Below are 53297 nucleotides of genomic sequence, written 5' to 3' on the forward strand. Positions count from 1 at the left end.
GTCCGGTAGCGATGCGTTTTAACAGGTCGTTGAAAATCTACCTGCGTTGCCGAATACCGCGTCAAAAACAGGCTCACAGCCAAAGGCTGAACGTGCTTTAGCACGGCCCCGAAGAAATGCTCATTTAGTTCACTAAACTCCGCTTTTTCGCCTGTGTTTTCCTTGTCTCGGCTGCCTCGATAACGTTTTTTAACAGCCTGTTAAATCGTAAAACGTATTCATAACTCTGTGCTGTGCTACTGCCAGGCAGGCCCGCCCATTACTTGCGGCAGATACAGCGCCACCTGCGGGAACAGCAGCACCGACAGCAGCACCAGCAGTTGCAGCACGATAAAAGGCACCACACCGCGATACATATGCTGCAGGGTAATTTCCGGCGGGGTGATAGCGCGCAGATAGAAGATCGACGGTGCCAGCGGCGGCGTCAGATAGCTGGTCTGCAGAATCACCAGAAAGGCCACGCAGAACCACACCTCATCAAAGCCAAGCAGGCGCACCACCGGCATCGCTACCGGGATGATGATCAGCACCACCGACATCATGTCGAGGACAAACCCGGCGAGGAAGGCAATCAGCAGAATCAGCGCCAGAATCGCCCAGGGCGCCAGCCCCGTACCCATCAGCATCGACTGCACGATAGCCATGCCGCCTGCAGCGAAGAACACCCCGGCAAACATATTGCCGCCCATCACGATCATCAGAATCATCGCCGAGATGGAGACGGTGCGTTTGCAGGAGCCCCACAGCACCGCGAGGGACAGGTTGCGATAGCAAAGTGCCAGCAATACCGAGCCCAGCGCGCCGCAGGCGGCGGCTTCGGTAGGAGTCGCCAGACCCAGCAGAATGGTGCCAAGCACGGTAAAGATCAGCGCCGCCGCAGGCAGTAATGCCGTCACCGTAACCTGCAGTTTTTCCGCCATGGAGAAATGCTCACGGTCAGCTGCCGAGTGCGGGGCCAGTTCAGGCTTGAGATAGGTGATGATGATCACGTACAGCAGGAACAGCACCGCCATCATCAGCCCCGGTAACAGCAGGCCACTGAACAGTGAACCGACCGATACGCCAGCCACCGGCCCTAGTACCACGACGGTAATGGAAGGTGGAATGGCGGTGCCCAGCGAACCACTGGCACAGATCACCCCGGACAGCAGGCGTTTGTCATAGTGGTGTTTGAGCATGATCGGGATGGCCAGCATACCGATCACCGCTTCGGTCGCACCGACCACGCCGCTGGCGGCTGCAAACACAGTCCCCAGCAGAATGGCGCCGACACCAAGGCCGCCGGGCAGATTGGCGGTCCAGACATGGATGGCGCGGAACAGCCGTTCAGCAATCCCGGCCTTTTCCAGAATGGCGCCCATAAAGATAAACAGCGGCACTGCCGCGAGAATGGCATTGGTGGCGGTTTCCTCGATCTTGGTCAGCAGCTGATAAGCCGCCACATCACCAAACAGCAGCAGGCCGAAAATGCTCGCCACCAGCATCATGGCAAAGGCGATCTGCACACCGGCAAAAATGAACAGCATCAACAGCGGGAACATCAACAGCGACAGATACTCACTCATGCTGCGTAGTCCTCTCTGCCCAACGCCTGACGAATGGATTTGATCAGTTCAGCCAGCACTTGCAGGCTGAGCACCAGAAAGCCGACAAACCACGACAGATAACTGGGCCACAGCACCGGGTTCCAGGCGGAGCGACCGGAGCGCTCGCCACTGCTGAAGGCCTCCATAAAGTAGTGATACAGCTCCAGCGTCAGCCAGCTGCTCAGCGGCAGAAACAGCAGGTAGGCGAGGGTGCGCAGCACGCCGTTGGTGCGTCTGGACAGAGTAAGGGTGATGACATCGACACTGACGTGCTGGCCGATGCGCAGGGCATTGGCGATACCCAGCATAAAAATCGCACCCATGACCATGTAGCTGACTTCAAAGGCCCACAGGGTCGGGGAGTTGAGCACATAACGGCTGAACACTTCCGTGACCAGTGCGCCGACCAGTGGCAGGGTGAGTAAGGCGGCTATGGCACCGGCAAAGCGGGTGATGGCCTCAATGATTGTGATTAACTTCATCTTGTTTGCTTCATCGAAGTACCTGAGAAGGCAGCAGCAGACGGGTGTCACCCGCCACCCCGGCGAGGCTTCTGTGGGTACAGAGCCACGGCCGGGCGGGTGACGGTATTGCTTTGCCGGGCTGTTGCTCAACAGACCGACAGTCAGAATGGGGACCCGGCTGTGTCTGCCTGCCAGACGGCTGCGAGGTTGCTCTGTCAATCCGCTAGCGGGACAACTGACAAAGCGGGGGAGACACAGCAGCCGGGTCGGTACCTGTTGCGCGGGTGAGGTCACCCCGCCCGCGCAACGGGCTTACAGCTCGGAAACACCGATCTGCAAGCGGTACTCAGGCCAGCTCTGCATGTCCTTCTTGAAGGTGCGCTGCGAGTCCAGCACGCGTTTGAACCACTCGTTCTTACCGGCGTATTCGTCTTCCCACTTGGTGGTTTCCTCATACACGGCTTTGATGAACGAAGGGTCCAGACGCACAATTTCGTTTTTGCCGTTCTTCAGCTCTTCGTAGGCTTTCAGGTCGGCATAGGAAGAAGACAGCCAGGAGTCGAACACCGACAGCTTGGCCGCATCACGCAGTACGGTCTGCTGTTGTGGGTTCAGACCGTCCCAGACTTTCTTGTTGATCTGGCATTCCAGCACGCCACCTGACTGGTGAATGCCGGGCAGCACCACGTATTTGGCGACATCCTGAAAGCCGGTGGGGCGGTTCATTTCCGGGCTGCCCCATTCGGCGGCATCAATAACGCCACGTTCCAGTGCCGAGTAGATTTCGCTACCTGCCAGTACCACGGTGGAGGCACCCAGACGCGAGGCAATTTCAGCCCAGGCCCCGGAGGTACGCAGGCGCAGACCTTTGAAGTCTTCCAGCGTGCGAACGGGCTTGTTGGAATGCAGGAAAATTTCCGTACCCAGAATCGAGCAGGGGAAGGCCACCACACCGAACTTGTCCAGACGGTACTGTTCGTACAGCTCGGCGCCGCCGCCCTTGTACATCCACAGCATGAATTCTTCCGGCGTCAGGCCGCTGGAGTGACCGGCCAGCAGCGCGGTGGTCTGGTCTTTGCCGTAGTCGTAGTTGATGTAGTTATGGCTGACCTGTGCCACGCCGGATTTCACCGAGTCAGTGACCTTCAGGGCGCTGCCCAGCGTACCGCCGGGAAAGACTTCGATATTGATGCTGCCGTTGCTCAGCTCCCTGACGTGGGTGGCGAATGACTGGGCATCGCGCTCCAGCCAGGGGCCGCCGGACCAGGGCGTAGCCATACGCCAGTTGGTGGTGCCGTCAGCGGCAGCGGTGAGCGATACCGATGCAATGGCGGCGGAGAGGGCTGCGGTAGATAGAATTCTTGTTAGCTTACCCATGGCATTTCCTTTCTCTGGTAAAAGGCGAGTCTCTGGTCATCAACGCAACGCTGGCATGGCTGTTTGCGAGGGTCTTCATGGCGCATTCGCGCCCAGGTTGGGGGCCGGGGCTCATGCGCTGCCTGCTTCAACCGGTGCGGTAAAACAGGCAGTGCGTGAGTGAGTCCATCGGCCTTTATCAGCAGCCGAATTCCGACTGCATTTCTTCAGCACGCTGCGCGCAGGCATCCATGGCATCCTGGACAATCTGACGCAGCTGCTTGTCTTCAAAGGTGGCGATAGCGCGTTCGGTGGTGCCTTTGGGTGACATCACGTTGCGCATCAGCTGTTCGGTGGAGTGTTCGCTGGCCAGCGCCATCTGCGCCGCCCCCAGCCCGGTCTGCAATGCCAGTCGGCGTGCGGTGTCGCGCGGCAGGCCGAGGTTGACTCCGGCATCGGTCATGGCCGTCAGGAACAGGAAGAAATACGCCGGGCCACTGCCGGAAATGGCGGTCACGGCATTGATCAGCGTTTCGTCGCTGACCCATTCAACGATGCCGACGGCACCCAGCAGCTGTTCCGCCGCTGCGCGCTGGGCCGGTGACACTTCGGCACTGGCAAACATACCGGTGGCACCGGCACCGACCAGCGCCGGCGTATTCGGCATGGTGCGGACGATGGCATGGCGACCTCCCAGCCAGTGGTCGAGGGTGGCCACCTGCGCGCCGGCCGCGATGGAGATAATCAGCGGGCGTTCGCTGCGCTGTTGCAGTACGGCGGCCAGCGGCTCACACACCTGCTGCATGATCTGCGGCTTCACCGCCAGCACGATGATGTCGGCATCGGCTGCTGCGCTCAGGTTGTCGCTGCTGGTATGAATGCCAAAGCGCTGCCGGACGCTGTCCAGCTCCGCCTGTACCGGTGAGGTGGCGGTGATCAGACTGGGCGAATAGCCGCTGCTTATCAGGCCGCCGAAAATAGCGCTGGCCATGTTGCCTGCACCAATAAAGGTAATTTTGTTAGACATGGTAAAGACGTTCCGCAGGGTGGCTTCGTGCTCTTCTCGGGAGAGCCATACGAATCCATTTATTCTTGTCAGTATTACTGCAGGCGGTCTTGTTTCAGGCTCATAAGCTTTTGATTTATTCTCAGATGCTTATTTTGCTGCCAATTTATTGCGTTATTTTTCGGCGGCAGCTTGTCCTTTTATTTTCTTTCCTATATTTTGCGCCGGTATCGATTTTCTAATTCAGTTGGTATGGGAATTCAGTTAAAGGGATCGTTCAGTTTTAGGGACAGTTAGCCGCCCGGGATAAATCGGCGCTTGCACCGAGCCTCCCGAAGTTGAGTCGCCGCCATGTACACACGTATCAGTTCTCGTCCGTTGCCCAACAGTTGTCTGCATCATGACCACGATTACCACCAGCTGGTGATCGCGCTGCGCGGCCGGGCCGAGTTCGAGATCAACGGTTGCAGTGGCCGGGTTGACCCGCTGCATGGCTGTCTGATTCCCGGTGGGGATGTGCACTTCTATGAAGGCATAGGCAATAACACCCATATCATCGTTGATCTGCCGCTGACAGTGGTGGAAGGGGAGCTGCTGCGGCTGTTCGATGCCGCTCAGTACTTCGAGGCGGATACCAGCATGCGGCTGCTGCTGTCTTACCTGCACCGTGAAACGGCGATGTGGGAGAAAAGCCCGGAGGCCGCGGAGGGCGTGGCTATCTGCCTGCTGACCTCACTCTATCAGCGCTCTTTCGACAACCGCCGGACGCTGCTCAGTCGCGGCAAACTGGACCTCCCCGCACTGGAGGAATACATCCTCCGTCATCTTAATGAACCTCTGCCGGTGTCCCGTCTGGCGCGTTTTGCCCATGTCAGCGCCGGCCATTTTCATGCCCTGTTCCGAGAAGAAGCCGGTATGACACCGGGCCAGTACCTGTGGGAACTGCGTCTGAAACGCGCCCAGCAGCTGTTGCTGGAAACGGCACTGCCGCTGGTGGATGTGGCAGAGCAGGCCGGTTTCTCCAGCCAGAGCTCCTTTACCCACGCCTTCCGCCGCCGCTTTGGCGTTTCTCCCGGTCGCCTGCGCAAGCCCTGCTGACGGCCTTTGTGCAGGTCGTATTCAACTAACGTCTTATTCCTTTTTAATTCCCGCTGGTAGCACGTCACGCCTTAATTGCCTTTTTGTTCAACGATCTAAACGTTTAAGTGGTTATTGCCAGGAGTTATCTTTCTGGAAGTGTAAACTTATTTATATCTGAGCTTTTCTGATAACAATAAATAACGGCTGGTATTCCATTCTGGTTAATGTTGTATAGCGTTTTTTATATATGAAATGGCGAATAGGGAATGACGGCTATTAATTGTGCTGGCGAAAAAGTCTATTTTTAACTGAATGCAGATGCTGGAATAGCGCTATTTCCGTGAGCTATTTTTTCTGCATTTAAATGGAATAAAGCGGGAAAAGTTCGTGAACTTCGTTCATCTTGCAGCAAGTATCTGATAATGATTATCAGAACGGAGGTTTATCCTGTTGCTGCTTCTGCAATCAGCAATCCTTGCTGGCTGAGAGGGAATGAGGTCAGGTTCTGCCTGAATCGGACTGCCCTCACTCCCTCTCCTGAGCTTGTCAGGCTGCAGCGGCGGCAGGTGACGGATTACCCTGACGCAGAGTGAGGCTGGGTTCGCCATTGACTCCCACTGCCGCGGCACCGGCCACCGTCACGCGCCGTACCACCCGGTGCTGATCGCCGTAGTCGTTGACGGCGTAATGCTGGGTGGCGCGGTTATCCCAGATCACCACATCATGAGGCTGCCACTGCCAGCGCACGGTGTTTTCCTGCTGGGTCACACGCTGCTGCAGCAGTTCAAAAATGCGCGCTGAATCACGGCTGCTGAACCCCTTCAGCTGTTTGACAAAGTGACCAAGCAGCAGGGCTTTTTCGCCGGTTTCCGGGTGGACATGCACCACCGGGTGCTCGGCTTCCCATACGGTGGAGACAAAAATCTGCTGATGGTGCTGCAGCCGTCGCTGTTCCTGTACCAGCCGGTCAGCACCGTAGTCATAGTCGTTGCTGTGAATGGCCCGCAGCGATTCGGCAAAGCGCTGCAGGGGTTCGGGCAGACGCTGGAACGCCACGGCGGTATTGGCCCAGACCGTGTCGCCGCCAAAGGCAGGCAACTGCACGCTGCGCAGGATGGAAATCTTCGGGAAGTCAGCGACAAAGGTGACATCGGTGTGCCAGGAGTCGGCGCGGCCACCGCCGTTGGCTGTATCCAGCTCAAAAATCTGTGTGCCCTGCGGTGCCGGTACGGTCGGGTGGGCAACGATCCTGCCGAAGCGTTCGCCGAAGGCCTGATGGCTGGCATCGGTCAGATGATGCTGACCACGGAAGAACAGCACCTTGTGCTTTAGCAGGGCCGCATTCAACTGGGCGAAGGTGCCTTCATCCAGTGCCGGAGTCAGGGTGATATTGCGAATCTCCGCACCGATATGACCGGCGACGCGGTGCAGATCCAGTAGTGGAAAGTCTTTGCTGAAGTGATGGTGAGTCGTCATGGTGCAGCTCCCTGTGCCTGATGCCTTGGGTATCGTGAGTGGTCGATCAGTCGTTGTTTGGCTGTCGATGGGCGCAGTGTAGGAGAGCCGGGTGCCGGCACAAATCTGACTTGCCGATATGCATTTCAGCGCAGTGTTGATATGCAATCCCGTCAGCCGGGATAGAGATAAATCGCGCAAAAGGCACCTTCAGGTGCCTGATTGCTGTGTGTTTATCTCATGGCCCTTTCTTCAGTGGCTGAGTGGGCTCAGTGCCAGCATGGCCCCCAGACCCATGAGTACGGTGCCGATCAGCTGGTTGATACGCACCTGCCAGTTGAGCACCTGCTGGCGTAGCTGCGGATGAGAAAACAGCACCGTCACCAGCGCAAACCAGAGCAGATGAGCTACCGACATAAAGGCGCCATAACCCAGCTGTACCGCCAGAGGGGTGGTGGGCTGCACCACCTGGGCAAAGGTGCTGACTACAAACAGCGTGGTTTTGGGGTTCAGCGCATTGGTGAAGAAACCACAGCGCCATGCCTGCCAGCGGCTGAGGCTGCCTGCGGGTGCATTCCCCCCGCTACTGACCGGGGCGGAGCGGAAAATACCCAGACCCAGATAGAGCAGATACAGGGCGCCCAGCCATTTCAGCGCCGTCAGCAGCAGCGGTGCGTGGTGCACCAGTGTAGTCACGCCGATCAGTGCATAGCTGACATGCAGCAGCACGCCGCAGGCAATACCCAGCGCTGCCAGCAGCCCGATAACACGTCCGTACATCAGGCTGGTACGGGTTATCATGGCAAAGTCGGCGCCGGGGCTGATCACCGCCAGACAGGTGATGGAAACGATGGCAGCAAGTTCGTTCATGGTGGCTCTCATCAGACAGGGGAAACAGGTTGACGCAGGCAACACCGCCAGGCGTTGCGGGGGCCAGTCTGCCATGCGTGGGGACTGCTAAAAATCGATGATTTGGTACAGCCTTCTGTGAGATAAACTCACACTCATTTTGTATTGATCCCTGTTTTTGACGCGGTATTCGGCAACGCAGATAGATCCTGCTAAAGCGGTTTGTGCTGCAGCCTGCCGTTGCGACGGCGCACGTTCTGAGGAGTCACCATGGCCCGACGCCTTCCCCCACTCAATGCCCTGCGCGCCTTTGTCGTTGCCGCCCGGCATCAGAGCTTTTCCCGTGCCGCAGACGAACTCTGCGTCACCCACGGTGCCGTCAGCCGCCAGATCGCCACGCTGGAGCAGCATCTGGGCGTGGCCGTGTTTGCCCGTACCCCGCAGGGCGTGGTGCTGACTGACAAGGGCAAGGTGCTGCTGCAGGGATGCGCGCAGGCCTTCGCCCTGCTGCATGACAGTGTGGATGAGGTCATGACCCCCAGCCTGAGCAGCGTGCTGGTGTTGTCCTGTGAGCCGACGCTGGCAATGCGCTGGCTGATTCCCCGGCTGGATGATTTTCAGCAGCAATATCCCGACATCCAGCTCAGTCTGCTGACCGCAGGCGGCGTACCGGACTGGCAGCGTGGCGGTGTGGATCTGGCGTTGCGGCGCAATGACTTCCTGCTGGCAGCGGGCACGGTAGTGCAAAGGCTGGCGGCAGAGATGACCGGCCCGGTGTGCGCGGCAGGGCTTGATGAGACACAGCCGCAGTGTCAGCTGCACGCTGCGACCCGGCCACAAGCCTGGGCCGACTGGCTGGCACAGAGCGACAGCGCACCGCTGTTCAGCGGGCAGCAGCGCCAGTTCGAGCATTTCTACCTGACGTTGCAGGCGGCAGCGGCGGGGCAGGGGCTGGCCATGGCGTCGCTGTATATGGTGGCGGATGAGGTACAGCAGGGGCGCTTGCAGGCACCCTGGGGATTCCGGGCGGATGGCTCGGAATACGTGCTGCTGGCGCCACAGGCATTGGCCGCAGGCAGCCCCCAGCAGCTGTTTGCGGACTGGCTGAAGGGGCAGATGCAGCAGACGCTGGCGCAGTTAACCGTACGAGGCTCTAATTGATAGTCATTCACATCTTTAATAAGGTCCGCAACCTTTGCTGATAGATGAGGCGCGGGCCGCACGCAGCGGCTGGCTATCAGCAGTGAGCCGCAGGCCTGGTACAACCTCTGTGTCGAAATGGCCGTGCCCTGGAGCTCCGAGCATGGGGTACAGATCGTCGTGCTGGGCAACTGTTGCAGGACAAGCTCAAGCAGCTGGTGCAAGGCATCTACCTGAACTGACTCAGACACCACCGTCACTGGAACTGAACGCTGACGGCCGTCAGCAGGTAGCAAGCAACCTTGGCCGACTGCGGCTGGCAGAGGGACAGCTGGGTCGAAGGGGGGCCTGATCAGCGTATCGCCGAAGGTTCTGTACTGAATAAGATTGATGCCTGCCATCCGGCGTTTATGCTCGTCACTTGATTCAGGTAAAAGCATTTTTCCGTAAAGAACGCTGCAATGCTGTTTCTGTCATCGAAATAACGATTGAATCCAGCTACCATCCAGCCTTGGTGTACAAGGGTGGCTTGTGGCGAGTCGAACAGTATGGGGCGCAAGTGGTATGACCCAGACAGCGGGCAACGGCTCAATTCCTTTCAGTTTTTACCCTGAATCTTTAACACCTGCGGGGGCGCAGTAATGGCGGATAAAGAGGCTGCTGGTACCTGCCCTCTGTGTGGTGGACCCAATTACTGTGCCTTTCTTGGCCAGATGTCTGTACATGCTGTGCAGGAGCAGGTGGCGGCAATGCATACCTGCTGGTGCTATGGGGTGGACTTCAGTCAGGCTCTACTTGGTCTGGCCGCCCTGCAAGGCGGTACACCTTCCTGTATCTGTGAACTCTGTGCACGTAAGTCTGAGCTACACTCGGAGAGTGGCAGCGAGCCTGTTGCCGCCGAAGACTGGTGGCTGAGAACCTGCTCACGATCTTGCGAGCTAGAGTCAGACAAAGCGAAAAGCGCTGAGGAAGCGGGGTTTAGTCACCTTAAATGAGCATTCCGAAGATCTTTTCAACGCCGTATGGCCGACGCACAGCAGATCGTAAATATGTTCTAGGCGAAGAGGATCATCGCTGACCGGTAGGCTTTGTAGCTGCTCAGGTGACAGGGCAGTCTGGAGAGTATCAAGATGACGACCAGAGTAATGTTGAGTGGCAAGCAGCAGGGTGTGCTGCAGGGTATGGTCATCGCCGCACTGACGGTGGTGACCGCCGAAGGGGCCGCGCTGTGGTTCACCCCCAGCTTTTTGCTGCCGGATATCGACGTTGCCACCGGAGTGGTCAATCACGCCAGATGGCTGGTACTGCTGGTGTTGCCGCTGCTGATCAACATTGCCCTGCTGGCCAAGCATCGTTTCTTCCATGCGGAAGACATTGATGGCAGCGCCCTGAGCGAAGGCTCACAACGTGCCAGGCTGTTGCAGGCGACCCTACAGAATACGCTGGAGCAGACGGTGCTGGCCTTTGCCGTACAGCTGATCTGGCTGATCGCCATGCCGATCAAGGCGCTGACGGTACTGCCGGTGGCCGCGCTGCTGTTTCTGGTCGGCCGGGCGCTGTTCATGCTCGGCTATGCCCGCGGCGCTGCGGCCCGTTCGCTGGGCTTCGCGCTGACGTTCTATTCCTCGGTCTTTCTCTGTGTGGGCGAGCTGATCTGGTTCGTGCAGCACTGAGTGTCTGACCCCCTCCTTGTTGCTGTAAAGACCGTCCCCAATTACAGGCTCGGATGGAGGCAGTCAGAACGTGTTCACGATCTGCTGCGCGTCGGCCACACAGCGTTGAAAAGTGCTGCGGAATGCTTATTCAAGGTGACTCAATTCCGCTTCCTCAGCGCTTTTCGCCCGCTCTGGCCTTAGCTCGCGAAATTGTGGGCACGTTCTTGGATACCGAGGTTCTTCTGCATGATGACTTTTAAAGGCTGGAAAAAACCTTTCTCTGCGCTGGCTGGCGGGGCGCTGTCGTCACCTGCCCGACGGGTGTTGCCGCTGCTAGTGCCCGCCCTGCTGACGGCCTGTAATCAGGTCGAGCCTTCTGCGCCACCGCAGGCTGAGCCGATGCCCGATGTAGTGCCGCTGCCACCGGGGCTGGCCAGTGTGCTGGTGAAGGGGCAGGACTTTATCGCTTATTCGACCACGCCCTGTTTTGGCTTCTGCCCGGTATTTGATGCGGTGTTGCTGGCCGATGGCACCGAGTACTTCAATGGTCATCAGCATGCTGCGCAACAGGGGCTGACCCGGCGTCAGCTCGACCCGGCGGTGTTCAGGCAGGCCAGTCAGATCCTGCAGCAGACTGACTTCTTCACATTGCCGGGTAATATCACCAATCACAGTGAAGATGGCAGCGGCCCCGCCGAGGTCTGTCAGCATTACCGCACCGACGGCCCGTCAGTGCAGATCAGTGCCCGCAGCGGGCAGCTAAGCAAGAGCGTCGATTATTACACCGGCTGCAGCAGTAACAGCATCACCGACCGGGCGGCGCTGGCCAGTGAGCAACTGCGCGAGATACTGAGGCTGGATGAGCTGGCTGTCAGCAAGCGCTAGCCGGTCGCCGTAAGCCAGTTCACGCTCGCACAGCCCGTGAACTGGCTCTTACTTCCTTACAGTCCCAGTTCACTCAGCCCCGGATGATCATCGGGGCGTCTTCCCTGTGGCCAGTGGAATAGCCGCTGCTCGGCACTGATGGCCAGATCATTGATGCTGGCATAGCGCAGTCTCATCAGGCCCATTTCATCAAATTCCCAGTTCTCATTGCCGTAAGAGCGATACCACTGACCATCGTGGTCCAGCCATTCGTAGGCAAAGCGCACGGCAATGCGATTGCCGCTGCAGGCCCACAGTTCCTTGATCAGCCGGTATTCCACCTCCTTGGCCCATTTGCGCGTAAGAAAGGCGACGATCTCGGCTCGGCCACGGGGAAATTCGTTGCGATTGCGCCACTGGCTGTCTTCGCTGTACGCCAGCGAAACCCGCTCCGGGTCGCGGCTGTTCCAGGCATCTTCCGCCAGACGGACCTTGATGGCCGCCGTCTCATCGGTGAAAGGGGGCAGCGGTGGCCGGGGCTGCTGGCCAGATTGCTGTGGGTTAGCTTGCGGCTGGTTAGATTGCGGTTGGGTAGACATAAAATGTGCTCCTTGAAGTAGGTGTTCACGCAGATCATCTGCTAAAGGTTATTGCCCTGTGGCGATGGCCTGACTGGCCGGTGAAAAGGCCAGCAGTTGCCATGGCTGGGCCAGTGCCCGTGAGCGACGCAGCACCCTGTGCACCCGCAGCTGCCACAGGCGTTCGGCACCGGGCAGGGCGGCAATGCGCTGACGGTGACTGGCCGAGTCAGGGAGCAGAATTTCCACTTCTCCCTGTACGTGCAGCAGGTCGCCCCGTTCAAAATCGATAAACAGCAACCCGCAGCGTGGCTGCAGCAACAGATTGCCGAGGGTGTTGAAGTAGCGATTACCAGCGTAGTCAGGAATCAGCAGGCAATCGCCCTTGATCCGGACAAAACCCGGCGGGCCGCCGCGGTGGGACACATCCATTTGCAGATGACCCTCGCGGGAAGCGCCGCTACCGGCATGACTGGCAACGAAGAAGGTATCGGCATGGCTGATCAGACGGCGTGCTGCGGCGTCCAGTGCCGGTAGCTCTTCAACCTGAGCACTGGTGGCTGCAGGCAGGGGCGGCAGCGGCAGACGTTGCTGGATAAAGCGCGGGCAGTTGCCAAAGGCCTGTTCCACATGCAGCTCAATGCGGTGCGGGCCGTAGCTCTGCACCACGCCATTGACCCGGTTGCGGCGTCGGGTACCCAGCTCGATACCCAACAGGCCGAGCCCCTGACCGGCATCCAGCCAGGGCGCCAGCGGATCATCCGGCGACAGCACGGCGGCGATATGCAGCTGCTGCGGATCGGGGCTGCTGACAAAGCCCGGCTGACCCTGCCACAGGCTGGCCCAGGGCCAGCCGTCTTCATCCGCCGCCGCGGCAACTACGAAGGGCAGCAGCGGGAAGAAGCTGCGCAGCTGCTCGGTCAGATAATCGCGCAGCACCTGCTGGCCGACGGAGGCCAGCCGTTCCTGCATCCCGATACTGGCCTGCAGCTGCTGTTCACCCGGATGCCATACGTCAGTGGTCATGATCTGCCCTCCGCTCAGTGTTGATGGATTCTCGTTGTTCAGGCAATCGCCTTCAGGTCACCCGTTCAGGCGCGCAGCCCGACGGCGGTCTGTGGCATGGCGATAAAGCCGGGTAGCGCCTCAATGCGTTGCAGCCAGTGGCGTACGTGCGGATAGCTGTCGAGGCTGACATTGCCCTCGGGTGCGTGGGCGATGTAGGTGTAACAGGCCACATCGGCAATGGTGGGCTGCTCACCCACCAGAAAGGCGCGCTGTGACAGCTCTGCATCCATGATGGTCAGGATCTGATGGGCGCGGGCAATCACTTCAGCGGCGTTGAACGGGCTGCCGAAGACGGTGATCAGCCGCGCCGCGCAGGGGCCATACGCCACCTGACCGGCAGCGACCGACAGCCAGCGCTGCACGGCGGCCTGTGCCTGAGCTGAGCGTGGCAACCAGGATTCATCGCCGTAGCGCTGGGCGAGGTAGACCAGAATGGCATTGGAGTCGGCAATCACGGTGCCGTTGTCATCCAGCACGGGCACCTGTCCGAAGCTATTGAGTTCAAGGAAGGCGGGCTGTTTATGTTCACCGGCCGCCAGATTGACCAGCACCCGTTTGAACGGCAGCCCGAGCAGCGACAGCATCAGCTCGGCACGGTGAGAATGGCCAGACAGGGGGAAGTGATACAGGGTCAGAGCAGGGTGTGACATGGTGTTCTCCTTGTATGCCCTGATGGGCTTGGCGAGGTGAACACCATGGTGCGCCTTTCATTTTCTGCGCAGAATGACCATAAATCGCAATCCATTATTTCACTGAGTGTAATTATCAGCCGTTCTGCAGTGCCGGGTGGTGGCTCAGGTGCTGTTGCAGAAAATCCACCAGCGCCCTGACACGGGCCGCGGCCCGTGGCCCTTCACGATACAGCAGCGACAACGGCTGGGGGGCAGGCTGCGCCTCGCTGAGGATGCTGACCAGCTGGCCGTTTTGCAGCTCCCGGTGCAGCTCAAAGCGGTTGGCGCAAACAATCCCGGCGCCATGACAGGCGGCATTGATGGCTGACTGGGTGGTAGTGGTGTGCAGGCTGGCGGGCAGTCGCCAGAGTTGCGGCTGCTGATCCTGTTGCAGACGCCAGAGCACCTGACGGCTGTCGATGCGGTCGTGGATGATGCGATGGTCGGGCAGGTCAGCGGTGGTGTCTGGCACACCCGCCTGCTGCAGGTAGTCGGGGCTGGCACAGAGCAGCTGCTGCAGGGTGCCGATATGACGGGCATAGAGAGTGGAGTCGGGCAGGGTGCCGATATGCAGTGCGACATCGATACCGTCCTGATGCAGGTTGACCGGGGTATCGCTGAACTGGCAGTGCAGCTGCACCAGCGGATAGGTGCTGAGAAACTGGCCAAGCAGATCGGGCAGGGCATGACGACTGAAACACAGCGGGGCGGCAAAGGTCAGTTGCCCCTGCGGCTGATGGTGCAGGCCCTGCACCGATGCCTCGGCCTGCTCCGTGTCCCGCAGCAGCTGGCGGCAGTCACGGGCAAAGCGGATACCCGCTGCGGTCAGCTGAATACCTCTCGGGCTGCGTTGCAGCAGCGGCGTGCCCAGACGCTGTTCCAGTGCACTGATGCTGCGCATCACCGTCTGGATCGACAGCGACAGGCTGCGAGCGGCGGCGGCCAGACTGCCACCCTCGGCGACGGCGACAAAAATGCTCATCTGCTGCTGGCGACTCATGGCAGGGCAGTGACACCGCTGTTGGCGGCCAGTTGCTGGCGCAGATGCTCGACACAGAAGTCGACGAAACTGCGTATTTTGGCACTGTTACGGCGACTGCCCTGATAGACCACGTGAATCGGCAGGGGCGACTGTTCATATTCTTCCAGCAGCACTTCCAGCGCGCCGCTGCGTACTTCACTGGCTACCTGATAGGACAGCACCTGAGTAATACCCCAGCCTGCCACGGCAGCATTGATGGCCGCCTGTATGGCGGTGACCACCAGCCGTGGCGAGGGCTGAAACGGCAGCTCGACCCCCTGATCGTTAAACTGCCATTCGGTAAACAGCCCGCTGCTGGACGACATGACAAGGCGGGCCTGATGCAGATCGTCAGGATGGCGAGGGCGGCCATACTGTTGCAGATAGGCCGGGGCGGCGCACACCACCCGGCGCACCTGACCGACGCGAATGGCGTTGTCCTGCGCGGGCAGATGGCCAATACGCACGGCCACTTCGACCCCTTCATCGACCATGTTGACCACACGATCCACCAGCAGGGCGCGGATCTCCACCTCGGGGAAGCGCTGCAGGTAGTCCACCAGTACCGGCGTCACGTATTGCTCGCCAAACAGCACCGGTGCCGTCACCAGTAGTTGCCCCCGTGGCGTACTGTGGCTGCCGGCGGCGGACTCTTCGGCTTCCAGCAACTCCGCCAGAATGCGCCGACTGTCAGCGGCATAGCGTTGCCCGGCTTCGGTCAGACGCAGGCTGCGGGTCGTGCGCGACAACAGCACCACGCCGAGGCGTTGTTCCAGTGCGGCGATGGCGCGGGTAACCGACGGTGCCGAGGTGTTCAGCCGTTCGGCGGCACGGGCAAAACTGCCCTGTTCAACCACCGTCAGCAGCACCTGCATTTCCTGAAATCTGTCCATGGTCTGCCTTTGTCTGCGCCCTGTGGCCCTGAGCATGTGTTGTGAAGAGGTGTTGTGAGAGTGTGCTCTGAGTGTAACCCGCTGGCGGTGAACGTCCATGCCATGAGCTTGCGTGTCATCAACGTTCACGCCGTGGCGTCGCCTGTCACGCTGATGAGCGTTACGACTGGCTCCGGGACACACTGGCCTCGGCGGGCGCTGCACTTTCCTGCCGGGCCCGGCGGGTTCGGCTGTAGCTGAGCGCCAGTGCCGCAACCGATGAAGCGGCGGCCAGCCACAGGCTGTAATGCAGTGCCTCGGCCTGCAATGGCAGGCTCTGCTGTGCCGTCATGGTGGAAGACACCAGCAGCGCCAGTGCCACACCGACGCAGGCCGCGCCCATGCACTGGCCGAAGGTGCGGACAATGGACAGCACGCCGGAGGCATAGCTGCTCAGTTCGCGAGGTGCATTGCCGAGCATTTCGCGGTTGTTGGGGCTCTGGAAGTAGCCGAAACCCAGTCCGCACAGCAGGCTGCGGGCGGCAATATCCCATACGTTGGGCTCGGCAGGCAGCAGTGCCAGTGCGATCAGACCCAGGCTGAAGATCAGCAGGCCCACAGTCGAGACCAGCGCCGGAGAGTGGCGGTCCGACAGGCGGCCAGCGTGCGGAGCGCTGAGCATGATGCCCAGTGGCCAGGGAATAAACAGCAGGGCGGCAATCAGGGCGTTATAACCGTAGACACTCTGGAACAGGATGGGCAGGGCGACAAAGGTGATGCCCTGACTGACAAAGGAAGCCAGTGAGGTCAGCGCCGCCAGCGAGAAACGCATGGAGCTGAACAGGCTTAACGGCAGCAGCGGAGCCGGAGCACGACGCTGGCGACGGACAAAGGCTACCCCACTGACGATGGCCAGTGCTGCGAAAGCGGCGGCCCTGAGCCATTGCTGCTGGCTGGCCTGATCGATGGATGAGGGGGTGGTGGATGACGATGCGGTGGATGACGGCGAGATGGCTTCCACCGCCATGATCACTGCACCAAGCATCAGCGCTGACCAGATAGCGCCGGCGATGTCGAAAGGTGCCTTGGTGTCGCTTTTCTGGTTGGGCAGCACGCGGATGCACATCAGCAGGGCAACCAGCCCCAGCGGCACGTTGATGGCGAACAGCCAGCGCCAGTCCAGCAGCGACAGCATGGCCCCCGCCAGCAAAGGCGCGGCGGCGGTGCAGGTGGCAATCAGCAGCGCATTGATGCCGAGAATGCGGCCGAGCAGGCGGTTGGGGAAAATCGAGCGGTGAATGGCTGGCGCAATACTTAAGGTCGCGGCTCCACCCAGCCCCTGCAGCAGACGCATGGCGACCAGCATCGGCAGCGAAGTTGCCGCGGCACACCCGGCCGAGGCCAGCACGAATACCACCAGCCCGACAGTGAACTGGGTACGAAAGCCCACCCGTGCCGCCAGCGCGGCAAACAGGGCGAGAGTCATCACCGTGGTCAGCAGATAACCGTTGGTCACCCAGATGGCCGCACTGGTGCTGACCTCCAGCGACTGGGCGATATGGGGCAGGGCGATATTGATCATGGTGCCGTCGAATACGGCCATGATGGTCAGCAGCATGACCGCACTCATGGCCAGTGCGCGTTGCCTGCCGGGCAGGCCTTGATCGCCGGGGCGATCAGAAAAGAGTTCCATCTGGGATTTCCTCGCAAGGAGGCTCAGCCGGTAATGTTGAGCACAGTGATTGTTGTCGTCGTCATGGCAATATACGTATGCTCGATACCTGTCGGAAGGCGCAGCCGTTGCACTTTATAGTTGCAGCAGACGCCATGTATCTGTTCATGCCAGGAGCCTTATCACCATGTCCGAGCCTGATTTCAACCTGCTTGCCGCACTGGATGCCCTGCTCAGTGAAGCCAGTGTGGCGGGGGCTGCGCGCCGGCTCGGGCTGAGTGCCTCGGCCATGAGCCGGACCCTGTTACGGCTGCGCACAGTAACCGGAGACCCGCTGCTGGTGCGCGCCGGGCGACAGATGGTGCTGACCCCTCACGCGGAGGCGATTCGTGAGCGCTGCCAGCTGGCGCTGCGCGAGGTGCAGGCGCTGCTGCGTCCGGCACTGACCGAACTGCAACCCGAAACGCTGCAACGTACATTCACCCTGCGTGCTAACGATGGCTTTATCGAAGCCTTTGGTGCGCCACTAATTGCGGCGGTAACGGCCGAAGCACCGGGTGTGCGCCTGAGCTTCGCGCCCAAGCCGGAGAAAACCTCCCGCTATTTGCGCGAAGGGCTGGTGGATCTGGAAGTCGGTGTACTCGGGCAAACGGGGCAGATGGGGCCGGAAATCCGTGTGCAGTCACTGTTCCGTGATCACTTTGTCGCGGTGGTCAGAGCAGGGCACCCGCTGGCCCGGCTGGCAGAAGTGAGTGCCGAGCAGTATGTGGCCTATGGCCATGTGGTGGTGTCGCGCCGTGGCCAGAGTGTCGGGCTGGTGGATGAGGCGCTGGAGCAGGTCGGCCTCAGCCGCAATGTAGTTGCGGTGGTGCCGAGCTTTCCCGCAGCACTGGCGGTGGCACGGGCATCCGAGCTGGTGGCGCTGGTGCCGGCTTCCTTTCTGTTGCATCAGCATACGGGGGCGGCGCAGGGCCAGCCCGCTGCCCTGCATACCTTTGCTCTGCCAGTGGCGACGCAGAGCATCACTGTATCGCTGATGTGGCATCCGCGTAACGACAATGATCTGGCCCACCGCTGGTTGCGTCAGCTGATCAGAAAGACCTGTCAGCAGCTGGTACCGGGCTGATTTTTATCAGTAACCCTTACCAAGGGCTCTTATCAGAAAGCGTTTAACAGAAGCGTTTGTCAGAAGCGTTTGTCAGAAGCGTTTGTCAGAAGCAGCAGGTCTTCGTTATGGCCTGAGCTGCACTTTTCTCCCTCCGTGCCGGTCATTTTTTCGCGCTGCAGCAATTTGCCCGCCGCGCTGCCACGCTAAGTCTCTTATCCATAAGCGATTTTTCTTGTCATCAGCAATGGCATTGATTATGCATGTGCTCTGCAGAGTGCATGTTTTCTGCGTTTGCGCAGAAAGCCTGCGAAAGTTGGGCTGGATAACAGCCCTTGCTGGAATGCATGAACCTGCTTTGGAGGAGATTGAAGTGAGCCTGCCAGACAATCTGATGGTGCTGACGGATCTCGATGGGTCACTGCTCGATCATCACAGCTATGACTGGCAACCTGCGGCGGGCTGGTTGCGCTTTTTGCGCGAGCAGCGTGTGCCGGTGATTGCCAATACCAGCAAAACCGCTGCCGAACTGGGCACCCTGCGACAGGAACTGGGGCTGACGGACTACCCCTGTGTGGTGGAAAACGGCGGCTGTGTGCTGCTGCCTCCCGGCTGGCGGGCCACGGCGGATCCGGCGATGGATGAACAGGGCTGGACCCGCATTCATCTGGGGGCGGACTATGCCACCCTGCGCCGGGCGGTGGCCGCGCTGCGTGAGGAGCACGGCTATGCCTTTCGTGGTTTCGCTGATCTTGGGGTGGAAGGGGTGCAACAGAGTACCGGACTGCCCCTGGCCAAAGCGCAGCAGGCCCATGCCCGCGAAGCCAGTGAGCCGTTGCTGTGGGAGGACAGTGAAGCCCGATTGACGGCGTTCCGGCAGGCGCTGCAACAACAGGGATTGTCACTGGTGCGTGGCGGTCGCTTTTATCACGTCACCGGTCGCAGCAGTAAGGGCGTGGCCCTGACCTGGCTGGCCGGACGTTATCACCAGCTGCACGGGGTGCAGCCACTGACGCTGGCGCTGGGAGATGGCGCCAACGATCTGCCCATGCTGGCCACTGCCCGCTACGGCGTATTGATTCGTGGGGCTGACTATCAGCCTCTCCTTCCTTCGTTCATGGATGATCCTTCCCGCTTGTATCGCACAGCATCCACTGGGCCGACTGGCTGGGTGGAAGGGTTGGACTACTGGCTGGTCGCTGGCCTGGAGCATAACAATGAGTGACTTTTATCAGAACGGTATTATTACCAACTTTCATAACCTGACCCGGCGCCCGGTTGAAGCGCTGGAGGCCGATCTGGTGCGCTTTGCCAGAAAGCGGCCAATGAGCCTGATCCTGCCGTCGCTGTTCTCCGAGCTGGAAGGACCGGCGCTGGACAACATCGTCAACTGTCTGGCCAAGGTGCCTTATCTGTCCGAAATCGTCATCGGTCTGGACCGCGCCGACCGCGAGCAGTTTCTGTTTGCCCGGGAGTTTTTCTCGCGCCTGCCGCAGCATCACCGCATCCTCTGGAACGACGGCCCACGGCTGCGGGCGCTGGATGCCGAACTGGAAGCAGAAGGGCTGTCCCCGCAGGAGCCGGGCAAAGGCCGCAATGTCTGGTATTGCAGTGGCTATGTACTGGCCTCGGCACGGGCCGAAGCGGTGGCGCTGCATGACTGTGACATCGTCACCTACGACCGTGAGATGCTGGCGCGGCTGATCTATCCGGTGGCCAATCCGCAGTTCAACTACGAGTTCTGCAAGGGCTATTACTCTCGCATTGCCGAGGGGAAGCTTAACGGCCGTGTCAGCCGCCTGCTGGTGACGCCGATGATTCGCGCCCTGAAGAAGATCTATGGGCCGCTGCCGTACCTCGAATACCTCGACAGCTATCGTTATCCGCTGTCCGGTGAGTTTTCCATGCGTGTCGATGTGCTCAACGATATCCGTATCCCCAGCGACTGGGGGCTGGAAATCGGCGTGCTGTCAGAGGTGCACCGTAACTACTCGACCAAGCGCCTGTGTCAGGTGGATATTGCCGATGCCTATGACCACAAGCACCAGTGCCTGATCGACAAGGAGGCAGAAAAGCGCGGCGGCCTTGACCGCATGAGCCTCGATATCGCCAAGGCCATCTACCGCAAGCTGGCCACCCTCGGCGTACAGATCAGTGCCGAGTCGTTCCGTACCATCAAGGCCACCTACTACCGCATTGCGCTGGATATTATCGAGACCTACTACAACGATGCGGTGATGAATGGCCTTAAGGTCGATCGCCACAGCGAGGAGCAGGCAGTGGAACTATTCGCCCAGAATCTGATGGAGGCCGGACGCATTTTCCTCGATAACCCGCACGACAAACCCTTTATTCCCAGCTGGAGCCGGGTGCAGGCCGCCATCCCTGATTTGCAGGAGCGTATGCATGCGGCGGTGGAGGAGGACAATCTGGGTAACGTCTGAGCATGGGTTAACGATCTGCTGCGCGTCGGTCATACATCGTTGAAAAGACCTTCGGATGCTCATTTAGACCCACTAAACTGCGCTTCCTCAGATCTTTTCGCCTTGTCTGACGCTAGCTCGCGAGATCGTGAATACTGCGGCTTGTCGGTCATAGGAATCGGGTAATGACAGTGTGGCCTGCACTGCTGGCAGTGACGGGTCAATCCGGGCTTTCTGTGGCCAGCAGCGTCTGTACGGCCTGAGCTTCGAGCCAGGCCAGACAGCCTTCCAGCGGTGCCGGGCTGGCGATGCCGTAACCCTGCACATAGTGCACGCCTATATCCTGCACGGTGCTGCGGATGGCGTCGTTTTCCACATACTCGGCCACGGTGATGGCATCGATACGGGTCGCCAGCCCGTGAATGCACTCGACGATGGCGCGGTCGGTGGGGTTGTCCGGCAGCTGTTTGATAAAGGCCCCGTCGATCTTGATCACATCCACCGGGAATTGCTTGAGATAGGCAAAGGAGCTGAGGCCACTGCCGAAATCATCCAGTGCGATCAGGCAGCCGCGCTCCCGTAACCGGCTGATCAGCTGGGTCGCCTGTGCCAGATGGTTGATGATGGCGGTTTCGGTGACTTCAAAGCAGATGCGCTGCGGTGGCAGTGGCGACTGCTCGATACACTGCAGCAGAAAGTCGGCAAAGCGCGGATCATCCAGCGAGTTGGCCGACAGGTTCATTCCCACGATCAGCCCCGGATAGGCGGCCAGCATCGTGCCTTTCACCTGCAGGACCTGTCTGACCACCCAGCGGTCCAGCTGCGACATCAGGCCATAGCGCTCCGCAGCAGGGATAAAGGTCATGGGCGACAGCAGTTCGCCACTTTCATCCAGCATGCGCAGCAGAATCTCGATATGGGCATGGGGTGTCAGTGCCGAGGTCGCCACAATCGGCTGGGCGTACAGCACACAGCGGTCATTCTCCAGCGCTTCCCTCACCCCGGAGGCCAGCAGGATTTCACTGTGGTGGCGGGCCACATCGCCATTGTGCGGCTGATACAGCGCTACCCGGCCACGTCCGGCATGCTTGGCGGAGAAGCAGGCGACATCGGCGCGGCTCATCAGCTCGGTAATATTGCTGTTGCCCTGACTGATGCTGGTGATGCCGATGCTGGCGCTGACATCGTAGGCCCGCTCGTCCCATACCAGCCGCAGCGATTCGATGGCCTGAATCAGCTGCTCACAGATCAGCCGGGCCTTGTCCAGACTGCAGTTGTAGAACAGCAGACCAAACTCATCACCGCCCAGTCGCGCAAGAATATCACTGCCCCGAATGCGCTGGCCGAGCAGCCCGGCAATCTGCTTAAGGAAGGCATCGCCTGCGGCATGACCGGCCGAGTCGTTGACGATCTTGAAGCGATCCAGATCGATAAAGGCCAGCACATGCTCGGCATCTTCATCGTTGAGGTCCTGCAGCAGGGTGGTCAGCTCATGTTCAAACTTGCTGCGGTTGAACAGCCCGGTGAGGGCATCGTGGCTGGCCTGATGGCGCAGGGTGCGCTGCATCTCCCGCGCCTGGGTGACGTTCTGGAACACCAGCACGGTGCCGAGCAGCTGTCCATCACGGGTACGCACCGGGGCGGCGGAGTCATGAATATCCAGCTGCTCGCCATGGCGGTTGATCAGCACCGAGTTGTCATTCAGGCAGGACTCATGGCCTTCTTCCAGACAGCGCCGGGCCGGGTTGGGCATGGCTTTGAGGGTATCGGCATCACGGATAACCAGCACCTCTTCGATATCCTTCTGTGCCGCTTCGGCCAGTGGCCAGCCTGTCAGGCGTTCGGCAGCCGGGTTCATGAAGGTGATGCGGCACTGGTTGTCAGTACAGAGCACAGCGTCGCCGATGGACTGCAGGGTGATATGCAGGCGCTCTTTTTCCTCGAACAGGGCATCGGTCATCTTCTGCGATTCGGTCACATCCCAGTCAAGCCCGACCAGCCGTTCAATCTGGCCTTCGCCATTGCGCAGCACCATGGCCAGAGTACGGATATAGCGCAGACCACCATCACAAGCCTTGATACGGAACAGGGTGTCGAGGGTGGTATTGCCGGAGGCCGCCAGATAGGCCAAGCGGGTCAGCTTTGCCCGGTCATCCGGGTGCACCAGTTCTTCCCAGTACTCGCGGCTGAGAGTGGTCTGCTCGGCCGGCAGCCGGTACAGCGCGGCCATGCGAGCATCGATGATCAGCTCGTCGCTGCCGGGGCGCCATTCCCAGACGCCCATGCTGCCCGCCTGCAGGGCCAGCTGCATGCGTTCATGCAGATGCTGGTTGGCCAGCTGCAGACGTTTTTCGCGGTCGATGTCGTGAATCTGGGCGACGAAATACATCGGCTCACCCTTTTCATCACGCACGATACTGGTGGCCACATGGCACCAGAAGGCCGTGCCATCGCGGCGGATATAGCGCTTGTCGAGATGTACTTCACTGAGCTGCCCTTGCAGCAGCCGGGTGTCCAGCAGCACGTTGTTAGGCAGATCCTGAGCGACGGTCAGATCCTGATAGCGAATCCTGCGCAGTTCCTGCGCACTGTAGCCGAGCATCCGGCACAGGGCCTGATTGACCTCGATGTAATAGCCATCAGGGGACACCAGCGCCATGCCGAAGGCCGAGCTGTTCATGGCACCGCGGAAGCGCTGTTCGTTTTCACGGATGATACGGCGGTCATGGTGTAGCCGGTTGATATAGGAGGCGAACACAAAGGAGGCGATCACCAGAATAAAGAACGGCAGGCTGTGCAGGGCGGCAATGCTGTCGGTCTGCAGGCCAGCGATCGGCAGTGGTTTGAAGTCATGAATGAAGGTGGCCAGCAGGACGGTGTAGCCGTTCAGCAGCAGACTGGTGAAATAGGGCAGGAACAGCGCAGCGGCGAGAATAGGCACCAGAATAAAAATGTAGGGATAAGGGAAGTACATGGCCGCGTTATAGGTAGCGGCTGTGGAGATGCCGAGAATGAGCAGATTGGCCAGCGGGCGGTCTTCCCGCAGCTGGCGCAGACGTTGGGTATTGCAGCTCAGTGCCAGCGGCAGGCTGATCATCAGGCCGTAACTGTCGCCCATCAGCCAGCGGATCCAGGTGGCTTTCTCCGGCAGCTGCAGCCCGGGGTAGAGCGTGGTGGCCAGCACCTGCCCCAGTGTTGAGCTCAGCACCGGCGGCAGTACCACGGCGAGCCCCAGTACGGTAAATATGCGCTCCGGTTCATCGGGGGTGAGGCTGTCGAGCTGCAGTCGCTCAAGTAGCTGACTGAGCAGCAGGATGGCAGGCAGGTGGGCCAGTACCGGCAGTGCTGTCATGCTCAGTGGCATGGTGTAACTGAGATGCGAGGCGGCAATGGCCAGAGCGATACCTACCCAGATCCATGGCCGTCGTGCCGGATGGGTACGAAACAGCAATGCCGCGGCAAGACCGTCTGCCAGCCAGATGGAAGTGGCCCCTTCGGGCAGCCAGATCAGTGACAGGCTGAGCAGGGTGGTGGCCAGCACCAGAACAAAGCTGAAGACCAGCGCAGACAGCCCGCCATAACGGGAGGCAGGGGCAAACAAGGCATGCCGCGGGCAGAAGACGTATTTCAAGGGGCGTCCTGTTGCTGAACGTCGTTGTTACCGTGTTCGTCCCTGAATGCGATGTCCGGCAAGAATCGGGAGGCTTCTTGCTGAGCCCACTGAGCTTCAGTATAGCCAAGCGGGTGATGGAGGAAGTGCGTGGTGCCGGAATAGGCGATATTGGTGCGTTAACTGGCGCTTTCGTCGCGGTGGTGGCGGGAACTGTTGAGATGAAAAAGCCACTGCCCGAGTCAGGCAGTGGCGAGTGGTTGTTGTTGTGCTGTTTGCGGCGCCGGGCGACCGGTGTGCCGCGCGTCGTGTTTTCTTAGTTACCCAGCATGCCCAGCAGATAGGGGTCCACAAAGCCTGCCGGGTAATCGATGCTCATGAGTTTCCCCATACCGATCAGGAACAGTGTCAGCCCCAGTGCTACGGTGCCGGACAGGCGCCAGCGGGCGAGGGTGGCAAAGCGCAGGAAGAACAGGGTGAACACCGCCGTGGTGCTGATGAATCCGACGGTGAAGTACAGCACCGCCAGCGCGAAGAAGGCGAGGATATACACCAGTTCGCGACTGATACTAGCGGCCATGCGGGTGGTCGAACGCATCCAGTAGCGCACTACCACCATGGCTACGGAGAAGCCCATGATACTAATGGCCATCAGCGGGAAGGCCTTGGTCAGTTCAGAGGCCGACCAGATATCACCCACGGCCAGTACCGAGGCCAGCAGCATCAGGCCGATGATCACCCAGTCCAGCAGGGTAACGGCTTCCCGTTCGGCAGGTTGCTTCACTTCTGCCGCGGCAGACTGACCGGCCTGTCGGGCATCGCGGCGGCGTTGCAGCCAGCTGCGTACCATGGGGGCGACAAAGCTGAGCAGGATCAGACTGGCGATGGCGATCACGCCGGGGCGCTGCATCCAGCCGTAGCCGTAGAACTGGATACTCTGGAAGAAGTAGTTCTCTGCACCCGGGGCCAGCACGAAGCCAATCAGGAAGGCTGGGCGTGGCCAGTTGGCGCCTTTCAGCAGTACACCGATGCAGGCGATGGCGCCGAGGGCGATGAAATCACCGAGGCTGCGAGTAGCCTGATAGGCGGCAAACAGGATCAGTGTCAGCAGCACCGGAGCCATGCGTGAGAAGGGAATGCGGGTCAGCATGGCTACTGGAGAGGTGAGGCCCAGACACAGCAGAGCACCGAGAATATTGGCCAGCGCCAGTGACCAGATAATGGTGTAGGTCAGGTCCAGATGCGCACCAACCATGGAAATACCAGGTTGCAGGCCAAGCAGCAGCATGCCGCCAAGGAACACTGCCGCAGTGCCAGAACCGGGCACGCCGAACAGCAGCGTGGGGATCATACTGCCGCAGGAGCAGGCATTGTTGGCAGATTCCGGCGCGATAACCCCTTTGATTTCACCCTTGCCGAAGCGTGACTTGTCCTTGCTGGACTGCATGGCGTAGCTGTAGGTCATCCAGTCAACCACCGAGCCACCGAGGCCGGGGATGGCGCCGATCAGGCTGCCGAATACCGAGCATTTGCCCACTAATGGCAGGTTCTTGAAGACATCCTTAATGCCCTGGCTCCAGCCCTGACCCAGGCTGTTGGGTTTGTTGGCAATGGCGCGGTCCTTGATCAGCAGGTCGATGATTTCCGGCAGGGCGAAGATACCCAGACCGACCACCACCAGAGGAATGCCATCAAACAGGTAGTCGATCCCCAGATTCAGGCGGTATTCGCCCGTGGCAGGTGCACTGCCGATGGTGCCCAGCAACAGGCCAGCACCGCAGGCGGCAAAGCCCTTGAACACGTTCCCTCCGGCCAGACTGGCTACCACACTGAGACCGAGCAGGGTGAGCATGAACAGTTCAGCGGAAGAGAACGACAACACCAGTGGCCGGGCCACCACGATAAACACGCTGAGAATCATGGCACCGGCCACACCGCCGAGCATGGAAGAGGCGAACGCGGCAGACAGGGCGCGGGCCGCCATGCCCTGCTTGGCCAGCGGGAAGCCATCCATGACAGTGGCCTGTGAAGCGCTGGAGCCGGGAATGCCCATCAGCACAGAGGTAAAGGTATCGCCGGTGGGGACCACCGCGACCAGACCCATCAGCATGCCAAGGCCGACCGAGGGTTCCATACCGTAGAGAAAGGGCAGTAACAGTGACATACCAGCGATGCCACCCAGCCCCGGGATAATCCCAATCACCAGCCCCACCACCACGCCGAGGGACAGATAGGCGAGATGGGTGAAGGTCAGCAAGTGTTGAAAGGCGTCTAAGAATTCAGTCATTACTGCTTGTCCATCAACTGTTATTTTGGTGACAACCGTTACATCGGGTTTGGAGTGGCAGGGCAGCGGCGAGTGTGCTGCTGCCCTGCTGCCGGATCAGTTGACGGAGACGTTGAACTTGGTTTGCAGCCAGTCTTTCACCCACTGCTGGCGCTCTGGCGACATGTTGACGGCATCACTGATGTACTGCTCGGCAGCGCGGCCAGTGATGTTCTCATACGGGCCGATCTGTTCGACGGCTTCCTTGTTGAAGTCAGGGTCTTTCACCATCTTTTCCACTGCACTGATGTAGCTGTCATAGACGGCAGCAGGCACATCGGTCGGAATGAAGAGCACTTTCTGGAAGGCGAAGCCTGCCGCAAAGAACTTGAAGTACACCTCGTATTCAGGGCCTGAAGGCTCTTCACCTTTGTACTCCTTGTAGACCTCCTGGAAGGTAGGAATATCGGGGAAGGCCGGATCACGGACGACCTTGCCATCGCCATTGAGAATGCCCAGCGAGAACAGCGGTACAGCCTTGCCCTGTTGTTCCAGATCCTTGACCGAGGCCAGATAGGCCGAGGTGGTCTGGAAGTCTACCTTGGCTTCGCCGCGCTCAAAGGCCAGACGGCCCTCGCCACGGCTCTTCATGCCGAACACCGGTTTCAGATTGAAGCCGAGCATATCCAGCGCCATCATCACCGGCAGCTCCAGCTGGGTAGGGCCCTGTGCGGCAAAAGGCATCGGCGTGTCTTTCAGCTTGGCCAGATCCGCTGCGCTTTTCACACCCAGGTCCGGCTGGATGTAGACCACACCGCCGGTGGGGGAAGCCAGAATGGCTGTCCACTTGTTGAAATCGTAGCGCACCCGCTGGTCGCCCAGCATATAGGGGTAAAGGGTGGAGGCTGAGGTGCCAATAATGTCGCTGCCATCGCTGCGGGCACGGTTGTAGAACAGGTTGGTGCCGGTGATAGAGCCGCCCCCCGGTACGTTCTTGATGACCAGCGTGGGCGAGTCAGGCAGGTATTTATCCAGATGCGGCGACACAAAGCGTGCCCATACATCGGTGCCACCGCCGACGCCAAAGGGAATGGTCCAGTTGATGGTTGAGGGCAGGGTGTTGGCTACGGCCTGGCCTGCGCCACTCAGGCTGAGGGTCAGGGCGGCGGAGGCGAGGAGTGCAGTCAGCTTTTTCATGATGAATGTACCTTGTTGTTTTTGTGATTAATGCAGTGGTGCCGTGCGCTTCAGGGCAGAAACACGGTGCCGGACAGAATCTTGCGGGCGGTGCGCAACAGCGACACGGCCTTGACCTGAGCGGGATTGAGCTCATCTCGCACCACCTCCAGGTCAATGCTGCCGGTCGGGTGTTCGATCTGCACCAGCGACAGTTCAGTGGCTGGCGCAATCAGTTGCCCGGCCACGGTTTCGGGGAAGCCCGCCGCAGTGGCAATGGCGATGCTGCCGGTGACAGCCAGCGCCTTGTGGCAGCGCTGCGGAACGAAATATCGCGCCTGCAGGGTGCCGCCGTGGCGGGCCGCAGAGAGCAATACCGGTTTGGGGATGACCTGCTCGCTGACGTCCCCCAGACCCATTCGTTGCCCGGCCTGCTGGCGCAGCTTCTCCAGCCGTGCCATGAACACCTCGTCGCTATCCAGTTCGGCGGGTGTTTCGCTGCCGGTCTTGCCCAGGTCGCTGGCGTGGATCAGCACGCAGGGCATGGCAGCATCGATGCAGGTCACGGCGATACCGTCGATCTCCTCCAGCAAATGTCCGGTAGGGAACAGTCGGCCGGTCTTGGCACCCTGTACGTCGATAAAGGTCAGTTTAATCGGCGCAGCAGGATTGGGGGCGCCACTGATCAGTGTATCGCCGTCATAGACGACATTGCCGTCCACGGTAGGCACCTGGGCATGGATGATCTTGTTGGTGTTGAGGTTGCGGATACGCACCAGGGTGGAGCACGCCTGAGGCATAACCAGTCCGGTTTCAATGGCGAAGGGAGCGACCCCGGCCAGCATATTGCCGCAGTTGGGGGAGAAATCGACTTTCTTCTCGGCGATGCCTACCTGGGCAAACAGGTAGTCGACATCCGCTTCGGCGCAGTCCGAGCGCCCCACCATGGCCACCTTGCTGGTCAGACTGTTGCCGCCGCCAATACCATCCAGCTGCAGCTCATGTCCGGCTCCCATGATGTGTTGGAGGATAGCTGCACACGCCTCACGGTCGTTGGGCAGGTCCTCCAGGCGCAGGTACGGTCCCCGGGAGGTACCGCCGCGCATGATCATGCAAGGAATACTGTGTGACATGGAATCAAGCCTGTTCAAAAGCTAAAAGGGAGTGATGTCGACAACGGGGCCTAGGTTGTCACAGGGCTGATAGATGCATCAAATGCAAAAATTACTGTTAATTGATTTGTTTTGTGCATTAAATGGTGCAGGGAAACCGGCAGGAAAAGGTGATGCATCAAATCGAATTCAAGGATCTGGCGATCTTTGTGCGTGTCGCAGAATCAGGCAATTTTCACGAGGCAGCAGAGGCCATGCATCTGTCGCAACCGGCGTTGAGCCGACGCATGCAACGGCTGGAAAGCATCCTCGGCACCCAGCTGTTTGAGCGCACCACGCGCAAGACCTGGCTGACCTCGGCCGGGCGCGAATTTTTGCCTAAGGCGCGCCGTATGCTGGAGGATTTCGAGGTGTCGGTGCTGAGCATCAAGGAGATGGCCACGCAGCAGAAGGGCAAGGTCACCATCGCCTGTATTCCCACTGCCGCGTTCTACTTCCTGCCCAGCGTGATCCGTATTTTCAACGAACGTTATCCGGGGATTCGCATCCAGATTCTCGATGCCAGTGCCAATGAGGGACTGGAGGCGGTGATCCGTGGCGACGCCGACTTCGGTATCAACATGGCCATTGCCCAGCACCCGGAAGTCAGCTTCACACCGCTGGTGGATGACCCCTTTGTGGTCTGTATCCGCAAGGATCATCCTCTGGCCAGCCAGTCCAGCATCAGCTGGGAAGATCTCACCCCGTACAAACTGATCACCGTCAGCCGTGCCAGTGGCAACCGTTCACTGCTGGACAGCGCACTGGTGCAGGAAGGGGTCAAGCTGAACGGGTTTTACGAGGTGCAGCACCTGTCCACGTCACTGGGGCTGGTGGAAATGGGGCTGGGGGTATCGGTAGTACCGCATATGGCGATGCCCCTCAACGAGGCCTCGATGCTGACCTGTCGGCCGCTGGCCCATAGCATCATGCGTTCCATTGGTGTGGTGCGACGTAGTGCAACCGGTATATCTCCGGCCGCAGAGCTGTTTGTGGCGATCCTGCTGGAAGTGTGGCCCTACCACGTCAAAACCAATGTGGCAGCAGTTTGAGCGTTCTCATCAGTCTCTGCACTCCTCTGAAAGTGAGGTGGCTATCGCAGGTGATCGCTGTACTTGAGTTTGCTGCTGAGGAGCCTTAGGTGAAACGAGGATAGGCTAATAACGACTAACCGGCAGAGTGTGGAACGTATATGAGTATCGTCAGTCAACAGATTGTGGTTCCGCCATCCGCGCAGGGAACATTGCTGGTGGAGGGAATACTGGCGAGTGCAGCCAGCTATGAGGTGAAAGTGTTCGCTGTGCCTGCAACGGGTACAAGTGTCGAGGCGGGGCAGGATGACACGGAACAGTGCACTGACGAGCGCTTTTACATCGGAAGCATTTTTAGTTACGGCTTCGGCAGTGGGTTTGCGCAGCAAGGTGAGATTGTGGAGCTGGCAGCCGATGGTGAAGTGCGGCATAAATCACCGGAGTCATATCCTGCCGTACTGGATCTGCGGAGGTCAGCGGCTTATGTTGGCGGAGCGCAAGAGCAGCTGCTGACGGTGCTGTTTGTCCCCCAGGTATCGGCCCGGCAAGGTGTTGATGACGAGGGCGGCGGTATTCGGTTCAGCACGCTGCGGGTGGAGTAGCAGACGGCGCAAGTGAAGGTGGTTCAGAGCCAGTCGATACGACCAGCTCTGAGCAAAGTGATATACCACGCTGGTGGCCGATTGCAGTGATCACTCGTCAGTATTCTTTATCACTCGTGAGTCACAATCGAGGCGCCGCGCATTTTCACTTCTCTGGTGTGGGTTGCATTGGCATCACAGTCATACACCTTGAGGGTGACTCTGACCTTGTCATCCTCAACCTTGTAACGCTTCAGTGCCTCGGTGATGTCGACATAGGTGTTATAGGGCTTGAGGTGACTTTCCGGCCTGCGATCAAAAGGTTGCTGGTGATTGGCATACTGACAGTGGCCTTTACCACCCGCGCATTGGCCGTGGCCAAACAAATAGAGAGTGCTGGCAAAGCCTGCGGCCGGATCAGGTGAGTCCGCACCACTGCTGTCGCTGCCGTCTCCCAGATAGATATTCACCTTGTAGCTGTCTTCGGTCTTGGCCACCCCCTGCAACTCAAGAAATGCATGCTTGAAGGGTGTGGTGTGGAAGGGAATCTGAAAGGACAGTTCATTCCCTGTGTCTGTTCTGGGCATGGTCTCCTGATTGATTTCCACAAAGGCCTCGGCATCCACATAGGTATAACCGAAGAATTTGGTATCCAGTGTCTGTTCGCCTGTGTAGGTGAAGGGCGCGCAGACAAAGTCCAGCTGTGCCTGTGGCACGGTGCTGTCACCGTTCTGCCGCTGCCACTCGAACCACTGGCGATCCACATTGCAGTGGTGCATCCAGAAAATCGGGTCGTAGGCGGCTGTCGGTACACTGGCCATATCGCCGCCTACCCAGACGTGCAGACCGCCATGGGGGTTTTCCAGCGCGGGAGAGAAGCGATCATAAGTTTTCTGCCGCAAAGCCAGTTCTACCTGTAGCTTGAGTTGCTCAAGCGCTGATGAAGGGCTGGGGCTACGCTGAGTCATGGTGCCGGTCACCTGACTGAAGGCGGCGTACAGTGGATTGGGTTTGGTTTCACCCGTCTGCAAATCGACATACGTCTGGTCGGTCACTGCTTTGGGGAGTCCGTTGGCGATGGCTTCAGCGGAGGTCCAGTCCCAGTAAGGCAGCATGACCCCGGCAACCTGATCCTGCAGGCGCAGCTCAAACTCGTAGATGTATGCACGGTGCCACGTCGGGAAGTTCAGATTACCGTGCTGGCAGTAGAAGGGGATGGGCAGTCCGTGGACGCCAGCGATCCACTGATAACCCCGTTCGTCGTTGTTGCCTCCGTCAGCCGATACGGCATAGAGTCCCTCGAAGGCATTTCGGAGATCATTCAGTTCACTGTCGGTAAGGCGATAGACGCTTTTTCTGACTCGTACATTGCGATTGGCACTGCGTACCAGGGCTGATGATTCTGCTCCGCTCATGATGTGTTCCTCGTTGTCTCTGAATTGGTTTTTGTATTTAAAAGTAATTCATACAGGAATTTTATTTATGACGTGGGTGGTAATCAGTTGAAGCTGATTTTTTAGTCTGTCTGGTTTGGTTGCTTCTGGTTGATAGATTGCTAATGTTCGGTTAGGTGGTGAGTAAGTTGTTTTTTATTTGCTCTTTGAATATGAGTAATAAGCCAATAACAGCCAGAACCTCCGGTGATCATTCCGAAGACCATTAAATAATGCATGCTAAAGGGGGGCATCAATGTATGACTATGTGGAATAAAGAGAAGTGACCACATCACAGCGTACATACCGAGCAGCATGCAGAGTGAAATCCACAAGTTGAAAAGAATGAGCCTGACTTTTGCATTGCTGGGTCGTCTGTCACCTTTATACAGATCCTGTTTGCATGCGCTATAGCAAAAGGGCACAGAGAACAGCAGCATCAACACCAGTGGCAGATTAAAAAAAGACCCCGATCCGATATGGTGCATAGGTGCGTCCTGCCACTGATCTGTCAGCCAGCCGCCCAGCAGCATGCCAGAGCCACCAGCCGCCCAGCAGATAATGCTGTGCATCGCCAGCCCTTTTATGCGGGCATTGCGGGTTAGCCACAGCAGTCGGCCAAAGAGACTGAACAGGATTACGAGCCAGATGAGTGACCAGGTGACTGGCAGCGCGGCCAGATAAATGGCGATGAGCGTTTGTAGCAGGAACAAAGCACACATCAGGTTAAGCATATTGTGGGTATTGCTTGAGCAATTATGCGGCATCTTGACCCCCTGAGCCTCAATCTCTCATGGTCAGTCTTGAACCTTTCGTCAAACGGCATCCACACTATCTATGACTGTAAAACTTACTTAAGAACATCAATGGTGATCAAAGATGGTTCCTAATAAAGAATACGGCTACATGAATTAAATAGCTGATATAGACAAGGAAGACTTTTTGTTTTTGGTGCTCTGCTGAAACATGTCTGTATTTGATGGTTTATCAGTATGGAGAGTTGGGTTAGTTTGTCAATTAATGCTTTTGGGGTGAAGGGGGATCTCGATGGGTATTCGATAAAATGAGATTTGCAAGATTTTCCTGTGAATATTGCATGTTGCATAAGTATTTGTATTTCAGGTAGTAAAAATTAATTTAATGGTATTTTATAAAAAAATACCTCAGTGAAAGTAATATTAACGATGGGCGTATATTTTGAAAAAGTCTAAGCCCGAAGCTCTCAAAGCGTTTGGCGATAGGTATCAATCAACACCTGCTGCATGGCTTCGGCAGCCACTGACAGGCCGGAGCGGCGACGGGAGAGAATGCCCACTCGGCGGGAAATCACCGGGTTACGCAGGGGCCGGCAGATGGCGCCAATTTCTTCCATCTGCTGACGGCACAACGCCGGTACGGCGCTGACGCCAAGGCCGGTGGCCACCATGCGGCCAACGGTGGCGAGCTGGTGGGTATCGAAGGCGGTCTTGGGCATCAGGCCCATTTCACTGGCGCGGCGTTCAATCAGCAGGCGGACGCTGGAGGGGCGCTGCAGGGTGATGAAGTCATAGCTGAACAGCTGCTCCCCTTCGATCACGTCACAGTGTTGCAACTCATGACCGTCAGGTAGCACCGCAATGAACTCATCATCAAACAGGGTGATGAAGTTGAGGTCTTCCTGCGGGCCGGGGTCAAAGGAGATGCCCAGTTCGACCCGCCCCTTGCTGACCATTTCCACCACCTGCTCGGCGATGACGTCGTGCACTTCCATGTTGATATTGGTATGCAGCTGACGAAAGTTGCGCAGTGCCTGCGGCAGCAGATTTGCCGCGAAGGACGGCATGGCCGCAATGGCGACCTTGCCACGGCGCAGTTTGAAGCGGTTATGCAGATCTTCCTGAGCATCGTCCCAGTCGGCTACCAGTCGCTGCGCCACTGGCAGAAAGGCCTCACCATCGGGCGTTAGCGCGAGGCTGCGGGTGGTGCGACTGAACAACCTGCCACCGACCGACTCTTCCAGACTTTTGATGGCCAGACTGAGGGCCGGTTGCGACAGGTGAACCCGTGAGCAGGCTTCGGCAAAGCTCAGGGTTTCGGCGACCGCGACAAAGGCACGAAGTTGCTTGATGGTCATAAGTGATCAGCAGCGCTACAGGTATGGGTACGGGTATAGTGCTCGAAATCGACCACGCTCAGGGGGCGGGAAAAATAGTAGCCCTGTCCCTGTTCACACTTCAGGTGCAGCAGCAGCCTAGCCTGACTCTCGGTTTCTACCCCCTCCGCCACCACCTGACAGCCAAGATTATGGGCCAGGGTGGTGATGGTTTCGGCCAGTCGCCGGTCTTCGACATTGTTCTCGATACCCGTGACGAAACTGCGGTCAATCTTCAGTACCTGCACCGGTAACTGGCGCAGGTAAGCCAGTGAGGAATAACCGGTGCCAAAGTCATCGATGGCTGCGCTGATACCGACTTCACTGAGGCGGTTGAGCTGATCGATGGCCTTGTGAATATCGATCATCAGGGTCGATTCGGTAATCTCCACCTGAATCACTTGCGGCGGAATCGACCAGTGCAGGCAGCGGCTCAGCAGTTGTTCGGCGAAACCTTCCTGCATCAGCTGGCTGCCGGACAGGTTGATGGCCAGCACGAAGCTGTCGTCAATGATGCCCTGAGTACGCCACTGGCTGAGCTGCTGCATGGACTCGTCCAGCAGCCATTCGCCCATCGGCAGGATCAGGCCGGTGGTTTCCGCCAGCGGGATAAATTCCAGTGGTGAAATGGCACCAAGCAACGGGTTCTGCCAGCGCATCAGGGCTTCGGCCCCCAGCAGCTGGCCGGTTTGCAGATCGACCTTGGGCTGATAGACCAGATGCAGCGCCTGCTGCTGGATAGCCAGTCGCAGCTGCTGCAACAGCTGACTGCGGCGCTCCAGCTGGCGGGTCATATCAGCGGAATAAAGCTGGCAGGTGAGGGACGAGCCTTCTTTGGGCAGGGCCAGAGCCGCCTGGCGGATCAGCTCCTGAGCAGTGCTGTCCCGACTGCTGTGACTGATGCCGATGCGCACCGTCAGGCTCAGGCGCATGTCATCCACCTCGTGTTCGCCACTGAGCAGACGGGCGATACGCTCAGCGGAGCGCAGGAGCCGCGCGGCATCGGCCTCCTGACCGGCAGGCTGGGGCAGCAGGAAGACAAATTCATGATTACCCCAGCAGCCAAGCATGCCCTTGCCAGCCAGCGGACTGCGGCTGAACAGCTGACCCAGCTGGGTCGCCAGGGTTTCGGCAATGGTGTAACCGTGCAGGCGGGCAATGTCATCGAGGCCATCGGCGACGATAAAGTAGCCCGCCAATGACTGCGCCTGTTTCAGCCACTCGGTCGCCTGCATGAGCAGGGCGCGCCGGTTGGGCAGCCCGGTCACCGGTTCCTGCAGCGACTGCGCCTGCAGTTCGGCAGTGCGCTCGGCCACCATGGCTTCCAGCTCCAGCGAGCGGTTACGCCGCTCCATGGAGCGGGAATGCACCGCCAGAATATTGTGAATGCGTTGCAGCACTTCGTGCTGGTCGAAGGGTTTGGTGATGAAGTCGAGGGCGCCCATGGCCAGCGCCTTGCTGCGGGTCTCGGCATCGGTTTGGGCCGTCAGCACCACCACCGGTGGCGCCGATTCACCCAGGGTCTGGTCAATCAGTTCCAGCACTTCATAGCCACTGAGGTAGGGCATGCGAATGTCCAGCAGCACCAGATCCGGTGCGGGCTCATAACGCAGTAACGGCTCGACCTGACGCGGGTCGGTCAGCCCGTGCAGCTCGGTGTAGCCAGCTTCATCGAGAATAGACTCCAGCAGGTGAACGTTTACGGGAGTGTCATCGACGATGAGTATGCGTGCCTGGCTAAACTGCTGTGTATCCATGGTGGTTCCTTGCCTTGCCCTTCCACTTTGTTTGCTGTTGTTTGAGCACGGTGAGCAGGCGGTCAATCCTGGCGGGCATAGGTTTCAATAGCGTTGATCAGTTTGGAAATATCGAAAGGTTTGGTCAGGTAATCAGTAAAGCCCTCAGACAGACCTTTGTCGATATCTGTTCGCATAGCGTTGGCTGACAGCGCGATCACCGGGATGTGCCTGGTCATGCTGTCCTGCGCCAGCAGCCGACGTGCCTGAAAGCCATCCATACCGGGAAGGTTGATGTCCATGATGATCAGTGCAGGCTGCTCCACCCGCGCCAGTTCAATACCCAGGGGCGCATCATAGGCGCAGATCAGCTGAAATTCATCGAGATCTTCAAATACGTCCATCATCAGGCGCTGGTTGGCCGGGTTATCCTCGACATACAGAACGCGTCGTTGCAGCGACGGCAGCGGGGACGCGACATCGGTGGTAGCCGGGTCGGTGCTGTCGGCTACCGTGGGAATGTCATTGCCATCATCGGCGGCGGGCAGGCTGATCCAGAATTCGCTGCCTTTGTGCTGTTCACTGTGTACACCAATCCGGCCTTTCATGTTCTCGACCAGCTTTTTAGTCAGTGCCAGACCGACACCGGTGCCTTCGATGGCGGTGTTTTCCGCTCCCAGCCGGCTGAAGGGCTGGAACAGTTCATCCAGCCGACTGTTGTCGATGCCGATACCGGTATCGATGATCCTGATGTGATAGGTGTGATCCTCGTGGCGAGCCCACTCCAGCCGCACACTGCCCTGTGGGGTGTTGTACTTGATGGCATTGGACAGCAGGTTGATCAGCACCTGTTTCAGGCGGGTGTAGTCCGCCATGACCCGCGGCTTCCGGGCGGAGTTGGTGGTAGCGCGCAGCACGCGGATACCGGCGGCTTCGGCAATGGATGACACGGTGTCCAGCGACTCGCTGATCACGTCTTCCAGAGCGATAGGCTCGATGGAAAAGCCAATAGCGCCGGATTCGATACGAGCCAGATCCAGCACTTCATTAATCAGCGTCAGCAGATGCTGGCCACTTTTAAATATTTGCCTGGCTTGAGTTTCCTGGCGTTCAGAAAGGGGAGACTTGCGGCTGCTGAGCAGCAGCTGGGAGAAGCCCAGTATGGAGTTCAGCGGCGTGCGCAGTTCGTGGCTCATGGACGACAGAAACTCAGTCTTGGCGCGGCTGGCGCGCTCCTGTTCATCGCGTGCCTGTCGTAGCTCCTCGGTAAAGCGGGCGCGGTCATCCATCTGCCGGTACAGCTTGATCAGCAGAGAGCAGGTGGCGGTAAAGGGTTGCAGCCAGGTCACCAGATCATCATTCAGCGGTTTGTGAATGTTGGCGATGGCATACATGCCGATCAGCTGCTCATTGTCGAAGATCGGCACACCCAGATAGTTCTGCAGGGGCGGGTGGCCCGGCGGGAAACCGGAGCGTCGTGGCTCGCTGGCAAGATCGGTGGTCAGTACGGTTTCGCCACCGGCAAATACCCGACCCAGCAGGGTGTGCGGGTTATTCAGCAGGAAATCGCCCGCCTTCAGTTTCTCCATCAGATTGCGTGACTCTTCGCTCCATGACAGGTCAGTAATGGCATGGATTTTCAGAGAAGGCACCGCATTGGGATAGATCACCTCGCCGATCAGGGCGAAATCACTCCTGGTCATCTTGCGCAGCGCCTGCTTGAGGAAGGCCCACAGCTGGTCACCGGACATCAGGGCTGAATAGTCGGTCAGGCCACGGTGCAGCACGCTCAGTAACTGCTGCTGCTCACTGATCTTGGTGTTGGCTTCAAGAATGGGGGTGATGTCATGGGCGACGTTGACGATGCCGCGGATGCGTCCGCCGCTGTCATGCATGGCGGATTTGGTGATTTCCAACACCCGATGCTGACCCTGCAGCTGACGTACTGTCAGCTTTTCCGGCTTGCCACTGGCCAGCACCCTGGCGTCGGCATCCGCGATGGACTGGTCATCCTCATCATCAAGGGGGATGGTCGGGAGGTAGTCACCGTTTTCCAGCTCGGTCAGCCCCATCACATTGATACTGGCCTGATTGGCGATGATATAGCGGCCTTCCACATCTTTCACATAGATAGGCACAGAGCTGGCATCGATGATGGCTTTCAGCAGCTCGCGCTCAGCCTGTTCACGCTGCTGGGCATTGCGCAGTGCCGACAGGTCGGAAAGGATGCCGATGAACTCCGGTGGCTGACCGTTGGTGAGCTTGACCTGACTGACGGCCAGATGGACGGGAATCAGCTGGCCGGATTTATGGGTGGCCAAGACCTCGCGCCCGGTGCCAATGATGGTGGGCGGGCGCCCCTCCAGATAGGTGCTGATATAGCGATCATGACCCTGTGCCCAGGGAGCGGGCATCAGGCAGCTGACGTTGCGGTGCAGCAGCTCGTCGAGCTGATAGCCGAGCAGGTTGAGGATAAAGGGGTTGGCATCCTGTATCAGGCCCTGACTGTTGATACGGATGATACCTGCTGCCGCTTCGCTAACGATGGCGCTGTAGCGGGCCAGTGCCTGGGTATTTTCCAGACTTTCCCGCTCCAGCTTGATCCGCGAGTAGTGGTGGCGGATAAGCTCTTCTACTTGCTCTGCCAGCCCCAGCAGAACCGTTTTGTCCTTGTCGTTCAGCTGCCGCGGCACGGTATCAATGATGCACAGTGTGCCGATATCAAAATTGCTCAGCGGGCGGATCGGTACACCGGCATAAAAACGGATGAAAGGCTCACCGGTCACCAGCTCATTGCTGGCAAATTTCGGGTCGGTGTGAGCATCCTCGACGATCAGCAGTTCGCCATCTTTGATCACCTTGTCACAGAAGGCGATCTCACGGGCGGTCTGGCATACCGGCAGGCCGATGGCTGACTTGAACCACTGACGCTCATGGTCGACCAGTGATACGGCCACCATGGGGACATCGAAAATGGTTTTGGCCAGGGCGGTGATGCGGTCAAAGCCGGGGTCGGGGTTGGTATCAAGCAGGTTGAGCAGGTGCAGGGTTTTTAAGCGTTCCTGTTCGAAACGGCTTGAAGCGTCGGTCGTCATAGGAGCATGCCATTGGTCAGGTGTATGCAGTATAGAGTCTTGCAGCCGTTGTGGATCATCACTGAATGGGTTTTGCGTCATTAGTGGCACAAATGGCAGTTTGCATTTTTCTTGCACTTTTCTTGCGCTTTCTCTTGCACTTCCTCTTGCACTTCCTCTTGCGCAACGTGCGACACGGGCAGTTAAGTGACGCTAGTCTGACGGATTATTTATTTGAAAAGCAAAATAATGAATTGAAAATTCAAATTGGATAAATATATCGGGCTGGTCCAGTATTACCCCCATTCGACGCCCGGTCTTCACTCAGGCTCTACCGGGCAGGCTGCCTGCCAGCGTTGCTCAATTCATACCGCAAATGCGGAAAATTGATGCTTGAAATCCTGGCAGTGGGCGTATAACTAGCAGTGACAATAATCTGATAACAAACATGCTGCGTTGCTGAGCTGGTGCACAAAATCCAACCGGATGCATAGCGGGTTCCGCTGCTTGTTACCTGACTACTCGGGCTGGTTCCCTTAGCGGCAGCTCTCACCCTTCAAGGAAAAGGCTATGGCAGGTTTCGACAAGGTCGTAAGTTCATACGAAGAGGCATTGGCAGGGCTGCAGGACGGTATGACCGTTATTGCAGGTGGTTTCGGCCTGTGTGGTATCCCGGAAAACCTGATCGCGCAGATTAAGAAGATGGGCGTCAAAGGGCTGACTGTGGTGTCCAACAACTGTGGCGTCGATGGCTTTGGCCTCGGCATCCTGCTGGAGGACCGCCAGATCAAAAAGATGGTGTCTTCGTATGTGGGTGAAAACGCCCTGTTTGAAAAGCAGCTGCTGAGTGGCGAGCTGGAAGTGGAGCTGACCCCTCAGGGCACGCTGGCAGAAAAGATTCGTGCCGGTGGTGCAGGTATCCCGGCGTTTTACACCGCCACGGGCTATGGCACGCCGGTGGGGGAAGGCAAGGAAGTGCGTGAATTCAATGGCCGTCACTACATCATGGAAGAGTCCATCGTCGGTGACTTTGCCATCGTCAAAGGCTGGAAAGCCGACCGCTATGGCAACGTGGTGTATCGCCACACGGCGCAGAACTTCAACCCGCTGGCGGCCACCGCAGGCAAGATCACCGTGGTTGAGGTGGAAGAGATTGTCGAACCGGGTGAGCTGGACCCCACCCATATCCACACTCCGGGAATCTATGTGAACCGGGTGATCAAGGGCAGTTTTGAAAAACGCATTGAGCAGCGGACGGTCCGTAAGGGCTGACACTGACTGCGCAGCGTACAAACCTGAACCAGCATCCTCGCCTGCCTGCCGCGTGTCGGCCAGCTAGAGCGGGATGAAACCGAACAAGTGTGGAATGTGAAAGAGGCAAGACGATGGCACTTTCTCGCGAACAAATTGCAATGCGTGTAGCCCGTGAGCTGCAGGATGGTTTTTACGTCAACCTGGGGATCGGTATCCCCACGCTGGTTGCCAACTATGTACCCAAAGGCATGCAGGTCATGTTGCAGTCTGAAAACGGTCTGCTCGGTATGGGGCCTTTCCCCACCGAAGATGAAATTGATGCCGATTTGATCAACGCCGGCAAGCAGACGGTCACCACCATTCCCGGTGCATCGATTTTCAGCTCGGCGGAATCCTTCGCCATGATCCGGGGCGGTCATGTTGATCTGACCGTACTCGGTGCTTTCGAGGTGGATGTGGCCGGTAACATCGCTTCCTGGATGATCCCCGGCAAGCTGATCAAAGGCATGGGCGGTGCCATGGACCTAGTGGCCGGTGCTGACAATATCATCGTCACCATGACCCACGCCTCCAAGAACGGCGAATCCAAACTGCTGACCCGCTGTTCGCTGCCGCTGACCGGCGCAGGCTGTATCAAGCGCGTGCTGACTGATCTGGCCTATCTGGAAATTGATAACGGCGCTTTCATCCTCAAGGAGCGTGCTCCGGGAGTGAGTGTTGAAGAAATTGTCAGCAAGACCGAAGGCAAACTGATCGTGCCGGATCATGTGCCTGAGATGCAGTTTGATGAGGAGGCGTAATCGGCCTCTGTCAGTCTTTATGTTCCCTCGTCGTGATGACGATGTGGCCTGTTGCCGAGGAGTGGCGGCGGGCGTGCTTGTAAGTAGTTGTGTTGTCCCTAGCGTAGCGCATGACCAGGATGACTGGTCCGCAGCGATAGGATGCTTCGGCATCCATTGATAGTCGGTATCGCTGTGCTCTGTTAGGCTCTGGTTCTCCCGGACCAGCGCCTTCTTTTTTTGTAGCAGTGCCGTGGCTAGCAGCCCAATGGCGAAGGCGTTATTTACTCAGTCTGCAAACAGATGCAGGGCTGCATACTGCAGCAGCATGATGGTCTTGCCGTCGCAGATACGTCCGTCGGCAATCTGTGCCAGTGCCTCCTCGATGCCCAGCTCGAACACACCAATATCTTCCCCTTCACTGTGGATACCGCCACCTTCACTGACTCGGTCTTCTGCCCGGTATTCGGCCACGAAAAAGTACAGCTTCTCTGTTACTGAACCGGGGCTCATAAACGCCTCGAACACCTTTTCCAGCTGCTGAATGCGAAAGCCGGTTTCCTCCTCGACTTCCAGACGAATGCGCTGCTCGGGGGCGACGTTGTCCAGCAGCCCGGCGGGGGGTTCCACCAGCAGCTCTGCGTAACCATTGACGAAAGCGGGGTAGCGGAACTGACGGGTGAGAATCACCGTGCGCTGCTGGCGGTTATACAGCAGCAGGGTGGCGCCGTTGCCGCGATCATAGGCAGGGTCTGCCACTCGCCGTCGCTGCGCTGAAAATCAAACGAGGTGGTTTTCAGGATGTACCAGTTGTCGGAAAGCAGGCGTTCTTCGTTGATGCGAATACGGTCGGCGATGGCCATAGCAATGCTCCTTCACCACAGGGGTGAGGTGGTCTGGGTACGATTTCAGGAATGTTCGTGCATTATCGTGCAATTTCATGTGGAGTCAATTTGAAGCGTGCAATATCGTGCAGATGTTGTGTGGATGTTGTGTGGTTGTTGTGTGGTTGTTGTGTGGTTGTTGTGTGGTTGTACGAAGTAGATTCCGCCACAATAACCAACCTTCCCGGAGATGGACCGCCCTTCATGCTGACCAAACAACGTAAGCAGCACATCCTCAACACCCTGCAGCAGCAGGGTAACGTTGTCGCCAAGACGCTTAGTCAGGAGCTGGGGGTCTCGGAAGATACTATCCGCCGCGATCTGCGCGAGCTGGCCAAAGCCGGTGTGCTGCAGCGTGTTCATGGCGGCGCTCTGCCAGCCTCTCCGGCGGTGGTGGATCTGACCGGTCGGCAGCAGTTGTCCAGTGATGAGAAAGCGCTGCTCGGCAGGGCAGCCGCCAGACTGATCGAGCCTGATCAGGTGGTCTTTGTGGATGGTGGCACGTCGACACTGCAACTGGTGCGTGCATTGCCGGTAGATTTGCGGGCTACCATCGTTACCCATAGCCCGGTAATCGCAGCGGAACTGATCAGCCACCCGGCGATACAGGTGGTGCTGATTGGCGGGCAGCTGTTCAAGCACTCGGGCGTGGCGGTCGGCGCTGCAGCGCTGGCGGCAATTCGCAGCATCCGTGCTGATACCTATTTTCTCGGCGTAACAGGCATTCATGCAGACTATGGCCTGAGCACCGGTGATCTGGAGGAGGCTCAGATCAAACGGGCGCTGATCGAACAGGCGGCAGAAACAGTGCTGATGGTCACGGCTGATAAGGTCGGCAAGGTGTCCCCTTATGTGATTGCCAGTGCGACGGCGGTGTCGCAGCTACTGGTTACCCACTCGACTACCCCGGCGCAGTATCAGCCGCTGGCTGACCTCGGAATTGCTGTCAGCCTGTGTGAATAGCCTCATCATCAGGCGCCAGCGGTGGTCTGCTGGCGCTGTCTTGTATTAACTCTCTGCACGAAATTGCACGTTTTGCTTTGTCATTGGCGCTGAGGCGATGCCAGAACGCCATTGCCCGCCTGCTGACCTTTTTTCTGATGACCTCGTTTTTTCTGATTCTCTCTTTTTTCAGACTTCCTCCTTGTGCGCTGAATAACTCGCCCTTATAAACGCCAAATCAATTTAGGACTGGTTGGTCCTAAATTGATTTGCAGACCCGATAAGGCAGAGGACAACAGCATGGCCAGTGGCCGTCCACGAACATTTGCAGAAGACGACGTATTGCAGGCCGCCACTCGCACCTTCTGGCAGCAGGGTTACGACGGCACCAGCCTGCAGGATCTACTGGAAGCGACCGGCCTGTCCAAGAGCAGCCTGTATCAGAGCTTTGGTAATAAGCAGCAGCTGTTTCATGCCTGTGTGCAGCGTTATGCCGAGCACAGCGTCAGCAATCTGCGTCAGCAGCTGCAGGCGTCGGCAACGGTACAGGCGTTTCTGCGGGAGTGGCTGGGCACGGCATTGCGTGAGTGCGGTGGTGATGACAGCGGACAACCGGCCAGGGTGCCGCGTGGCTGCATGCTGGTCAATGTTGCCACCGAGTTCTCGCAGCGGGACCCGCAACTTGCAGCCATCATCGACAACGGCATGGTGGCTATTCGAGCAGTGATCGCTGAAGCCCTGCGACAGGGGCAGGGCAATGACCCCCGGCGGAACCTGTGGGCAGAAAATACCGCGATGACGCTGCATACCCTGATGGTCGGTTTGCGAACCCAGGTCAAGGCAGGGGTCTCTGCGGCAGCGTTGAGTGCGGTTATTGATCAGGTGATTAGCAGTCTGCCATTGGCGGAGTGATGCCTGCTGTGGCGCGTGTTAACGATCTGACAACCTAAATCTATCCCGAAACAGCAGGAGCGGAGTGCTTTTGCGAAAGACGAGAGAACAACAATGATCGAACTTTACGAGCTGTGTGGTGCCAATCCGGCACATCTGTTTTCCCCCTTTTGCTGGCGGGTACGGATGGCACTGGTGCACAAGGGCCTGAGCTTCAGGAGCAACCCCACCTGTTTTACTGACAAGGAGCTGATTGCCTTCTCCGGGCAGGGCAAGGTGCCGGTCATTCGTGATGGCGACACCGTGGTGTACGACAGTCTGGCCATCTTTGCCTATCTCGACAGCCAGTACCCTGAACAGCCCCTGCTCGGTGATGCGGTGGCCAGCGCCCGTGCGAAGGCCATCGATGCGCTGTGTACCAGCGTGCTGCGTGGCGGTCTGCTGAAAATGGTGCTGCTGCGCGTGCTGCAGGCCAGTGACCCCAAGGATCACGCGTATTTTCGCAGCACCCGCGAGGCGTTCTTCAGTGACACGCTGGAAAACGTGGATAACCCCGAGCAGGGGCAGGCATTGCTGGAGGCGGCGTGGCCCGTACTGGCGGCGGTGCTGAAGACGCAGCCCTACTTTGATGGCGATGAGCCGGCAGGGGCGGATTATCTGGTGTTCGGTTACTTCATGTGGGCCTATACCCTTGGTATCGCCCCCTGGCAGGACAATGCGCCCGTCAATGACTGGTTCAACCGCCTGCTGAATATCTATGAAGCACAGCGGGGCACGGTCGTGCGTACCGCCTGAGCCCGTCGTCTCACGATGAAATCTGACATCTGGCTAACTACAGGAGCCAATCATGATTGATCTGTATTACTGGACAACGCCCAACGGTCACAAGGTCACTATCTTTCTGGAAGAAACCGGGCTGGACTATCGGATTTTCCCCGTCCATATCGGCAAGGGCGATCAGTTCAAACCGGAATTCCTGCAGATTGCTCCCAACAACCGTATTCCGGCCATTGTGGATCAGGCGCCGGCTGATGGCGGGGAGCCGCTGGCGTTGTTCGAATCGGGCGCCATTCTCGAATATCTGGCGGACAAGTCGGGCCAGTATCTGCCGTCATCCGGTCGTCAGCGCTATGAAGTGCTGCAATGGCTGTACTGGCAGATGGGCGGTGTGGGGCCGATGGCAGGGCAGAATCACCACTTCAACCGCTATGCGCCAGAGCCGATTCCCTATGCTATCGAGCGTTATGTGAAGGAAACCGCACGCCTCTATGGCGTGCTGAACAAACAGCTGGCACAGCGGGATTACGTGGCAGGTGATTACTCGATTGCGGATATGGCTATTTTCCCCTGGGCCAAGTTGTGGGAAGGGCAAAAGCAGAACATCGAGGACTTCCCGCACATGGCTAAATGGCTGGTGCGGATGGAAGCCCGTCCGGCGGTGCAGCGTGCCTACCAGCTGGTGGAAAGCATCAATACGGATACCTCAGCATTGCTGACGCCGGAAGCGCGCAAGCTGCTGTTTGGGCAGTCTGTGTAACGCAGAGCTTGTAACTCAGTACGTTTAACCGACGATAAAGTCTGCATCGGTAATATGCCGATGCAGACTTCACTGCTGTTCTTACCGGTCAGAACGCCATACCTACCAGCATCATTGCGGCTATCACTGCCAGTAACGGCAGTTTGAGCTGCCTGAGTGCGAACCATCCCAACACGATCCAGGCCAGATCACCGGGTTGCTGGACGGCACTGCTGAAGACCGGCTGATACAGCGCTGCCAGCAGCAGACCAGATACGGCGGCATTGACCCCGGCCAGTGCCTGCTGCAATGCGGGGTGCTGACGCAGGTGTTGCCAGCCGGGCAACACGGCCAGTAACAACAGAAAACCGGGCAGAAAAATCGCCAGAGTGGCCAGCAGGGCAGCAAGAAGACTGTGGGCAGGTATCAGGCTGGCGCCGAGAAAACTCGCCAGCGTAAACAGCGGACCGGGCATGGCCTGAGCTGCCGCATACCCGGTGAGGAACTGGTCATTGCTGAGGGTATGTCCCACCAGCTGCTGCAACAGCGGCAGCACCACATGTCCCCCACCGAACACCCAGCTACCGGCCTGATAGAACTGGCTGGTCAGCATCAGCCAGGGTGAAGCACTGGCCAGCCACGGCAGCAGCACGAGTAGTGCCAGAAACAGCAGCAGTGGCAGGCGACTAAGGCGGCCCCCTTGCTTCTCCGTGCTGGCAGAGTGCGGTGTGGCGGGCGGCAGCAGTATTTTGCCGAGCAGCGCTGCCGTGATGAGGGTGAGCAACTGGCTACCGATACCCGGTGCCCACCACTGGATCGCCGCGGCAGACAGGGCCAGAGCCAGCGGCAGAGCGGTGGGGCAGAACTGGCGCAGCATGCCCCAGACGGCATCGGCCACCACAATCACGGCCAGCAGCTTGAGACCATGCAACATCCCCTGAACCCAGCCGACACCGGCCCAGTGCTGACCGGCAATCGCCACCAGCCACATCAGTACAAAGGAGGGCAGGGTAAAACCCGCGAAAGCAGCAATGGCACCTTTAAGCCCGGCGCGCTGATAGCCAATGGAAAAACCCAGCTGGCTTGACGCCGGGCCGGGCAGAAACTGGCAGAGTGCCAGCAGAGAAGAAAAGGCCTCATCATCCAGCCACTGGCGCTGTGCGACAAAGGCCCGGCGGAAGTAGCCGATATGCGCCGCCGGGCCGCCAAAACTGAGACAGCCCAGCTGCAAAAACAGCATGAATATCACCCGCACTGTACCGTTCTCCCCGTGTGGTGGTCAGCCCGAAAAATAGCACCTGCCCGTGACAGCACGATGCCAGTGATGCCCGTAACCCAATACCGCTGTTCTCAGCCGAATCGCTGGCGAATCATCTCCAGCATGGTCTGGGCAGCGAACGACAGGGTGGCACGTTTGCGCCAGATCAATGACAGTTGCCAGCGTAGGGTGGAACTGTCCAGTGGCTTGATGACCACTCCCGGCAGGGCATGGCGCTCGGCGATCAGTTTCGGCAGCAACATGGCTCCTGCGCCAGCGGCGACCAGAGCCAGCCCGAAATCCGCCTGACTGACCTGGGTGACTTCATGCGGAGTGAAGCCGCTGGCGACACAGGCATCGTGGATCAGCTTGTTGAGCATGAAGGTGGTTTCAAAGGCGACCAGTGGCGTACTGGCCAGATCGTGCAGCTGCAGAGTGTGCTGGGCGCAAAGCGGGTCGCTGACGGGGAGCGCAACCATCATCGGATCATCACGAATCTGCAGCCATTCGATGTCGTCCTTGCTGGGAATCAGACTGGTGGCCAGCTCAATTTCACCGTTACGCAATGCATCCTCCAGCTCAGCGCCGCCACGTTCCATCAGATGAATATCGATCTGCGGATAACGGCTGCGAAACAGGGCAATGACGGGGGCAAACATCTCGGCGCTACCCAGCGGTGACAGGCCAATGCGCAGCTCGCCACCCTGCAGATTGCGCATGGCGTGCAGCTCATTGACCATCCGCTGCCTGCCTTCGAGCAGCTGCACCGCATGGCGATGCACAACCTCACCTGCAGCGGTAAGGCGAATGGTGCCACCGCGTTTGCCACGCTCCAGCAGCGAAACGTCCAGCTCTTCTTCCAGGCCGCGGATAGCCTTGCTCAATGCCGGCTGAGTCAGGTGTACCTGCTCGGCAGCTTTGCCAAAGCCGCCGGAGGCAACAATCTCGACCAGATAGCGCAGTTGTCGGAAGTCCAATTTGATGACCTTTAGTTATGAAATTCATATTTAACATTCATTATATTTATTTAAAAGCAGCCCTTACACTTTAGTCCATGTTGTGCAGTCGCAGCACAAAGCTAATCGGACTAAGTGGAAGATACCTCCATGGCCAAGACCACCTCCTTTTGCAAAGTAATACTGCAGCTGGCGTTGTTCTGCGGCCTGTTGTGGCTCTGTAACCTGTGGGTTAACCACGCCGGCTGGAGTATTCCCGGCAGTGTGATTGGCCTGGGAATACTGGTGTTCCTGCTTGCTACCCGGGTGTTGCCCGTGCGGGCAGTGCAGGCCGGTTCCACCTGGTTGCTGGGTGAGCTGCTGCTGTTCTTTATTCCGCCGGTAGTCTCAATCCTGAAGTATCAGATGCTGATCCGCGAAGATGGCCTGATGATTCTGGCCTCGGTAGTACTGGGGACGATGATGGTTCTGACAGGTACGGCCTGGGTGGTGGACAGGGTCTTTACGCTGGAGCAGCGCCTCAATGAGCGGCGACTGCTGGAGTCAGGCGGCCATGTCTGACTCGCTGCTGGCGCTGTTCAGTCTGGCGGCGACGGTCGCCTTCTACTACCTGACCAAGCTGGCCTATCAGCGTAAGCGGGTCGTATGGCGGGCGCCGATACTGGTGGCACCTCTGGCGGTGATTGCGCTGGTGATGGGATTGCGTATCCCACTGGATGATTATTTTCACTACACCCATTTGCTGGTGATGATGCTGGGTCCGGCGACCATTGCCTTCGCTGTGCCGATCTACCAGCAGCGCGGGATTATTCGCCGTTATCCGGTCACGCTGGTGATTGGTGTACTGACCGGGCTGCTATTGGGCCTGCTCTCGTCCTGGCTGCTGGTGCGGTTGTTTCCGCTGCCTGTGGAGCTGGCTAACAGTATGCTGGTGCGTTCGGTTTCGACACCGTTCGCCATGGAAGCAGCCAGCACTTTCGGCGGCGTGCCGGACATCACTGCCATGCTGGTGCTGATTACCGGCATTACCGGCATGGTGCTCTGTGAGCCGGTCTTCAGGGTAGTACGTATTCGTACGTCACTGGCCAAAGGCGTGGCGCTGGGCGCTTCGGCTCATGGTGCCGGCACGGCCAAGGCGCGTGAGCTGGGCAATGAAGAAGGCGTGATCGCCAGCCTGACGATGATCTTTACCGGCATTGCCATGGTGATGGGTGCGCCGTTGTTTGCACACGTACTGGGCTGATCAGGATCGTGAATCGCGTTCGGCAGGTTCGGATGGGCAAAGTGAGCACTGTTGCTTGCTGGCGAATCAACGGACACAGGTTTTGCGGCACGTCGGAGCAATCCGACGGCTGCGTTTTATTTCTCAGGGTCTGACCGCCCTGGAATAGTCGCGTTACTCTTTCCTCTTCCTGTTTAACCCGGCTGCAGGTTCGTCCTCAGCCGGGATTTTTTTATCTGCGTACCGCCGTCTGCTGAGTGAAGGCTGATGGAGCGCAGGTGTGCTGTTACACCAGCCCCAGACCGATCATGCCATGCCAGCCCATATACAGACCCACCAGAGCGATCAGCGCGCTGGAAATATAGGGTGCACGCTGGGCCAGTTTGTTGAGCCCGGGCCAGCGACGTGACAGATGACGGGCACTGAGTGCAGCACCTACTCCGACCAGCACCAGCGTCAACGCCAAACCAATACTGAAGCCCAGTACCAGTAGTGCGCCAAGACTGATGGCTTTCACCTGCAGGCAAAGCAGCAATACGGTGATGGCCGCCGGACAGGGGATAAGTCCGCCGGTCAGACCGAACAGTATGATCTGGCCTGTCGTGACACTGCGGTTGGCAAAGCGGCGGCGGATATCCTCGGCGTGTGCCCGGGCATGGGCATCCAGCGGTTCATTGTTGTCTGTCAGGGCGCTGAACTGCTGCCACTGTGGCGCCTGTGTGGCCAGCTTCAGCGGCGCGGCGGTCTGGGCCTGCAGCAAGCCCAAGCCTGCATGGACATGGGTGGAGTGACTGTGACCATGGTGATGATCGTGATGATCGTGATGATCGTGATGATCGTGATGATCGTGATCGTGATCGTGATCGTGATCGTGGTGATGATGAGGGTGGTGATTATCCTGCCAGGTGCGCAGCAGCATCCAGCCTGCGGTCAGCAACACGATGCAGCCTGAAGCCAGCTGAAAGTAAGGCTCCAGTTCTCCGCCATCGACCTTCTGACCAAGATAAAGCCCCGCCAGTGCGACCAGCCAGACGATCAGAGTATGGGAGAACGTCGCGGCCAGACCCAGCAATATGGCCTGCCTGACGGTGCCTTTTACCGCCACGATAAAGGCCGCCATCATGGTCTTCGAGTGACCGGGCTCCATGCCGTGCAAAGCGCCCAGTACCACTGCGCTGGGGAGATACAGCCAGGCATGGCTGCTGCCTTGTTGCAACAGCGCGGCAAAGTTATCCATGATCTGCTCCTACAGGTGACGGGTAATCTGGTGGAACTCAGCCAGGATTTCCTGCTGGTCGCCCTGACCATCCACCAGATGTTCCAGCAAGTGGTCCACATGCTCCTTGATCAGCGTGCGCTTGGCCTGACAGACCGCTTTCTCCACAGCGTGCAACTGCTGCACAACATCAGCGCAGCTACGCTGCTCCTGCATCATGGTGATGATGCTGCGCAGATGTCCTTCCGCTCTCTTCAGCCGCTTGAAAATATCAGGGTGTGATTCCTGTAGGGGAGGATGTGCTCCCGTAGCATGTGTCATGGTGTCTTCCGGAAAGTAATTATCTATCCCCCCTGGGGGGATGTGGTGCGGCTATGCTAACTGTACTCCATGGCGGAAGGCAATCCGTGCGTCAGGTGGCACTGCCGGCTGCGCATCCTCTTCGACATCATGCTGCCGTAGAGCAGGCGCACCCTGGATGATAGGGCTGGTACGTTCGGTGGTGGGCATGCAGGCGGCTGCCGGGCTGATGGCCAGTGCTATCTTTGTCGGTATTCCGGAAATCAAAACCCTGCCGGTGCTGCTCTACAGTGCCAGTATGGAAGGCAATTATCATATTGCATCCATCACTGCCCTGATCCTGCTGGTGCCCTCTATCGGCTTTATGCTGATGATCCATCGGGTGCTGAAGGTGGAAACGCTGGGCAAGATCGGCGCGTAACAAAAAAACGTTCAGTACTCGTCTTGTCAGCCCTCAGGCGGCATGGCTTAATGCCAGCCGCCTGCAGTCAGGTGATTGCAGACCTTGTTCCTTTCCCTTTGGTACGCGTTCGCGTGGCAGTCCATCAAACATGAAAAAGCTGGTTTTCGTTTCTGTTCTGGCAGTGGCAGGTTGTGCTACTCAGCCGCAGGTTATCAATTTCTGGAAAAAAGACGGCGCAACCTACGAGGATGCCATCACGGCTGAGGCGGGCTGTCAGTACAAAGTGGGCATGGAAAAGTTTCAGGACAAGGATGAGAAAGACGCGCTGATCGATAACTGCATGAAGATGCAGGGCTATCGCATGGGCAAGTACCCGCTGTAAGCATGTTGCAAGCACCTCTTCAGGTGCGGATAAATGCCCTCAGCGGGCTTATGCTGATAAAAATGCCGGTGCTTCCCCTCACCGGCATTTTTACGTTCAGTTCAGATATATTCCTTTACGCCAGCCGGCCTGTCTTATTTGCCGAACAGGGTTTTCAACAGGCTGGTGCTCTGCGCTACCGGGTCTTTACGGATCTGCTTCTCTTCCTCTCCGACCATGGTAAACAGCCCGCTCAGGGCGGCATTGGTGACATAGTCAGTCAGATCCAGATTCATACCGCCGAGCATCGGCACGGCACTTTTGGCGGAGCTGCTGAGGCTTTGATAAGCCGAAGTGACGCCGTTGCTGGCCATGGATTTCTCGATACTGGGGCGGAACAGCCTGGCCAGCTGGTCCTGCGTCTTGCCACGGAAATACTCGGTGGCGGCGGTATCGCTGCCCTGATAGATACGTTGTGCATCCTGAATGGTCATACTTTTGATGGCATCCACAAAAATCGGTGTGGCTTGCGTCACGGCCTGCTCGGCAGCGCGGTTCATGCTCAGCTCAAAGGCATTCACCTGAGTACCCAGCCCCGCCTGACGCATCAGCCCGGCGGCACTGCCCAGCATCCCCGGCAGGGGGATATGTGCCCTGGTGTTTTTCATATAGCCATCGGTTTTGGCCAGGCTGCTGACCGCGCGTTCAGTGCCGACCGACAGCGCCTCTTTAAGTCCGCTGATTACCGTCTGCTGGCTTAGGCTGCTGCTGTTCGAGGCCGAAGCTGATGAAGTGCTTGATGAATTGCTTGACGACGTGCTGCTGGTAGTGCCTTGTTGCTTCTGCTGTTGCTCCAGAATTTTCTGGCCCTGATTCAGCAGGCTGTTGAGGTCGGCATGGGCGTAGCCACCTGCAGCCAGTGTCAGGCACAGCAGGCTGGCACTCAGTACCGGGCGTCGGATCGTGGCGGGAAGGGCAGTGTTGTGGGGAGTGGTCATGGTCAGTCCCTGAAGTAGTTATTTGAACGAGCGGCGCTGTGTCAGCCGGTCTGCTGGCATGAGCACGAGCCCGTCAAGAACAGGTTGTCAACGTCGGTAGTGAGTATAGATGAGGGAGATTACGCCCGACCAAGCACGAGCCGGGGCAAGGTGTTTCAGAGTGGGCAGAGTGTGGAGCAAATAAGAGTGTGGAGTAAACAAGGGCAGAAGGAGTCTGGGCTGACAGCGGGTCCGGGCTGGTCTATGTTGCCCTAACAGGTCGTTGAAAATCTATCTGCGTTGCCGAATACCGCGTCAAAAACAGGCTCACAGCCAAAGGCTGAACGTGCTTTAGCACGGCCCCGAAGGGGCGAGCAAAGCGAGTCAAATGCTCATTTAGTTCACTAAACTCCGCTTTTTCGCCTGTTTCTTGTGCCCTCGGGGTATTTCCTTGTCTCGGCTGCCTCGATAACGTTTTTCAACAGCCTGCTAAGTGAACTTTCCTGCTGCTGAGTGAAGGCTATGAACCCCTCTGGAAATACCGCGTTAGTGATCATCGATATGCAAGTCAGTCTGATGGATGAGAACCCCTGGCAGCCGCAGCCGGTGATTGCCACCATCAACCGGCTGATTCATCAGGCACGGGAAACGGACGCCGTGGTGTGCTTTGTCTGGGATGAACGGGTGGAACCGGATGCCGGCATTCTGCCAGTGCTGAGTCAGCAGCCGTCAGACTGGACACAGAGCAAGCATTTTCGCGATGCCTTTATGGACACCCCCCTGCATCAGCGTTTGCAGCAGGCGGGGGTACGCCGTCTGGTGATGACCGGCATGCAGACGGATTACTGTGTCGATACCAGCTGCCGTGCGGCGGCAGCACTGGGGTATGAAGTGATACTGGTCAGCGACGGTCACACCACGCCTGACAGTGATCAGCTGACGGGGGAGCAGATCGTCCGCCACCACAACCGTATTCTCAACAACCACCTCGCGGGGCAGGGCAGTATTGCCGTGGTACCGGCGGCAGAGGTTACCTTCTAACAGGCTGTTGAAAAACGTTATCGAGGCCGCCGAGACAAGGAAATACCCCGAGGGCACAAGAAACAGGCGAAAAAGCGGAGTTTAGTGAACTAAATGAGCATTTTGAGCCTGTTTTTGACGTGGTATTCGGCAACGCAGATAGATTTTCAACGACCTGCTAGTGCTCTGCCATACAGCCCTGCGGCTTCACCACCCGCCGTGTGGAGGCGGGCGAGCTGAGCAGCTTCTCTGGCGAGCGGCGGG

General features: G+C 58.5%; 50 protein-coding genes. 22 read left to right on the forward strand and 28 right to left on the reverse strand.

Annotated features, from left to right (window positions below; translation table 11 throughout):
- Positions 1 to 236: 236 nt before the first annotated feature.
- The 4 genes from WH50_RS15970 to proC form a co-directional block, all read right to left on the reverse strand.
- Positions 237 to 1565, reverse strand: coding sequence for a TRAP transporter large permease (locus WH50_RS15970; RefSeq protein WP_110188204.1), 1329 nt, complete (start codon positions 1563 to 1565; stop codon positions 237 to 239).
- Positions 1562 to 2068, reverse strand: coding sequence for a TRAP transporter small permease subunit (locus WH50_RS15975; protein WP_110188205.1), 507 nt, complete (start codon positions 2066 to 2068; stop codon positions 1562 to 1564). The genes WH50_RS15970 and WH50_RS15975 overlap by 4 nt, the downstream gene beginning before the upstream one ends.
- 294 nt (positions 2069 to 2362) lie before the next feature.
- Entirely contained in the window at positions 2363 to 3427 is a 1065-nt protein-coding gene (gene dctP / locus WH50_RS15980) for a TRAP transporter substrate-binding protein DctP (RefSeq protein WP_110188206.1), read from the reverse strand.
- Positions 3428 to 3605: 178 nt separating this feature from the next.
- Complete coding sequence (gene proC, locus WH50_RS15985) at positions 3606 to 4433, reverse strand: pyrroline-5-carboxylate reductase (RefSeq protein WP_110188207.1); 828 nt, start codon at positions 4431 to 4433, stop codon at positions 3606 to 3608.
- A 330-nt stretch (positions 4434 to 4763) separates the two neighbouring features.
- Here proC and WH50_RS15990 point away from each other — a divergent pair, with 330 nt between their 5' ends.
- Positions 4764 to 5510 (forward strand): AraC family transcriptional regulator, encoded by a 747-nt coding sequence (locus WH50_RS15990; RefSeq protein ID WP_110188208.1) that lies wholly within the window; start codon positions 4764 to 4766, stop codon positions 5508 to 5510.
- A 528-nt stretch (positions 5511 to 6038) separates the two neighbouring features.
- On the opposite strand, the gene WH50_RS15995 is transcribed toward WH50_RS15990, so the two are convergent.
- Both WH50_RS15995 and WH50_RS16000 read right to left on the reverse strand, forming a co-directional pair.
- Positions 6039 to 6968, reverse strand: a complete 930-nt coding sequence (locus tag WH50_RS15995; RefSeq protein WP_110188209.1) for a TauD/TfdA dioxygenase family protein — start codon at positions 6966 to 6968, stop codon at positions 6039 to 6041.
- A gap of 231 nt (positions 6969 to 7199) precedes the next feature.
- The gene (locus WH50_RS16000; RefSeq protein WP_110188247.1) at positions 7200 to 7817 is read right to left on the reverse strand and encodes a LysE family translocator; all 618 of its coding nucleotides are present in this window, start codon (positions 7815 to 7817) and stop codon (positions 7200 to 7202) included.
- A 249-nt stretch (positions 7818 to 8066) separates the two neighbouring features.
- Here WH50_RS16000 and WH50_RS16005 point away from each other — a divergent pair, with 249 nt between their 5' ends.
- From WH50_RS16005 to WH50_RS16020, 4 genes are all read left to right on the forward strand, one after another.
- Entirely contained in the window at positions 8067 to 8957 is an 891-nt protein-coding gene (locus WH50_RS16005; RefSeq protein WP_110188210.1) for a LysR substrate-binding domain-containing protein, read from the forward strand.
- Positions 8958 to 9577: 620 nt separating this feature from the next.
- Entirely contained in the window at positions 9578 to 9931 is a 354-nt protein-coding gene (locus WH50_RS16010) for a cysteine-rich CWC family protein (protein ID WP_110188211.1), read from the forward strand.
- A 135-nt stretch (positions 9932 to 10066) separates the two neighbouring features.
- Positions 10067 to 10609: an MAPEG family protein gene (locus WH50_RS16015; protein WP_207780344.1), complete on the forward strand. Its 543-nt coding sequence runs from the start codon at positions 10067 to 10069 to the stop codon at positions 10607 to 10609.
- Positions 10610 to 10837: 228 nt separating this feature from the next.
- A complete protein-coding gene (locus WH50_RS16020) occupies positions 10838 to 11476 on the forward strand; it encodes a DUF6438 domain-containing protein (RefSeq protein WP_110188212.1) in 639 nt (212 codons plus the stop codon).
- Between the two features lie 56 nt (positions 11477 to 11532).
- Here the strand turns inward: WH50_RS16020 and WH50_RS16025 are convergent, their stop codons facing one another.
- From WH50_RS16025 to WH50_RS16050, 6 genes are all read right to left on the reverse strand, one after another.
- Positions 11533 to 12054: a nuclear transport factor 2 family protein gene (locus tag WH50_RS16025; protein WP_110188213.1), complete on the reverse strand. Its 522-nt coding sequence runs from the start codon at positions 12052 to 12054 to the stop codon at positions 11533 to 11535.
- 48 nt (positions 12055 to 12102) lie between these two features.
- Positions 12103 to 13059 carry a pyridoxamine 5'-phosphate oxidase family protein gene (locus tag WH50_RS16030; protein WP_110188214.1) on the reverse strand — a complete coding sequence of 319 codons (957 nt, stop codon included), beginning with the start codon at positions 13057 to 13059 and terminating at the stop codon, positions 12103 to 12105.
- A gap of 65 nt (positions 13060 to 13124) precedes the next feature.
- Positions 13125 to 13751, reverse strand: a complete 627-nt coding sequence (locus WH50_RS16035; RefSeq protein ID WP_110188215.1) for a glutathione S-transferase family protein — start codon at positions 13749 to 13751, stop codon at positions 13125 to 13127.
- Positions 13752 to 13866: 115 nt separating this feature from the next.
- Positions 13867 to 14754 (reverse strand): LysR family transcriptional regulator, encoded by an 888-nt coding sequence (locus tag WH50_RS16040; protein ID WP_165838447.1) that lies wholly within the window; start codon positions 14752 to 14754, stop codon positions 13867 to 13869.
- 14 nt (positions 14755 to 14768) lie between these two features.
- Entirely contained in the window at positions 14769 to 15686 is a 918-nt protein-coding gene (locus tag WH50_RS16045) for a LysR family transcriptional regulator (RefSeq protein WP_110188217.1), read from the reverse strand.
- 160 nt (positions 15687 to 15846) lie between these two features.
- Positions 15847 to 17358 carry an MFS transporter gene (locus WH50_RS16050; protein WP_110188218.1) on the reverse strand — a complete coding sequence of 504 codons (1512 nt, stop codon included), beginning with the start codon at positions 17356 to 17358 and terminating at the stop codon, positions 15847 to 15849.
- Between the two features lie 166 nt (positions 17359 to 17524).
- On the opposite strand from WH50_RS16050, the gene WH50_RS16055 reads away from it, so the two are divergent.
- The 3 genes from WH50_RS16055 to WH50_RS16065 all read left to right on the forward strand — a co-directional run bounded on the left by WH50_RS16055 (position 17525) and on the right by WH50_RS16065 (position 20886).
- Positions 17525 to 18463: a LysR family transcriptional regulator gene (locus WH50_RS16055; RefSeq protein WP_110188219.1), complete on the forward strand. Its 939-nt coding sequence runs from the start codon at positions 17525 to 17527 to the stop codon at positions 18461 to 18463.
- A 352-nt stretch (positions 18464 to 18815) separates the two neighbouring features.
- Positions 18816 to 19667, forward strand: a complete 852-nt coding sequence (locus tag WH50_RS16060; protein ID WP_207780345.1) for an HAD-IIB family hydrolase — start codon at positions 18816 to 18818, stop codon at positions 19665 to 19667.
- Entirely contained in the window at positions 19660 to 20886 is a 1227-nt protein-coding gene (locus tag WH50_RS16065) for a glycosyltransferase family protein (RefSeq protein WP_110188220.1), read from the forward strand. Before WH50_RS16060 ends, WH50_RS16065 begins: the two co-directional genes overlap by 8 nt.
- 199 nt (positions 20887 to 21085) lie before the next feature.
- On the opposite strand, the gene WH50_RS16070 is transcribed toward WH50_RS16065, so the two are convergent.
- The gene (locus tag WH50_RS16070; protein WP_110188221.1) at positions 21086 to 24496 is read right to left on the reverse strand and encodes a diguanylate cyclase; all 3411 of its coding nucleotides are present in this window, start codon (positions 24494 to 24496) and stop codon (positions 21086 to 21088) included.
- 77 nt (positions 24497 to 24573) lie between these two features.
- Here WH50_RS16070 and WH50_RS16075 point away from each other — a divergent pair, with 77 nt between their 5' ends.
- Complete coding sequence (locus tag WH50_RS16075; protein WP_133251346.1) at positions 24574 to 24795, forward strand: hypothetical protein; 222 nt, start codon at positions 24574 to 24576, stop codon at positions 24793 to 24795.
- Here the strand turns inward: WH50_RS16075 and WH50_RS16080 are convergent.
- From WH50_RS16080 to WH50_RS16090, 3 genes are all read right to left on the reverse strand, one after another.
- The gene (locus WH50_RS16080) at positions 24792 to 26762 is read right to left on the reverse strand and encodes a tripartite tricarboxylate transporter permease (RefSeq protein ID WP_110188223.1); all 1971 of its coding nucleotides are present in this window, start codon (positions 26760 to 26762) and stop codon (positions 24792 to 24794) included. The genes WH50_RS16075 and WH50_RS16080 overlap by 4 nt on opposite strands.
- Positions 26763 to 26858: 96 nt before the next feature.
- Positions 26859 to 27938, reverse strand: a complete 1080-nt coding sequence (locus WH50_RS16085; protein WP_110188224.1) for a Bug family tripartite tricarboxylate transporter substrate binding protein — start codon at positions 27936 to 27938, stop codon at positions 26859 to 26861.
- A 50-nt stretch (positions 27939 to 27988) separates the two neighbouring features.
- A complete protein-coding gene (locus WH50_RS16090; protein WP_110188225.1) occupies positions 27989 to 29050 on the reverse strand; it encodes a 4-oxalomesaconate tautomerase in 1062 nt (353 codons plus the stop codon).
- Positions 29051 to 29202: 152 nt separating this feature from the next.
- Between WH50_RS16090 and WH50_RS16095 the strand changes: the two genes are divergently transcribed.
- Together WH50_RS16095 and WH50_RS16100 are read left to right on the forward strand one after the other, a co-directional pair.
- Entirely contained in the window at positions 29203 to 30120 is a 918-nt protein-coding gene (locus WH50_RS16095) for a LysR family transcriptional regulator (RefSeq protein ID WP_110188226.1), read from the forward strand.
- Between the two features lie 140 nt (positions 30121 to 30260).
- Positions 30261 to 30701, forward strand: a complete 441-nt coding sequence (locus WH50_RS16100) for a hypothetical protein (RefSeq protein ID WP_110188227.1) — start codon at positions 30261 to 30263, stop codon at positions 30699 to 30701.
- A gap of 110 nt (positions 30702 to 30811) precedes the next feature.
- Here WH50_RS16100 and WH50_RS16105 read toward each other — a convergent pair whose 3' ends face one another.
- The 5 genes from WH50_RS16105 to WH50_RS16125 form a co-directional block, all read right to left on the reverse strand.
- Positions 30812 to 32095 (reverse strand): tyrosinase family protein, encoded by a 1284-nt coding sequence (locus WH50_RS16105; RefSeq protein WP_110188228.1) that lies wholly within the window; start codon positions 32093 to 32095, stop codon positions 30812 to 30814.
- A 140-nt stretch (positions 32096 to 32235) separates the two neighbouring features.
- Positions 32236 to 32847 (reverse strand): hypothetical protein, encoded by a 612-nt coding sequence (locus WH50_RS16110; RefSeq protein WP_110188229.1) that lies wholly within the window; start codon positions 32845 to 32847, stop codon positions 32236 to 32238.
- Positions 32848 to 33335: 488 nt separating this feature from the next.
- On the reverse strand, positions 33336 to 34226 hold the full coding sequence (locus tag WH50_RS16115; protein WP_110188230.1) for a LysR family transcriptional regulator: 891 nt from the start codon (positions 34224 to 34226) through the stop codon (positions 33336 to 33338).
- On the reverse strand, positions 34223 to 36001 hold the full coding sequence (locus WH50_RS16120) for a putative bifunctional diguanylate cyclase/phosphodiesterase (protein ID WP_110188231.1): 1779 nt from the start codon (positions 35999 to 36001) through the stop codon (positions 34223 to 34225). Before WH50_RS16120 ends, WH50_RS16115 begins: the two co-directional genes overlap by 4 nt.
- A 62-nt stretch (positions 36002 to 36063) precedes the next feature.
- Positions 36064 to 39075 (reverse strand): hybrid sensor histidine kinase/response regulator, encoded by a 3012-nt coding sequence (locus WH50_RS16125; RefSeq protein ID WP_165838448.1) that lies wholly within the window; start codon positions 39073 to 39075, stop codon positions 36064 to 36066.
- A 549-nt stretch (positions 39076 to 39624) separates the two neighbouring features.
- Between WH50_RS16125 and WH50_RS16135 the strand changes: the two genes are divergently transcribed.
- Positions 39625 to 40326: a CoA transferase subunit A gene (locus WH50_RS16135; protein WP_104155330.1), complete on the forward strand. Its 702-nt coding sequence runs from the start codon at positions 39625 to 39627 to the stop codon at positions 40324 to 40326.
- A gap of 113 nt (positions 40327 to 40439) precedes the next feature.
- Positions 40440 to 41108 (forward strand): CoA transferase subunit B, encoded by a 669-nt coding sequence (locus WH50_RS16140; protein ID WP_110188234.1) that lies wholly within the window; start codon positions 40440 to 40442, stop codon positions 41106 to 41108.
- Positions 41109 to 41375: 267 nt separating this feature from the next.
- On the opposite strand, the gene WH50_RS16145 is transcribed toward WH50_RS16140, so the two are convergent.
- Both WH50_RS16145 and WH50_RS26990 read right to left on the reverse strand, forming a co-directional pair.
- Positions 41376 to 41846, reverse strand: a complete 471-nt coding sequence (locus WH50_RS16145; RefSeq protein WP_243410131.1) for an NUDIX domain-containing protein — start codon at positions 41844 to 41846, stop codon at positions 41376 to 41378.
- Positions 41774 to 41950 carry a hypothetical protein gene (locus tag WH50_RS26990; protein ID WP_243410132.1) on the reverse strand — a complete coding sequence of 59 codons (177 nt, stop codon included), beginning with the start codon at positions 41948 to 41950 and terminating at the stop codon, positions 41774 to 41776. Before WH50_RS26990 ends, WH50_RS16145 begins: the two co-directional genes overlap by 73 nt.
- A gap of 225 nt (positions 41951 to 42175) precedes the next feature.
- Between WH50_RS26990 and WH50_RS16150 the strand changes: the two genes are divergently transcribed.
- From WH50_RS16150 to WH50_RS16165, 4 genes are all read left to right on the forward strand, one after another.
- Positions 42176 to 42934 (forward strand): DeoR/GlpR family DNA-binding transcription regulator, encoded by a 759-nt coding sequence (locus tag WH50_RS16150; protein WP_110188235.1) that lies wholly within the window; start codon positions 42176 to 42178, stop codon positions 42932 to 42934.
- 279 nt (positions 42935 to 43213) lie between these two features.
- Positions 43214 to 43825 (forward strand): TetR/AcrR family transcriptional regulator, encoded by a 612-nt coding sequence (locus WH50_RS16155; RefSeq protein ID WP_110188236.1) that lies wholly within the window; start codon positions 43214 to 43216, stop codon positions 43823 to 43825.
- Positions 43826 to 43918: 93 nt separating this feature from the next.
- Entirely contained in the window at positions 43919 to 44599 is a 681-nt protein-coding gene (locus WH50_RS16160) for a glutathione S-transferase family protein (protein WP_110188237.1), read from the forward strand.
- A gap of 52 nt (positions 44600 to 44651) precedes the next feature.
- Positions 44652 to 45341, forward strand: coding sequence for a glutathione S-transferase N-terminal domain-containing protein (locus tag WH50_RS16165; RefSeq protein WP_110188238.1), 690 nt, complete (start codon positions 44652 to 44654; stop codon positions 45339 to 45341).
- A gap of 88 nt (positions 45342 to 45429) precedes the next feature.
- On the opposite strand, the gene chrA is transcribed toward WH50_RS16165, so the two are convergent.
- Positions 45430 to 46560, reverse strand: coding sequence for a chromate efflux transporter (gene chrA, locus WH50_RS16170; RefSeq protein WP_207780346.1), 1131 nt, complete (start codon positions 46558 to 46560; stop codon positions 45430 to 45432).
- 110 nt (positions 46561 to 46670) lie between these two features.
- Positions 46671 to 47555 (reverse strand): LysR substrate-binding domain-containing protein, encoded by an 885-nt coding sequence (locus WH50_RS16175; RefSeq protein ID WP_110188240.1) that lies wholly within the window; start codon positions 47553 to 47555, stop codon positions 46671 to 46673.
- 129 nt (positions 47556 to 47684) lie between these two features.
- On the opposite strand from WH50_RS16175, the gene WH50_RS16180 reads away from it, so the two are divergent.
- Both WH50_RS16180 and WH50_RS16185 read left to right on the forward strand, forming a co-directional pair.
- Positions 47685 to 48095 (forward strand): CidA/LrgA family protein, encoded by a 411-nt coding sequence (locus tag WH50_RS16180; RefSeq protein ID WP_110188241.1) that lies wholly within the window; start codon positions 47685 to 47687, stop codon positions 48093 to 48095.
- The gene (locus WH50_RS16185) at positions 48088 to 48777 is read left to right on the forward strand and encodes an LrgB family protein (protein WP_110188249.1); all 690 of its coding nucleotides are present in this window, start codon (positions 48088 to 48090) and stop codon (positions 48775 to 48777) included. Before WH50_RS16180 ends, WH50_RS16185 begins: the two co-directional genes overlap by 8 nt.
- 265 nt (positions 48778 to 49042) lie before the next feature.
- On the opposite strand, the gene WH50_RS16190 is transcribed toward WH50_RS16185, so the two are convergent.
- Complete coding sequence (locus tag WH50_RS16190; protein ID WP_110188242.1) at positions 49043 to 49993, reverse strand: nickel/cobalt efflux transporter; 951 nt, start codon at positions 49991 to 49993, stop codon at positions 49043 to 49045.
- Positions 49994 to 50002: 9 nt separating this feature from the next.
- Positions 50003 to 50293, reverse strand: a complete 291-nt coding sequence (locus tag WH50_RS16195) for a metal-sensing transcriptional repressor (RefSeq protein WP_110188243.1) — start codon at positions 50291 to 50293, stop codon at positions 50003 to 50005.
- A 157-nt stretch (positions 50294 to 50450) separates the two neighbouring features.
- Between WH50_RS16195 and WH50_RS16200 the strand changes: the two genes are divergently transcribed.
- Positions 50451 to 50693 carry a hypothetical protein gene (locus WH50_RS16200; RefSeq protein WP_133251347.1) on the forward strand — a complete coding sequence of 81 codons (243 nt, stop codon included), beginning with the start codon at positions 50451 to 50453 and terminating at the stop codon, positions 50691 to 50693.
- A gap of 130 nt (positions 50694 to 50823) precedes the next feature.
- Entirely contained in the window at positions 50824 to 51057 is a 234-nt protein-coding gene (locus WH50_RS16205) for a hypothetical protein (RefSeq protein WP_104155314.1), read from the forward strand.
- Positions 51058 to 51191: 134 nt separating this feature from the next.
- On the opposite strand, the gene WH50_RS16210 is transcribed toward WH50_RS16205, so the two are convergent.
- Positions 51192 to 52034, reverse strand: a complete 843-nt coding sequence (locus tag WH50_RS16210) for a DUF4197 domain-containing protein (RefSeq protein ID WP_110188245.1) — start codon at positions 52032 to 52034, stop codon at positions 51192 to 51194.
- A 501-nt stretch (positions 52035 to 52535) separates the two neighbouring features.
- On the opposite strand from WH50_RS16210, the gene WH50_RS16215 reads away from it, so the two are divergent.
- Positions 52536 to 53054 carry an isochorismatase family protein gene (locus tag WH50_RS16215; protein ID WP_110188246.1) on the forward strand — a complete coding sequence of 173 codons (519 nt, stop codon included), beginning with the start codon at positions 52536 to 52538 and terminating at the stop codon, positions 53052 to 53054.
- Positions 53055 to 53297 lie beyond the last annotated feature (243 nt).

Source organism: Pokkaliibacter plantistimulans, assembly GCF_003194385.1.
Taxonomy (GTDB): domain Bacteria; phylum Pseudomonadota; class Gammaproteobacteria; order Pseudomonadales; family Balneatricaceae; genus Pokkaliibacter; species Pokkaliibacter plantistimulans.

What these genes read in the sequence shown, in the direction of transcription:
- WH50_RS15970 (WP_110188204.1), bottom strand. Translation starts at nt 1,565, where the DNA reads ATGAGTGAGTATCTGTCGCTGTTGATGTTCCCGCTGTTGATGCTGTTC.
- WH50_RS15975 (WP_110188205.1), bottom strand. Translation starts at nt 2,068, where the DNA reads ATGAAGTTAATCACAATCATTGAGGCCATCACCCGCTTTGCCGGTGCC.
- dctP (WP_110188206.1), bottom strand. Translation starts at nt 3,427, where the DNA reads ATGGGTAAGCTAACAAGAATTCTATCTACCGCAGCCCTCTCCGCCGCC.
- proC (WP_110188207.1), bottom strand. Translation starts at nt 4,433, where the DNA reads ATGTCTAACAAAATTACCTTTATTGGTGCAGGCAACATGGCCAGCGCT.
- WH50_RS15990 (WP_110188208.1), top strand. Translation starts at nt 4,764, where the DNA reads ATGTACACACGTATCAGTTCTCGTCCGTTGCCCAACAGTTGTCTGCAT.
- WH50_RS15995 (WP_110188209.1), bottom strand. Translation starts at nt 6,968, where the DNA reads ATGACGACTCACCATCACTTCAGCAAAGACTTTCCACTACTGGATCTG.
- WH50_RS16000 (WP_110188247.1), bottom strand. Translation starts at nt 7,817, where the DNA reads ATGAACGAACTTGCTGCCATCGTTTCCATCACCTGTCTGGCGGTGATC.
- WH50_RS16005 (WP_110188210.1), top strand. Translation starts at nt 8,067, where the DNA reads ATGGCCCGACGCCTTCCCCCACTCAATGCCCTGCGCGCCTTTGTCGTT.
- WH50_RS16010 (WP_110188211.1), top strand. Translation starts at nt 9,578, where the DNA reads ATGGCGGATAAAGAGGCTGCTGGTACCTGCCCTCTGTGTGGTGGACCC.
- WH50_RS16015 (WP_207780344.1), top strand. Translation starts at nt 10,067, where the DNA reads ATGACGACCAGAGTAATGTTGAGTGGCAAGCAGCAGGGTGTGCTGCAG.
- WH50_RS16020 (WP_110188212.1), top strand. Translation starts at nt 10,838, where the DNA reads ATGATGACTTTTAAAGGCTGGAAAAAACCTTTCTCTGCGCTGGCTGGC.
- WH50_RS16025 (WP_110188213.1), bottom strand. Translation starts at nt 12,054, where the DNA reads ATGTCTACCCAACCGCAATCTAACCAGCCGCAAGCTAACCCACAGCAA.
- WH50_RS16030 (WP_110188214.1), bottom strand. Translation starts at nt 13,059, where the DNA reads ATGACCACTGACGTATGGCATCCGGGTGAACAGCAGCTGCAGGCCAGT.
- WH50_RS16035 (WP_110188215.1), bottom strand. Translation starts at nt 13,751, where the DNA reads ATGTCACACCCTGCTCTGACCCTGTATCACTTCCCCCTGTCTGGCCAT.
- WH50_RS16040 (WP_165838447.1), bottom strand. Translation starts at nt 14,754, where the DNA reads ATGAGCATTTTTGTCGCCGTCGCCGAGGGTGGCAGTCTGGCCGCCGCC.
- WH50_RS16045 (WP_110188217.1), bottom strand. Translation starts at nt 15,686, where the DNA reads ATGGACAGATTTCAGGAAATGCAGGTGCTGCTGACGGTGGTTGAACAG.
- WH50_RS16050 (WP_110188218.1), bottom strand. Translation starts at nt 17,358, where the DNA reads ATGGAACTCTTTTCTGATCGCCCCGGCGATCAAGGCCTGCCCGGCAGG.
- WH50_RS16055 (WP_110188219.1), top strand. Translation starts at nt 17,525, where the DNA reads ATGTCCGAGCCTGATTTCAACCTGCTTGCCGCACTGGATGCCCTGCTC.
- WH50_RS16065 (WP_110188220.1), top strand. Translation starts at nt 19,660, where the DNA reads ATGAGTGACTTTTATCAGAACGGTATTATTACCAACTTTCATAACCTG.
- WH50_RS16080 (WP_110188223.1), bottom strand. Translation starts at nt 26,762, where the DNA reads ATGACTGAATTCTTAGACGCCTTTCAACACTTGCTGACCTTCACCCAT.
- WH50_RS16085 (WP_110188224.1), bottom strand. Translation starts at nt 27,938, where the DNA reads ATGAAAAAGCTGACTGCACTCCTCGCCTCCGCCGCCCTGACCCTCAGC.
- WH50_RS16090 (WP_110188225.1), bottom strand. Translation starts at nt 29,050, where the DNA reads ATGTCACACAGTATTCCTTGCATGATCATGCGCGGCGGTACCTCCCGG.
- WH50_RS16095 (WP_110188226.1), top strand. Translation starts at nt 29,203, where the DNA reads ATGCATCAAATCGAATTCAAGGATCTGGCGATCTTTGTGCGTGTCGCA.
- WH50_RS16100 (WP_110188227.1), top strand. Translation starts at nt 30,261, where the DNA reads ATGAGTATCGTCAGTCAACAGATTGTGGTTCCGCCATCCGCGCAGGGA.
- WH50_RS16105 (WP_110188228.1), bottom strand. Translation starts at nt 32,095, where the DNA reads ATGAGCGGAGCAGAATCATCAGCCCTGGTACGCAGTGCCAATCGCAAT.
- WH50_RS16110 (WP_110188229.1), bottom strand. Translation starts at nt 32,847, where the DNA reads ATGCTTAACCTGATGTGTGCTTTGTTCCTGCTACAAACGCTCATCGCC.
- WH50_RS16115 (WP_110188230.1), bottom strand. Translation starts at nt 34,226, where the DNA reads ATGACCATCAAGCAACTTCGTGCCTTTGTCGCGGTCGCCGAAACCCTG.
- WH50_RS16120 (WP_110188231.1), bottom strand. Translation starts at nt 36,001, where the DNA reads ATGGATACACAGCAGTTTAGCCAGGCACGCATACTCATCGTCGATGAC.
- WH50_RS16125 (WP_165838448.1), bottom strand. Translation starts at nt 39,075, where the DNA reads ATGACGACCGACGCTTCAAGCCGTTTCGAACAGGAACGCTTAAAAACC.
- WH50_RS16135 (WP_104155330.1), top strand. Translation starts at nt 39,625, where the DNA reads ATGGCAGGTTTCGACAAGGTCGTAAGTTCATACGAAGAGGCATTGGCA.
- WH50_RS16140 (WP_110188234.1), top strand. Translation starts at nt 40,440, where the DNA reads ATGGCACTTTCTCGCGAACAAATTGCAATGCGTGTAGCCCGTGAGCTG.
- WH50_RS26990 (WP_243410132.1), bottom strand. Translation starts at nt 41,950, where the DNA reads ATGGCCATCGCCGACCGTATTCGCATCAACGAAGAACGCCTGCTTTCC.
- WH50_RS16150 (WP_110188235.1), top strand. Translation starts at nt 42,176, where the DNA reads ATGCTGACCAAACAACGTAAGCAGCACATCCTCAACACCCTGCAGCAG.
- WH50_RS16155 (WP_110188236.1), top strand. Translation starts at nt 43,214, where the DNA reads ATGGCCAGTGGCCGTCCACGAACATTTGCAGAAGACGACGTATTGCAG.
- WH50_RS16160 (WP_110188237.1), top strand. Translation starts at nt 43,919, where the DNA reads ATGATCGAACTTTACGAGCTGTGTGGTGCCAATCCGGCACATCTGTTT.
- WH50_RS16165 (WP_110188238.1), top strand. Translation starts at nt 44,652, where the DNA reads ATGATTGATCTGTATTACTGGACAACGCCCAACGGTCACAAGGTCACT.
- chrA (WP_207780346.1), bottom strand. Translation starts at nt 46,560, where the DNA reads ATGCTGTTTTTGCAGCTGGGCTGTCTCAGTTTTGGCGGCCCGGCGGCG.
- WH50_RS16180 (WP_110188241.1), top strand. Translation starts at nt 47,685, where the DNA reads ATGGCCAAGACCACCTCCTTTTGCAAAGTAATACTGCAGCTGGCGTTG.
- WH50_RS16185 (WP_110188249.1), top strand. Translation starts at nt 48,088, where the DNA reads ATGTCTGACTCGCTGCTGGCGCTGTTCAGTCTGGCGGCGACGGTCGCC.
- WH50_RS16190 (WP_110188242.1), bottom strand. Translation starts at nt 49,993, where the DNA reads ATGGATAACTTTGCCGCGCTGTTGCAACAAGGCAGCAGCCATGCCTGG.
- WH50_RS16195 (WP_110188243.1), bottom strand. Translation starts at nt 50,293, where the DNA reads ATGACACATGCTACGGGAGCACATCCTCCCCTACAGGAATCACACCCT.
- WH50_RS16200 (WP_133251347.1), top strand. Translation starts at nt 50,451, where the DNA reads ATGATAGGGCTGGTACGTTCGGTGGTGGGCATGCAGGCGGCTGCCGGG.
- WH50_RS16205 (WP_104155314.1), top strand. Translation starts at nt 50,824, where the DNA reads ATGAAAAAGCTGGTTTTCGTTTCTGTTCTGGCAGTGGCAGGTTGTGCT.
- WH50_RS16210 (WP_110188245.1), bottom strand. Translation starts at nt 52,034, where the DNA reads ATGACCACTCCCCACAACACTGCCCTTCCCGCCACGATCCGACGCCCG.
- WH50_RS16215 (WP_110188246.1), top strand. Translation starts at nt 52,536, where the DNA reads ATGAACCCCTCTGGAAATACCGCGTTAGTGATCATCGATATGCAAGTC.